The 56810-nt window shown below is 68.2% G+C and carries 57 protein-coding genes, 1 tRNA gene, 1 pseudogene and 1 riboswitch (2 of these 60 cut by a window edge); of the genes and pseudogenes, 24 read left to right on the top strand and 35 right to left on the bottom strand.

Annotated features, from left to right (window positions below; all coding sequences use genetic code 11):
- The 7 genes from RBB84_RS24365 to RBB84_RS24335 form a co-directional block, all read right to left on the bottom strand.
- On the bottom strand, positions 1-341 hold the 5' portion of the coding sequence (locus RBB84_RS24365) for a family 1 encapsulin nanocompartment shell protein (protein WP_006551857.1). 478 nt of this gene lie to the left of the window's left edge; 341 of the gene's 819 nt are visible here — the first part of the coding sequence; the start codon lies at positions 339-341; the stop codon falls past the left edge of the window.
- A complete protein-coding gene (locus RBB84_RS24360) occupies positions 338-1366 on the bottom strand; it encodes a Dyp-type peroxidase (protein WP_064255975.1) in 1029 nt (342 codons plus the stop codon). The genes RBB84_RS24365 and RBB84_RS24360 overlap by 4 nt, the downstream gene beginning before the upstream one ends.
- A gap of 76 nt (positions 1367-1442) precedes the next feature.
- Positions 1443-3044, bottom strand: coding sequence for an L-lactate permease (locus tag RBB84_RS24355; RefSeq protein WP_024102976.1), 1602 nt, complete (start codon positions 3042-3044; stop codon positions 1443-1445).
- Positions 3045-3048: 4 nt separating this feature from the next.
- Entirely contained in the window at positions 3049-3477 is a 429-nt protein-coding gene (locus tag RBB84_RS24350; protein ID WP_064255976.1) for an HIT family protein, read from the bottom strand.
- Positions 3474-4100: a TetR/AcrR family transcriptional regulator gene (locus RBB84_RS24345; protein WP_231911981.1), complete on the bottom strand. Its 627-nt coding sequence runs from the start codon at positions 4098-4100 to the stop codon at positions 3474-3476. The genes RBB84_RS24350 and RBB84_RS24345 overlap by 4 nt, the downstream gene beginning before the upstream one ends.
- A 90-nt stretch (positions 4101-4190) precedes the next feature.
- Positions 4191-5612, bottom strand: a complete 1422-nt coding sequence (gene purB, locus RBB84_RS24340; RefSeq protein WP_006551863.1) for an adenylosuccinate lyase — start codon at positions 5610-5612, stop codon at positions 4191-4193.
- 44 nt (positions 5613-5656) lie between these two features.
- Positions 5657-6271 carry a TetR family transcriptional regulator gene (locus RBB84_RS24335; RefSeq protein WP_006551864.1) on the bottom strand — a complete coding sequence of 205 codons (615 nt, stop codon included), beginning with the start codon at positions 6269-6271 and terminating at the stop codon, positions 5657-5659.
- Between the two features lie 145 nt (positions 6272-6416).
- Between RBB84_RS24335 and RBB84_RS24330 the strand changes: the two genes are divergently transcribed.
- A complete protein-coding gene (locus RBB84_RS24330) occupies positions 6417-8060 on the top strand; it encodes a GMC oxidoreductase (protein ID WP_006551865.1) in 1644 nt (547 codons plus the stop codon).
- 27 nt (positions 8061-8087) lie between these two features.
- On the opposite strand, the gene RBB84_RS24325 is transcribed toward RBB84_RS24330, so the two are convergent.
- The 4 genes from RBB84_RS24325 to RBB84_RS24310 form a co-directional block, all read right to left on the bottom strand.
- Positions 8088-9287 carry a pyridoxal phosphate-dependent aminotransferase gene (locus RBB84_RS24325; protein WP_019290068.1) on the bottom strand — a complete coding sequence of 400 codons (1200 nt, stop codon included), beginning with the start codon at positions 9285-9287 and terminating at the stop codon, positions 8088-8090.
- A gap of 32 nt (positions 9288-9319) precedes the next feature.
- Complete coding sequence (locus RBB84_RS24320; protein WP_231911982.1) at positions 9320-11101, bottom strand: CocE/NonD family hydrolase; 1782 nt, start codon at positions 11099-11101, stop codon at positions 9320-9322.
- 84 nt (positions 11102-11185) lie between these two features.
- On the bottom strand, positions 11186-12439 hold the full coding sequence (gene purD / locus RBB84_RS24315) for a phosphoribosylamine--glycine ligase (protein WP_064255978.1): 1254 nt from the start codon (positions 12437-12439) through the stop codon (positions 11186-11188).
- Between the two features lie 10 nt (positions 12440-12449).
- Positions 12450-13115 carry a nucleoside/nucleotide kinase family protein gene (locus RBB84_RS24310; protein WP_024102972.1) on the bottom strand — a complete coding sequence of 222 codons (666 nt, stop codon included), beginning with the start codon at positions 13113-13115 and terminating at the stop codon, positions 12450-12452.
- Positions 13116-13246: 131 nt separating this feature from the next.
- Here RBB84_RS24310 and RBB84_RS24305 point away from each other — a divergent pair, with 131 nt between their 5' ends.
- The 4 genes from RBB84_RS24305 to RBB84_RS24290 are packed head-to-tail and all read left to right on the top strand — an operon-like array spanning position 13247 to position 16875.
- Positions 13247-14356: a serine hydrolase gene (locus tag RBB84_RS24305; protein ID WP_064255979.1), complete on the top strand. Its 1110-nt coding sequence runs from the start codon at positions 13247-13249 to the stop codon at positions 14354-14356.
- Positions 14353-14868 carry a metalloregulator ArsR/SmtB family transcription factor gene (locus RBB84_RS24300; protein WP_231412891.1) on the top strand — a complete coding sequence of 172 codons (516 nt, stop codon included), beginning with the start codon at positions 14353-14355 and terminating at the stop codon, positions 14866-14868. The genes RBB84_RS24305 and RBB84_RS24300 overlap by 4 nt, the downstream gene beginning before the upstream one ends.
- 25 nt (positions 14869-14893) lie before the next feature.
- A complete protein-coding gene (locus RBB84_RS24295; protein WP_006551872.1) occupies positions 14894-15319 on the top strand; it encodes an HIT family protein in 426 nt (141 codons plus the stop codon).
- A 56-nt stretch (positions 15320-15375) separates the two neighbouring features.
- The gene (locus tag RBB84_RS24290; protein ID WP_231911983.1) at positions 15376-16875 is read left to right on the top strand and encodes an MDR family MFS transporter; all 1500 of its coding nucleotides are present in this window, start codon (positions 15376-15378) and stop codon (positions 16873-16875) included.
- On the opposite strand, the gene RBB84_RS24285 is transcribed toward RBB84_RS24290, so the two are convergent.
- A complete protein-coding gene (locus tag RBB84_RS24285) occupies positions 16872-17195 on the bottom strand; it encodes a hypothetical protein (RefSeq protein ID WP_064255981.1) in 324 nt (107 codons plus the stop codon). The genes RBB84_RS24290 and RBB84_RS24285 overlap by 4 nt on opposite strands.
- Positions 17196-17242: 47 nt before the next feature.
- Here RBB84_RS24285 and RBB84_RS24280 point away from each other — a divergent pair, with 47 nt between their 5' ends.
- The 3 genes from RBB84_RS24280 to RBB84_RS24270 all read left to right on the top strand — a co-directional run bounded on the left by RBB84_RS24280 (position 17243) and on the right by RBB84_RS24270 (position 18776).
- Positions 17243-17449, top strand: coding sequence for a hypothetical protein (locus tag RBB84_RS24280; protein ID WP_006551874.1), 207 nt, complete (start codon positions 17243-17245; stop codon positions 17447-17449).
- Between the two features lie 40 nt (positions 17450-17489).
- Positions 17490-17555, top strand: a riboswitch (guanidine-III (ykkC-III) riboswitch).
- A gap of 13 nt (positions 17556-17568) precedes the next feature.
- The gene (locus RBB84_RS24275) at positions 17569-17883 is read left to right on the top strand and encodes an SMR family transporter (protein WP_006551875.1); all 315 of its coding nucleotides are present in this window, start codon (positions 17569-17571) and stop codon (positions 17881-17883) included.
- 62 nt (positions 17884-17945) lie between these two features.
- Positions 17946-18776, top strand: coding sequence for a hypothetical protein (locus tag RBB84_RS24270; RefSeq protein WP_019290078.1), 831 nt, complete (start codon positions 17946-17948; stop codon positions 18774-18776).
- A 17-nt stretch (positions 18777-18793) separates the two neighbouring features.
- Here RBB84_RS24270 and RBB84_RS24265 read toward each other — a convergent pair whose 3' ends face one another.
- Both RBB84_RS24265 and RBB84_RS24260 read right to left on the bottom strand, forming a co-directional pair.
- Positions 18794-19663: a ribokinase gene (locus RBB84_RS24265; RefSeq protein WP_082920996.1), complete on the bottom strand. Its 870-nt coding sequence runs from the start codon at positions 19661-19663 to the stop codon at positions 18794-18796.
- Between the two features lie 71 nt (positions 19664-19734).
- The gene (locus RBB84_RS24260; protein ID WP_064255982.1) at positions 19735-20346 is read right to left on the bottom strand and encodes a TetR/AcrR family transcriptional regulator; all 612 of its coding nucleotides are present in this window, start codon (positions 20344-20346) and stop codon (positions 19735-19737) included.
- A gap of 134 nt (positions 20347-20480) precedes the next feature.
- On the opposite strand from RBB84_RS24260, the gene RBB84_RS24255 reads away from it, so the two are divergent.
- The 4 genes from RBB84_RS24255 to RBB84_RS24240 all read left to right on the top strand — a co-directional run bounded on the left by RBB84_RS24255 (position 20481) and on the right by RBB84_RS24240 (position 22100).
- Positions 20481-20954 (top strand): general stress protein, encoded by a 474-nt coding sequence (locus tag RBB84_RS24255; protein ID WP_006551879.1) that lies wholly within the window; start codon positions 20481-20483, stop codon positions 20952-20954.
- Between the two features lie 180 nt (positions 20955-21134).
- A complete protein-coding gene (locus RBB84_RS24250) occupies positions 21135-21377 on the top strand; it encodes a hypothetical protein (RefSeq protein ID WP_024102965.1) in 243 nt (80 codons plus the stop codon).
- 122 nt (positions 21378-21499) lie between these two features.
- On the top strand, positions 21500-21727 hold the full coding sequence (locus RBB84_RS24245; protein WP_064255983.1) for a hypothetical protein: 228 nt from the start codon (positions 21500-21502) through the stop codon (positions 21725-21727).
- A gap of 85 nt (positions 21728-21812) precedes the next feature.
- Positions 21813-22100: a hypothetical protein gene (locus tag RBB84_RS24240; protein ID WP_064255984.1), complete on the top strand. Its 288-nt coding sequence runs from the start codon at positions 21813-21815 to the stop codon at positions 22098-22100.
- Positions 22101-22132: 32 nt separating this feature from the next.
- Here RBB84_RS24240 and RBB84_RS24235 read toward each other — a convergent pair.
- Positions 22133-22207 (bottom strand) — tRNA-Thr (locus RBB84_RS24235).
- A 145-nt stretch (positions 22208-22352) separates the two neighbouring features.
- Here RBB84_RS24235 and RBB84_RS24230 point away from each other — a divergent pair.
- On the top strand, positions 22353-24077 hold the full coding sequence (locus tag RBB84_RS24230; protein WP_064256897.1) for a threonine/serine exporter family protein: 1725 nt from the start codon (positions 22353-22355) through the stop codon (positions 24075-24077).
- A gap of 9 nt (positions 24078-24086) precedes the next feature.
- Here RBB84_RS24230 and RBB84_RS24225 read toward each other — a convergent pair whose 3' ends face one another.
- The 3 genes from RBB84_RS24225 to RBB84_RS24215 all read right to left on the bottom strand — a co-directional run bounded on the left by RBB84_RS24225 (position 24087) and on the right by RBB84_RS24215 (position 26746).
- Positions 24087-24323 (bottom strand): MbtH family protein, encoded by a 237-nt coding sequence (locus RBB84_RS24225; protein WP_006551884.1) that lies wholly within the window; start codon positions 24321-24323, stop codon positions 24087-24089.
- Complete coding sequence (locus tag RBB84_RS24220; RefSeq protein WP_064256898.1) at positions 24320-25711, bottom strand: SidA/IucD/PvdA family monooxygenase; 1392 nt, start codon at positions 25709-25711, stop codon at positions 24320-24322. The genes RBB84_RS24225 and RBB84_RS24220 overlap by 4 nt, the downstream gene beginning before the upstream one ends.
- 234 nt (positions 25712-25945) lie before the next feature.
- Positions 25946-26746, bottom strand: coding sequence for an alpha/beta fold hydrolase (locus RBB84_RS24215; protein ID WP_016692418.1), 801 nt, complete (start codon positions 26744-26746; stop codon positions 25946-25948).
- Positions 26747-26941: 195 nt separating this feature from the next.
- On the opposite strand from RBB84_RS24215, the gene RBB84_RS24210 reads away from it, so the two are divergent.
- Together RBB84_RS24210 and RBB84_RS24205 are read left to right on the top strand one after the other, a co-directional pair.
- On the top strand, positions 26942-27151 hold the full coding sequence (locus RBB84_RS24210) for a hypothetical protein (RefSeq protein ID WP_016692417.1): 210 nt from the start codon (positions 26942-26944) through the stop codon (positions 27149-27151).
- Positions 27152-27236: 85 nt separating this feature from the next.
- On the top strand, positions 27237-28748 hold the full coding sequence (locus RBB84_RS24205) for a trehalose-6-phosphate synthase (protein WP_064256899.1): 1512 nt from the start codon (positions 27237-27239) through the stop codon (positions 28746-28748).
- Between the two features lie 10 nt (positions 28749-28758).
- On the opposite strand, the gene RBB84_RS24200 is transcribed toward RBB84_RS24205, so the two are convergent.
- From RBB84_RS24200 to RBB84_RS24145, 12 genes are all read right to left on the bottom strand, one after another.
- The gene (locus RBB84_RS24200) at positions 28759-29388 is read right to left on the bottom strand and encodes a hypothetical protein (RefSeq protein ID WP_064256900.1); all 630 of its coding nucleotides are present in this window, start codon (positions 29386-29388) and stop codon (positions 28759-28761) included.
- Positions 29385-29897, bottom strand: coding sequence for a hypothetical protein (locus tag RBB84_RS24195; RefSeq protein WP_064256901.1), 513 nt, complete (start codon positions 29895-29897; stop codon positions 29385-29387). Before RBB84_RS24195 ends, RBB84_RS24200 begins: the two co-directional genes overlap by 4 nt.
- The gene (locus tag RBB84_RS24190) at positions 29897-31309 is read right to left on the bottom strand and encodes an MlaD family protein (protein ID WP_064256902.1); all 1413 of its coding nucleotides are present in this window, start codon (positions 31307-31309) and stop codon (positions 29897-29899) included. The genes RBB84_RS24195 and RBB84_RS24190 overlap by 1 nt, the downstream gene beginning before the upstream one ends.
- The gene (locus RBB84_RS24185) at positions 31306-32523 is read right to left on the bottom strand and encodes an MCE family protein (RefSeq protein WP_024102958.1); all 1218 of its coding nucleotides are present in this window, start codon (positions 32521-32523) and stop codon (positions 31306-31308) included. Before RBB84_RS24185 ends, RBB84_RS24190 begins: the two co-directional genes overlap by 4 nt.
- Entirely contained in the window at positions 32520-33848 is a 1329-nt protein-coding gene (locus RBB84_RS24180; RefSeq protein WP_064256903.1) for an MCE family protein, read from the bottom strand. The genes RBB84_RS24185 and RBB84_RS24180 overlap by 4 nt, the downstream gene beginning before the upstream one ends.
- Positions 33845-34903 carry an MCE family protein gene (locus RBB84_RS24175; protein WP_019290089.1) on the bottom strand — a complete coding sequence of 353 codons (1059 nt, stop codon included), beginning with the start codon at positions 34901-34903 and terminating at the stop codon, positions 33845-33847. The genes RBB84_RS24180 and RBB84_RS24175 overlap by 4 nt, the downstream gene beginning before the upstream one ends.
- Positions 34900-35919: an MCE family protein gene (locus tag RBB84_RS24170; RefSeq protein ID WP_024102956.1), complete on the bottom strand. Its 1020-nt coding sequence runs from the start codon at positions 35917-35919 to the stop codon at positions 34900-34902. Before RBB84_RS24170 ends, RBB84_RS24175 begins: the two co-directional genes overlap by 4 nt.
- A gap of 2 nt (positions 35920-35921) precedes the next feature.
- Positions 35922-37100: an MCE family protein gene (locus RBB84_RS24165; protein WP_064256904.1), complete on the bottom strand. Its 1179-nt coding sequence runs from the start codon at positions 37098-37100 to the stop codon at positions 35922-35924.
- A 10-nt stretch (positions 37101-37110) separates the two neighbouring features.
- Positions 37111-37959 carry an ABC transporter permease gene (locus RBB84_RS24160; protein ID WP_024102955.1) on the bottom strand — a complete coding sequence of 283 codons (849 nt, stop codon included), beginning with the start codon at positions 37957-37959 and terminating at the stop codon, positions 37111-37113.
- Positions 37960-37975: 16 nt separating this feature from the next.
- Positions 37976-38740 (bottom strand): ABC transporter permease, encoded by a 765-nt coding sequence (locus RBB84_RS24155; protein ID WP_006551898.1) that lies wholly within the window; start codon positions 38738-38740, stop codon positions 37976-37978.
- 468 nt (positions 38741-39208) lie between these two features.
- Complete coding sequence (locus tag RBB84_RS24150) at positions 39209-40135, bottom strand: 3-oxoacyl-ACP reductase (RefSeq protein ID WP_024102954.1); 927 nt, start codon at positions 40133-40135, stop codon at positions 39209-39211.
- Between the two features lie 133 nt (positions 40136-40268).
- On the bottom strand, positions 40269-40454 hold the full coding sequence (locus RBB84_RS24145) for a ferredoxin (protein WP_006551900.1): 186 nt from the start codon (positions 40452-40454) through the stop codon (positions 40269-40271).
- Between the two features lie 132 nt (positions 40455-40586).
- Between RBB84_RS24145 and RBB84_RS24140 the strand changes: the two genes are divergently transcribed.
- The 4 genes from RBB84_RS24140 (at position 40587) to RBB84_RS24125 (ending at position 45181) form a co-directional block, all read left to right on the top strand.
- The gene (locus RBB84_RS24140; protein WP_064256934.1) at positions 40587-41771 is read left to right on the top strand and encodes an acyl-CoA dehydrogenase family protein; all 1185 of its coding nucleotides are present in this window, start codon (positions 40587-40589) and stop codon (positions 41769-41771) included.
- Positions 41772-41786: 15 nt separating this feature from the next.
- Positions 41787-42902, top strand: a complete 1116-nt coding sequence (locus RBB84_RS24135; protein ID WP_006551902.1) for an acyl-CoA dehydrogenase family protein — start codon at positions 41787-41789, stop codon at positions 42900-42902.
- Positions 42903-42906: 4 nt separating this feature from the next.
- Complete coding sequence (locus tag RBB84_RS24130) at positions 42907-44541, top strand: long-chain-fatty-acid--CoA ligase (RefSeq protein ID WP_064256905.1); 1635 nt, start codon at positions 42907-42909, stop codon at positions 44539-44541.
- A gap of 118 nt (positions 44542-44659) precedes the next feature.
- Entirely contained in the window at positions 44660-45181 is a 522-nt protein-coding gene (locus RBB84_RS24125; RefSeq protein WP_064256906.1) for a DUF3253 domain-containing protein, read from the top strand.
- 16 nt (positions 45182-45197) lie between these two features.
- Here RBB84_RS24125 and RBB84_RS24120 read toward each other — a convergent pair.
- From RBB84_RS24120 to RBB84_RS24105, 4 genes and pseudogenes are all read right to left on the bottom strand, one after another.
- Positions 45198-45937 (bottom strand): annotated as a pseudogene (locus tag RBB84_RS24120) (nitronate monooxygenase family protein); the annotation flags it as partial.
- Between the two features lie 93 nt (positions 45938-46030).
- Complete coding sequence (locus tag RBB84_RS24115; RefSeq protein ID WP_019290097.1) at positions 46031-47251, bottom strand: CoA transferase; 1221 nt, start codon at positions 47249-47251, stop codon at positions 46031-46033.
- A gap of 275 nt (positions 47252-47526) precedes the next feature.
- Complete coding sequence (locus tag RBB84_RS24110) at positions 47527-48639, bottom strand: nitronate monooxygenase family protein (protein ID WP_024102947.1); 1113 nt, start codon at positions 48637-48639, stop codon at positions 47527-47529.
- 8 nt (positions 48640-48647) lie between these two features.
- Positions 48648-50315, bottom strand: a complete 1668-nt coding sequence (locus tag RBB84_RS24105) for an acyl-CoA synthetase (protein WP_064256907.1) — start codon at positions 50313-50315, stop codon at positions 48648-48650.
- Positions 50316-50360: 45 nt separating this feature from the next.
- Between RBB84_RS24105 and RBB84_RS24100 the strand changes: the two genes are divergently transcribed.
- Together RBB84_RS24100 and RBB84_RS24095 are read left to right on the top strand one after the other, a co-directional pair.
- The gene (locus RBB84_RS24100) at positions 50361-51260 is read left to right on the top strand and encodes a crotonase/enoyl-CoA hydratase family protein (protein WP_231912066.1); all 900 of its coding nucleotides are present in this window, start codon (positions 50361-50363) and stop codon (positions 51258-51260) included.
- A 141-nt stretch (positions 51261-51401) separates the two neighbouring features.
- On the top strand, positions 51402-52931 hold the full coding sequence (locus RBB84_RS24095; RefSeq protein ID WP_064256908.1) for an AMP-binding protein: 1530 nt from the start codon (positions 51402-51404) through the stop codon (positions 52929-52931).
- Positions 52932-53007: 76 nt separating this feature from the next.
- On the opposite strand, the gene RBB84_RS24090 is transcribed toward RBB84_RS24095, so the two are convergent.
- Positions 53008-54045 carry an LLM class F420-dependent oxidoreductase gene (locus RBB84_RS24090; RefSeq protein ID WP_064256909.1) on the bottom strand — a complete coding sequence of 346 codons (1038 nt, stop codon included), beginning with the start codon at positions 54043-54045 and terminating at the stop codon, positions 53008-53010.
- 90 nt (positions 54046-54135) lie between these two features.
- Here RBB84_RS24090 and RBB84_RS24085 point away from each other — a divergent pair, with 90 nt between their 5' ends.
- The 3 genes in view from RBB84_RS24085 to RBB84_RS24075 are tightly spaced (at most 13 nt apart) and all read left to right on the top strand, a layout consistent with a single transcriptional unit that may run on beyond the window.
- Positions 54136-55107: an OB-fold nucleic acid binding domain-containing protein gene (locus RBB84_RS24085; RefSeq protein WP_024102942.1), complete on the top strand. Its 972-nt coding sequence runs from the start codon at positions 54136-54138 to the stop codon at positions 55105-55107.
- A 13-nt stretch (positions 55108-55120) separates the two neighbouring features.
- Complete coding sequence (locus RBB84_RS24080) at positions 55121-56182, top strand: thiolase domain-containing protein (RefSeq protein ID WP_064256910.1); 1062 nt, start codon at positions 55121-55123, stop codon at positions 56180-56182.
- A protein-coding gene (locus tag RBB84_RS24075; RefSeq protein WP_064256911.1) for a thiolase domain-containing protein crosses the window boundary here: on the top strand, positions 56182-56810 show its 5' portion. 547 nt of this gene lie beyond the right edge of the window; 629 of the gene's 1176 nt are visible here — the first part of the coding sequence; the start codon lies at positions 56182-56184; its stop codon lies beyond the right edge, outside the window. The genes RBB84_RS24080 and RBB84_RS24075 overlap by 1 nt, the downstream gene beginning before the upstream one ends.

The raw sequence follows: 56810 nt of genomic DNA, 5'->3' as shown, positions 1-56810 counted from the left end.
GCGAAGGCGATCTGGCGGGCCGCTTCCTTGACGGGGTCGAGGTCGATGTCGCGGGAACCGCGCTCGACGCTGTCGATCTCCTCGCGCGACAGCGTGAACGGCACCCGCAGTTCGACGACCGGCGCGACGCGGTGCTGACGCGCCCGCACTCCGGCGGCCGGGGGTTCGATCTCGCGGGTGCGGCCGAGACCCACCGCCGCGAAGTCGGTGCCGTGCGGTCCGGAGAAGTCGACGACGGTGCGCCCGGCGACGTGTCGCTTGAAGGTGCGTGCGGCCTCCTCCTCGATCTCGGTCCATGCTGCCTCGGAAATCGGGGCGAGGTCGCGATACAGATTGTTCACAGGGTCGAACTCCTTCGCAGAGCGCCAACTCCGAGTGATCCGTCGGCAGGCCGGCCGGCGGTCGAGGCACTCGGATCTTCGTGGGAGGGAATTTCCGCCGGTGACGGCGGAAGATCTTCGAGGAACTCCAGCGAGGGGCAGAAGAACAGCGATCCCGTCACCGCGGTGGAGAAGTCCAGGATGCGGTCGGTGTTGCCGGGCGGGCTGCCCAGGAACATGTTGCGCAGCATCTGCTCGGTCACCTCCGGGGTGGCCGAGTAACCGATGAAGTAGGTGCCGAACTCGTCGGCGCCGAAGCTGCCGAACGGCATGTTCGCGCGCACGATCTGCTGCTCGACCCCGTTCTCGTCGACGATCACGTTCAGTGCGACATGCGAATTCGCGGGTTTGGTCTCGTCGTCGAGCTCGATGTCGTCGAGCTTGGTCCGGCCGATCGCCCGCTCCTGCTCCTCGACGGTCAACGAGTTCCACGACGCGAGGTCGTGCAGGTATTTCTGGACGACGACGTAGCTACCGCCGGTGAAGTCCGGATCCTCGTCGGAGACCAGGGCCGCCTCGACGGCCTCGTCGTCCTCGGGGTTCTCGGTTCCGTCGACGAAGCCGAGCAGGTCGCGGCGTTCGAAATAGCGGAAGCCGTGCGTCTCGTCGACGACCCGAGCCGCACCGCGCAGCCTATCGTTGATCTTCGCGGCGAGTTCGAAGCACAGGTCCATCGTCGACGCGCGGAGGTGGAACAACAGGTCGCCGGGGGTCGAGGGGGCCTGGTGCCGACCGCCGTCGAGCGGGACGAACGGATGCAGTCCGGCGGGCCGGGGGCCGTCGAACAGCCGGTCCCACATATCCGAGCCGATGCCGGTGACGACCGACAGGCCGCCCTCCGGGATGCGGAAACCGACCGAGCGGCGCAGGCCCGAGAGATCTTCGAGCAGATCCCGCACGGTGTCCTCTGCGCCCTCGTCGACGGTGACGACGAGGAAGATCGCCGCTTCGGTGAGCGGGGTCAGTATCGGTTGTGCACGAACCACTCCGACAACGCTAGTGCACCCCGCACGAAACAGGCGTTCGCGGCACGCCGACGTTCGTCACTGCACAACTGCAGCGTCAAGGCACCATCCAGCCCAGCACCGAGGTGGACTGCAGCCACACGAGGACGGCGAGCACCGCGAGACCGGCGATGCTCAGCGGCCAGATCCGGCGCATGAGCAGCCCGTCCTTGCCGGACAGTCCCTTCACCGACGACACCAGCGCGAGGTTCTGCAGTGCGATCGGGGTGCCGGTGGTGCCGCCGGCCATGTTCCCGGCGACCAGCACGGTCGGGTCGAGTCCCGACTGCTGGGCCGCGGCGACCTGCAGGCTGCCGAACATCGCGTTGGAGGCGGTGTTCGAGCCGGTGACCACGACGCCGAGCCAGCCGAGCACCGGCGACAACAGCGCGAACGCCACGCCCGCACCGGCGAGGAAACCGCCGATCGTGGCGGTCTGCCCGGACAGGTTCATCACGTACGCGAGGGCGAGGACCGCCGTCACCGTCGCGAACGACCACCGCAACTGCACGACCGCCGCGACGAAGCATCGCACCGCGTCGGCCACCGCGACCTTCAGCACCGGTATCGACAGCAGCGCGGCGACGAAGACGAGGCTGCCCGGGGCAGTGAGCAGATCGATGGTGAAGGTCTCCGCGGTGGGAACGTCCCCGTCGGCCGTAGTCACGTCCACACCCGGCCAGGGGAACGACAGGCTCGCGTTCGACAACAGCGACGCCACCGGACCGAACCGGCTGACGAGGAAGACGACCACGATCAGGGCGTAGGGGGCGAACGCCTCGACGACGCGTCGACGCGAGTCGTGGATCCGGTCGGATGCGGCCCGGCGGGCCTCCCGATGCATGGGATGCACCTTCACCGCGACCAGCAGCACGAGCAGACCGGCCACGGCACCGGCGATGTTGCTCAGCCCCACGGTGAGATAGCTCGCGCACACGAACTGGGCGGCGCCGAAGGCAAGTCCGACGACGAGCGCGACCGGCCACGTCTCGCGAACTCCGCGCCATCCGCCGACCACCGCGACCAGCACGAGCGGGACGAACACCGCGAGCAGGCAGACCTGACGCGCGACGACCGGTCCGATCTCGTCGATCGGGATCTCCGAGACGCGCGACATCGTCAGGATCGGTGTGCCCATGACGCCGAGCGGGGTGACGACCGAGTTGGCGAGCAGCGACGCCGCGGCCGCACGCACCGGCGGCAGACCGGCACCGATGAGCACGACGGTCGCGACGACGATGGGGGTGCCGAAACCGGCGACCGCCTCGAGCAGCGCGCCGAACAGGAAGGCGATGACGATGGTGAGGATCCGCGGATCCGGGGATATTCGCCCGAAGGCGCGGGTGAGGACGTCGAAGTGCCCGGATTCGACGGTGAGCCGGTACACCCAGACGGCGTTGACCACCGTCCACATGATCGGGAAGAGACCGAAGACCGCACCTTCGACACCGGCACTGAGCGCGGACCCGACCGGCATGCCGTAGACGGCGGTGCCCACGATCAGGGCCACGACCACCGCGATTCCCGCGGCCGAATGCGACCGCAGTCGGAAGACGGCGAGCAGGACGAGCATGGTCAGCAGCGGGAGTACCGCCACCAGTGCCGACCACGCGAGCGACCCGCCGACCGGCGCGATCGGCTGAACGTATGCACCTGTCACTGCATCACGACCGGGGTGTCTGCACGGCGGTGCGGATGGTGGCGGCTGTGCCGTCGAGCACGGTCCGGTTCGGTGTCCGCCAATCGGCTCGGATCCCGAAGCCGTCCCCTGCGCTGCGCGGCACGAGGTGCAGGTGCACGTGGAAGACCTCCTGGCCGGCGGCGACGCCGTCGGCGAGGAACATGTTCACGCCCTCGATCGGGAGGTCGGACGCGCGCATCGCCGTGGCGATCCGTTGCCCGGCGGTGAACACCTTCGCTCCGTCGTCGGGATCGAGTTGTGCCAGTCCGGAGGCGTGCCGCTTCGGAATCACGAGCAGATGCCCGGGAGTGAACGGGCGGATGTCCATGAACGCGAGCACGTCGGGTTCGTCGAGCACGACGCTGGCCGGCGACTGCCCGGCCACGATGGCGCAGAAAATGCAGTCCGTCACTGTGGCGTGGACTCCTCCGCACGTGCGGGTCCGCGGGCGGTTTCGAGCAGGCGTAGCAGTTCGCCCTGCACCGTAGGACGGTCGCGCACCGGGTCGTCGCTGTGCGCGAGACACAGCATCGCTTCCTCGACGGCCGCGACGAGCAGGTGCGCGAGCACCGACGTCCGCGTGGGCGACGCCTCGTAGGTCTCGGGATCGAGGGTGACGAGCATGCGCTCGATGGCCTTCAGCGAGGAGTGCCGGTGGGTCTCGCGGACCTCGGCCCAGCCGAGGACCGCGGGGGCTTCGATGAGCAGCAGCCGGCGGGTCGCGGGGTCGTAGACCGCGTCGAGCGAGGCGAGCACGGCCTGGGTGAAGCCCCCCCAGGCGTCCTCGACCGGTTCGGCCGGGACCAGGGAGCTCTCCGCTTCCGACTGGAGTCGTTCGATGACACCGCGGAACAGATCCCGCTTGTCGGCGAAGTGGTGGTAGAGCGCACCGCGCGTCACCCCCGCCACCGAGACGATCTCCTCCGTGGCCGCCGCCGCGTATCCGTCGCGCAGGAACACCTCGCGCGCTGCATCGAGCAGCGCGGTGCGTGTTCGCGCTGCGTCACGCAACCGACCCGTATTTCCCGGTTTCACCGACACTTCGTTCTCTCCTGCTGATACCGCCACCCCCATCGGACACTCCCCCCGGCAGTCGGTTCCCGTGATTCCTGTCGAATCGGCTTCCTACAGAATCGGCGCCGGCGTGTACTTCGCTGCTTCCGGATACTGCGTTACGAGGTCCTGCACCGCCGCGACGACCGCTTCGACCTGCGCGACCGCAGCTCCGGCGAAGACCTCCCGGTCGGCCAGTGCCGCGTCGAGCGCGGCGCGGTCGAGCGGCAGCCGGTCGTCGGCGGCGAGACGGTCGAGCAGATCGGGTTCGCGACCCTCCTCGCGCATCGCGAGTGCGACGGAGACCGCATGCTCCTTGATGACCTCGTGTGCGGTCTCGCGACCCACCCCGGCCCGGACCGCGGCCATGAGGACCTTGGTCGTCGCGAGGAACGGCAGGTACCGCACGAGTTCCTTCTCGATCACCGCCGGGTAGGCACCGAACTCGGCGAGGACCGTCAGGAAGGTCTCCATCTGGCCGTCGATCGCGAAGAAGGCGTCGGGAAGGGCCACACGGCGGACGACGGAGCAGAAGACGTCGCCCTCGTTCCACTGCGCGCCGGCGAGCTCGGCGGCCATGGAGGCATAGCCGCGCAGGACGACCTGCAGGCCGTCGACGCGCTCGCACGAGCGGGTGTTCATCTTGTGCGGCATCGCGGACGACCCCACCTGGCCGGGCTGGAAGCCCTCGGTGACGAGTTCGTGGCCGGCCATGAGCCTGATGGTGTGGGCGAACGACGCGGGACCGGCGCCGACCTGCACGAGCGCGGAGAGCACGTCGTGGTCGAGCGAACGCGGATAGACCTGGCCGACGCTGGTGAAGACGTTCGCGAAGCCGAGATGCTGCGCGACCTTCTGCTCGAGCTGCGCGAGCTTGGCGGAATCACCGCCGAGCAGGTCGAGCATGTCCTGTGCGGTGCCCATCGGGCCCTTGATCCCGCGCAGGGGGTAGCGGGCCATCAGTTCCCGGACGCGCTGCAGCGCGATGAGCAGTTCGTCGGCGGCCGACGCGAAACGCTTGCCGAGGGTGGTGGCCTGCGCCGCGACGTTGTGCGAGCGACCGGCCATGACGAGCGAGGCGTACTCGGTGGCGCGCTCGGCGAGGCGTGCGGCCACGGCGACACCGTGGGAGTGGACGTGCTCGAGCGACCGCAGGATCTGCAGTTGCTCGACGTTCTCGGTGAGGTCGCGGCTGGTCATGCCCTTGTGGACGTGCTCGTGACCGGCGAGGGCGTTGAACTCCTCGATGCGGGCCTTGACGTCGTGGCGGGTGACGCGCTCGCGCTGGGCGATGGACTCGAGGTCGACCTGCTCGATCACGCGTTCGTAGTCGGCGATCGCCTCGGCGGGAACGTCGATCCCGAGTTCGGCCTGCGCCCGCAGCACCGCGAGCCACAGCTGCCGCTCGAGCACGATCTTGTACTCGGGCGACCACAGGTCCCGGAGTTCGGGGCTGGCGTAGCGGGTGGCGAGGACGTTGGGGATGTGGCTCACACAAGTGAGTTTACGGTCCGGGTCTGCTCCCGTATTCCCCGACCTCAATCCTCGACCGGGGGCGCGACGGTCTCGACGACGTCGAGCAGGATGCCGCGCGCGAGCGAGCGCGGGTCGGGATCGAGCTCGCCCAGTCCGCCGAGGACCGCGCCGTCCACGACCGCCACGAGCCGACGCACCTCGCGGGGCCGCACCGATCGGCAGCAGCGTTCGAGCAGGTCGGTGAGCAGGTGGTCGATCTGCTCGCGCATGCGGACCTGCACGTCACGCAGTTCCGGATAGCGGGCTGTCGCGACGCACCGCTCGTACCGGGAGATCAGGCGTTCGCGGTCGATGCCGCCGTCGCAGTCCCGCGGTCCGATGAGCAGTTCGACGATGAGATCGGCCGTGCCCTCGAGACTGCGCGGGAGCGGCTCGATGTCGCGGACGCGCTCCCGCATCGCGTCGAGTTCCCGCTCGCTGTTGTAGTCGACCGCGCATGCGACGAGGTCGTCGAGCGATTCGAAGTAATAGGTGGTCGATGCGAGCGGAAGGCCCGCGCGGGTGGCGACGGCCCGGTGGCGGACGGCGTCGATCCCCCCTTCGAGGATGAGGTCGGCCGCTGCCTCGACCAGCGCCTGACGGCGCCGTTCGCCCTTCGGAGTCGCAGCAATCGACACCTTCTCATGGTGACAGTCCCGACCGTCTCACCAGGGGAAAACGGAAGTGGAGACCAACCGGTACCATTGCGCCCGCCCGCGCGTGTCGAGTCCTCGGCGAGCGCAGCCCCGCGAGTAGATCATCGAACGATCGGAGCCGTACCGGATGAGACGTCGACGCTTTCTGCAGGCATCGCTTCTCGGGGCCGCCCTGGCGGGTGCCGGCGCCGCGGCGCCGGGCATGTCCGGTATCGGCCTCCCGCGTGCGGACGCGCTGCCCGTCGGGGTCGACGAGTACCGCCGACTCGTGCCCGAACTGTTCGTTCCGCCGCCCGCCCCGCCGGAGCATTCCGAGGTCGTCGTGGTGGGCTCCGGTTTCGGTGCGAGCGTCGCCGCGCTGCGCCTGGCCGAGGCCGGGAACCGGGTCACGATGCTCGAGCGCGGCATGCGCTGGCCCCGCGACCCGCACCGCGAGATCTTCACGACCGACCTGCTCGCCGATGGTCGCGGCTACCACCACCGCACCCATTTCACCGGACCGACGGGCATCCCGGTGGTGTGCGACGACTTCGCCGGTGTCCTCGATGTGGTCGACTACCCGAACATGTCGGTGTGGCGCGGCGCGGCGGTGGGTGGCGGATCGATCGTGTTCACCGGAGTGATGATCGCTCCCGAACGGCACCTCTTCGAGCACGTCTTCGGCGGCCGTCTGTCCTACGACGAGATGACCTCCACCTGGTACCCGAAGGTGCGCTCGATGCTGCGCCTCGACCCGATGCCCGACGACATCTACAACGCCGCCGAGTTCACGCACTCGCGGCGATGGGACGACGACGCGCGCGCCGCCGGTTACAGCCCGCACCGCATCGACGGCATCTGGGATTGGGACGTCGTGCGCGCCGAACTCGCCGGCTCGGTCCGCCGATCGGCCGTCGCGGGCGAGAGCAATCTCGGCAACTCGAACGGCGCGAAGTTCGATCTCACGCAGAACTACATCCCGGCGGCAGAGGCGACCGGGCGCACCCTGGTGTGCCACGGTCACCGGGTGCTTGCGATCGGCCAGAACGGCGACGGCCGCTACCGGCTCGACGTGCAGGCCGTCGACCCGACGGGGGTGGTGCTGCGCACTACCACGATCACGTGCGACCGCCTCGTCCTCGGCGCCGGATCGATCGGCACGACCGAACTGCTCGTCAAGGCGCGGCACACCGGTTCGCTGCCGAACCTCGACGAGCGCGTGGGCCGGGGCTGGGGCACCAACGGCGACGCGGTGCTCGTCCGCTCGTTCGCGCTCACCGAGGGTTTCGGCGGCGACCAGGGCGCGCCGTCGGCGTCGCGGATCGTCGACGAGTCCGGTCTGCCGCTGAGCCTCGAGAACTGGTTCGTCGCGGGCACCGCGAAGGACGTCGGGATGCTCGCCTCCCTCGGCATGACCCTCGACCCCACCCGTGCCGACTTCGCGTACGACCCGGGTGCCGATCGGGCGGTTTTGAACTGGCCGACCGGTGGCGAACGCGAGAGCGTCGACGCCCTGCGGGCCGTGCACAACGCGATGGCGCAGGCCGGTGGCACGATCCCGGGCGCATCGCCGATGGCCGAGGACGTCAACGCGACCTTCACTGCGCATCCACTCGGTGGTGCGGTGCTCGGCGAGGCGACCGACGGTTACGGCCGCGTGCACGGCCATCCCGGTCTCTACGTCGTCGACGGCGCGCTGATCCCGGGCAGCACCGGCACCGCGAACCCGTCGCTGACCATCGCGGCGCTGGCCGAACGGAACATCGCGCGGATCATCGCCGACGGGCGGTGACCCGGCCGCGGCGGTCCGGCACGGCGATCAGGAGACGGGCAGCCAGGCCGCGAGCCGGTCGAGCGCCGCGGTGACGTCGGCAGTCGAACCCGCGAACGACAGCCGCACGGTCTCGCCGCCGCGCACGGTATCGAAGTCGACGCCCGGTGCGAGCGCGAGCCCGGTGTCGTGGAGCAGCCGCGCGCACCACGCCGTCGAGTTCTCGCCGTCGAGCAGATGGCCGATGTCGGCGTAGACGTAGAAGGCGCCGTCTGCCGGTGCGAGTTTCGTGATGCCGAGATCCGGAAGCCCTTCGAGCAGCAGTTCCCGGTTCACGGCGTAGCGGGAGACGTGCCCGTCGAGTTCGGTGCGGGCCTCGGTCCCGAACGCCTCGACCGCCGCGAACTGCGAGACCGACGGCGGGCACACCGTCATGTTCGACGCGAGTCGCTGCAGAGCCGGACGCATCGTCTCGGGCGCGAGCATCCAGCCGAGCCGCCAACCGGTCATCGAGAAGTACTTCGACACCGAGCCGATCACCACCGAGTCGCGCGAGGTCGCCCACGCCGTCGAGGTCGCCGGTGATCCGGTGCCCTCACCGGTCTCGGACCGGACGGTGCCGAACTCGATGCCGTGGTAGATCTCGTCGGAGATGAGCAGGCTGCCGTGCTCGTCGCACCAGCGCGCGAGCGCCGCGAGCTCGGACGGTTCGATCATCGTGCCGGTCGGGTTGGCGGGGCTGGCGACGACGATTCCCGCAGGCGGGGCGTCGAGTTCCTCGAGCATCGCGACGGTGGGCTGGTAGCGGGTCTGCGGACCGCAGTCGAGTTCGACGACACGACAACCGAGCGCGGCGAGGGTGTTGCGGTAGGCCGGGTAGCCGGGGCGGGCGACGACCACGGTGTCGCCGACGTCGAAGGCCGCGAGGAACACCAGGGTGAAGGCGCCGGACGAGCCGGTGGTGACGACGACGTCGTCCGCGTCGACGTCGATGCCGTACTTGTGGCGGTGGTACGCCGCGATCTCCTCGCGCAGCGGCAGGATGCCGAAGGTCTCCGTGTAACCCAGCAGTTCCGCATCGATCGCCAGGTTGGCGGCCCGGAGCACGGGAGCGGGTGCGGGGGTCGACGGTTGTCCGGCGGCGAGACTCAGGACGTCGCCGTGGCTGCGCTGCCGCTCGGCGGCCGCCTTCCACACATCCATGACATGGAACGTCTCGATACCGGAGCGTTGGGATTCGGGGCGCACGTCGACGACGGTAGTACGCCCCGCGTCGTTCGTCAGAGCCGGACGCGCTGAAGTCGGGTGAGGGCACCCCACGAGATCGGATAGTCCTGACGATCGACGACCTTCACCTGCGTGGCCGCCGCGTCGGTGGCCGCCGCGTCGGGTTCCGGCGTCGGTTGCGGCACGACCGGCAACAGCAGATGCGAGTCGAACTGTCCGCCGGCGTGCACGATGTGGAAGCCCTTGTTGATGGTGCGATCGTGCCCGACGCGTGGGTTCTCGTCGAGGTCGTGGCCGGCGATGACGAGCACGAGGCTCGATCCGGCTTCGAAGAAGGTGCTGTGCGGCATGATCTCGATGTCGACGGGCACGATCTGGTCGGGCAGCAACGGCCAGTACTTCGTCTGGTCGTGGACGGGCCGGTAGGCGGTGGAGGCCTCCGGGTCCAGCGCCCGCCGCGAGACCCGCATCCACCCGTGGGCGACGAATCCCTTCTCGTAGCCGCCGTGGCCTTCGAACCACACGTCGCGGCCGTGCTCGTCGCGCTTGGCGAGCCCGACGAACAGGTCCATGTCGTTGGCGTCCTTCGCCTGCACCCACAAACGCAGCGCCGCGTGCCCGGTGATCTCGGTGTCCTCGTCGAAGGTGTGGGTGAAGACGAGTTCGTCGCCCGCGACGGGGAAGGTGCGGCGGAACTGGCTGCTCTCGCACGGGGTGGTGCTCAGGTCGGCGTTCGCGTGGTCGAGGTGGAATGCGACGTAACGGGTGTCGGGGACCGGCCACTCGGATTCGAGGCGTTCGGAATAGGTGCGCAGGTCGTGGCGGGTCTCGAGACGGATGCGCGGGGTGTCCTCGAAGCCGTTGTCCTCGTCCTTGAGGAAGCGGTCGAAGAATCGTCGCTGGTAGTCGAGGGCCTCGTTGCCGTAGAAGGTCTGCCACATCTTCCGGCCGTGGGTGTAGAGCCACTTGTGCTCCGACGCGATGCGGCGGTAACCCTCGACCGACCCGCGGGCGCGTGGGCCCTGATCGGACCACGAGACGCCGACGAGCGCGGGCACGGTGACGTCCTCGAGCCGGGGCGGCGGGGCGAGGTGACGGAAGAAGTCGGGGAAACGGCGCCGCAACCACGGGGTGAACCGCCGGAGGGAGGCGGCGCCGCAGCGGGCCCCGGTGTTCATCGCGCTGTACCAGAACTCGCTGTAGCGGGTCTCGGGGATGCCGCCCTGGGTGAGGATGTCGCGGCAGGGATCGCTCACACCTTCCCAGGGTGCGATGGCCGCGAGACAGGGCGGGTTGAGCGCGGCGGTGTACCACTGCAGTGTGGCGAGATAGTCGGCGCCGGCGAGGCCGACGCGGCCGTTGCTCCACTCCTGACCACCGGCCCATTCCACGACGGACGCGCAGTCGAGCGCGGCCCGGCCGAGCAGCAGGCGGGGACGGCCGCCGCTAGCGTGATGACCGCGCATGTCCGCGACGACGAGGACGTAGCCGCGAGGAACCCAGTAGGCGGGGTCCGGTGCTTCGAAGGAGGTGCAGTCACTGATCTCGAGATCGCCGATGTGGTTGCCGGATTCGGCGAGGTCGTCGAAGTCGACGGGATACCGGTCGACGCCGGCGTCCTTGCCGTAGGGGGTGACGGCGACCAGCACGGGGCAGCGGTCGTGTTCACCGGAGTCGGCAGGACGGTAGACGTCGGCTCTCAGTACGGTGCCGTCGCCCGTGCGGATGGGCACGTCGCGCTCGACGAGGACGTCGTCCGGCAACCCGTGGACGACGACGTGGTGGTGCCGTAGCGGTGTCGGGTCCGGCGTCGGCGTTCGTCTTCGAGAAACCATGCAGTCACCCCTGGCGGCATCGAAATGCACCGAGTGTGCAACATACACCCGGTAGGTGCAAGGGTGAAGGACGAGAGTGAAAGGCTAGACCGAGATCCGGCCCTCGACGGCCGCCAGACCGATGTCGCGGCGGAAGTGACCGCCCGGCAGCTTGACGTCGGCGAGCCGATCATAAGCGGCCTTGCGCGCGGACGCGAGATCGGCACCCACACCGATCACGTTGAGCACGCGCCCACCTGCGGAGACCAGCGCGCCGTCCTCGCGACGCTTCGTGCCGGCGTGCAGCACCGTGTCGCCCTCGGCGCCGGTGATCACATCGCCGGTGCGCGGGGTGGACGGGTAGTACTCGGCGGCGAGCACCACGGTCACCGCGGCGCCGTCCTTCCAGCGCAGCGGCGGGAGCTCGGCGAGCGTGCCGGCGGCGACCGCCTTCAGGGCCTCGCCCAGCGGGGACTCGAGCAGAGCGAGCACGGCCTGGGTCTCCGGGTCGCCGAAACGGCAGTTGAACTCGACCACGGCCGGGCCCTCGGCGCCCATCGCCAGACCCGCGTAGAGCAGTCCGGAGAAACCGCATCCGCGGCGCACCATCTCGGCCGCGACGGGCTCCATGACCTCGGAGACGATCCGCTCGACGCTGCCCTCGGGCAACCACGGCAGCGGCGTGTAGGCACCCATGCCACCGGTGTTGGGGCCGGTGTCGTCCTCGCCGACGCGCTTGTGGTCCTGCGCCGGGAGCAGCGGCACGACCGTCTCGCCGTCGACGAGGCAGAACAGCGAGACTTCGGGGCCGTCGAGGAAGGACTCCAGCAGGACGGGGTGCCCGTTCTCGAGGATCTCGGCGGCGTGGTCGCGGGCGGCGGCGCGATCGGTGGTGACGACGACGCCCTTACCGGCAGCGAGACCGTCGTCCTTGACCACCCAGGTCGGTCCGAACCGGTCGAGCGCCTCGTCGAGGGTCGCGGGAGTGTCGACGACCTCGCTGTGGGCGGTGCGCACACCGGCGGCGGCCATGACGTCCTTCGCGAACGCCTTCGATCCCTCGATGCGTGCGGCGGCGGCGGACGGTCCGAAGCAGGGGATGCCCGCGGCGCGGACGGCATCGGCGACCCCGAGGACGAGCGGAACCTCGGGACCTATGACGACGAGATCGGCCTTCTGCGCGGTGGCGAGGGCGACGACGTTGTCGGCGGAGGCCGCATCGACGGGGAACAGCTCGGCGACGTTCGCGATACCGGGGTTGCCCGGCGCGGCCAGCACGGCGGTCACGCCGGGGTCGCGGGACAGGGCGAGAGCAAGAGCATGTTCACGGGCACCGGAGCCGATAACGAGTACGCGCACGCAGGACAGACTACGGGACCGGTCTCCACACGAGATCGGCGCGGGAACGCGTGCGCTGAACGGCTTCCGCATTGGGCAGATCGACGGTCCGCACCCATTCGCGTGCGCCGTCCTCGTCCCGTCCGTGGTGGCGGTGCCGGCGCACGAGACGTCGCGTGAGCGTGCGGCGGGGTGCGTCGATGTAGATGACGAGGTCGAGCAGCGGGCGGATGTGTTCCCATCCCCCGGTCTCGAACATCAGGTAGTTGCCCTCGGTGACGATCACCCGGGCATCGGCCGGCACAGCATGCACCGCCGCGATCGGTTCGTCGAGCGGCCGGGAGAAATCCGGGGCGTAGATCGTCTCGTCGCGGCACTGCCGCACCCGGCTCAGCATGTCGCGGAAGCCGGCCACGTCGAAGGTGTCGGGCGCCCCCTTCCGGTCCCGCGCGCCGAAGGTGTCGAGCTGCCGGTTGGACAGGTGGTAGCCGTCCATCGGCACCTGCCCGGTGGAGACCCCCGCGCATCGGAGGGCGTAGACGAGCAGCGCCGTGGCGCGACTCTTCCCGGCACCCGGCGGCCCGCACAGACCGACGACCGTGCGCCGATCCGCGGGAAGCCCGACGAGGACGTGTGTGACGAGTTCGTCCACGAGCACGCGCAGCGGCGCCTCCCGCACGCTCCCGTCACCTTCCATGAGCCCGACGATACGACCGCCCGCGACCGTCGGAGTCGCCGTGAGCTCTCGACACGCCCACCCGACTGATCTATCGTTATTTCGAAAGTTCGGAATTTCGAACTGTCACCCCGACACGGACGGATACCGCCATGCCGAACAGGATCGGAACCACCCTCGCCGCGACGACCGTCGTGATCGCTCTGGCCGGATGCGGGCAGAGCACTCCACCGGAGTCCGACATCCCTGCACCGGTCGGGGCGGACGCGTCCGCCCCGACCGGTGAATGCATGCCCACCCCCGCCGCGGACGTGAGCACCGCCGAAGGCTGGATCGGCTACCTCGCCGAGAACCCCGACACGGTCGCCATCGCGGTCGACGACGGCAACGGCGGGACCTTCGAACAACGACCCGACGAGCGGCAACCGCTCGCGTCGGCTGTGAAGGTCGTGCATCTCGCCGCCTATGCCCGCGCCGTCGCAGCCGGTGAACTCTCCCCCGACGAGCGCGTACCGCTCGCCGACTGGGAACGCTGGCATCTCCCGGACACCGACGGCGGCGCACACCCCCGGGCTCTCGAACGGCTCGGTGTGAACGACCCGGAGGACACCGTCACTCTCGACGAGATGGTGTCGGCGATGATCCAGGAGAGCGACAACGCGGTCCCCGACTACCTGCGCGACCGCCTCGGCGACGACGCGCTGCGCGAGGCCGCCGCCCAGGGCGGCTGGGACGACTTCACGCCGCCGACGATGCTCGGCAACACACTCGCGCTGCTCGACCCGACACTCGACGATTCGTCGGCGGTCTGGGACGCCGCGCGCCGCTACGCCTCCGAACCCGCCTACCGCGCCGAAGCGGTGCAGCACCCGGTGCCGGAGGATTTGTTCGCCCGGGTCGACCGCGTCCAGCGTTTCGACAACACCGGATCGGCCGCCGAGCTCACCGCCCTGCATCGCGCGATCGCCGACGGTTCGTTCGGTGCCGGCGGCGACCTCGCGCGTACCCACCTCGAATGGCAACCGTCCACGGTTCCGGGATTCGAGGGAGTCGGATTCAAGGGCGGTAGCCTGCCCGGCATCCTCACCGACGCGGTCACCTTCCGCCGCGACGACGACACGATCGCGACCACGGTGATGCTCGCGTCCGGCATGTCGGACAGCGACTACGCGGAAGCCCTCCAATCGTTCGCCCATCAGGAGATGCTCGCCGCGGCAGCGAACGATCCCGATTTTCTCGAGCGGATACGCTGCGCGATGTGAGCGACGGCGACGTGAACGACGAGTACGAGGCCCGGCTCGCGGATCTCGAACGCCGTGTGCGGATCCTCGAGGGCGACGCGACCCGCCGGGGCGCCGGGGACGGTCCCGGTGGCACCGGTCCCGTGGCGGACGTGGCAGGAAGCACGGGGTCCGTGACCTACGGGGGCTTCGTCTCCCTGCACGGCAACGTCCGCTGGAACATCGAGTACGACGCGGGCGCATCCCTCGCACTCGATCCCGTTCCCGTCGCCGCCGTCCTCGACGCCTTGGGCAACCCCGCGAGGCTGGCGATCGTGCGGACTCTGCTGCGCGGGCCCGCCACCGCCACCGAACTCCAGGAGGCCACCGACCTCACGTCGACCGGCCGGCTCTACCACCATCTCCGGGCTCTGTCGGCTGCGCGGGTGGTCGAGCAGGGAAGCCGAAACCGCTACCGGATCGCGCCGGAGAAGGTCGTGCCGCTGCTGGTCCTCACCGTCGCGGCGGCCGATGTCGGGGAACAGCTCCGGTGAACCCGGTGTCCCTTATCCTCCCGGTATGACTTCCGTGTTCAGCAAGATCATCGCCGGTGAACTGCCGGGCCGTTTCGTCTGGCAGGACGACGACGTCGTCTCCTTCCTGACCATCAACCCTTTCACCGAGGGGCACGTGCTGGTCGTGCCACGGCAGGAGGTCGATCACTGGCAGAGCGTGGACGACGACCTGTGGGCGAAGGTGAACGACGTCGCCCGCATCCTCGGTCGCGCCGTCACCGCCGCCTTCGACGCCCCGCGCGCCGGCCTGATGATCGCCGGCCTGGAGGTCCCCCACCTGCACCTGCACGTCTTCCCCGCCTACTCCCTCGGCGACTTCGATTTCGCGACGGCCGAGAAGGATCCGTCGCCCGAATCGCTCGACCGCGCGCATCGCAAGATCAAGGACGCCCTGCGCGAACAGGGGCACGGCGAGCACGTCCCCGACTGATCCGCTCGACGGGATATCGGCGGAACAATTCCGACCGGTATCCCGTTGTGTTCCTCGTGTCTTCTACTCCACCGAGTTCCCCAGCCCCGGCCGGTACGGCCGAGCCGCAGGCCGCTGCCGCACCGCGCGCCGGTCTTCTGATCGCCGTTCTCGTCGGGGCCGCATTCGTCGTCATCCTCAACGAGACGATCATGAGCGTCGCGCTGCCGAAGCTGATGGTCGAGTTCGACGTCGGCGCAGCCACCGCCCAATGGCTCACCACGGCGTTCATGCTGACCATGGCCGTCGTCATCCCGATCACGGGTTACCTGCTCACCCGGCTGTCGCTGCGCACGGTCTTCGCGATCGCGATGGGCAGCTTCCTGCTCGGCACCCTGATCGCCGCGAGCGCCCCGATCTTCCCGGTTCTCGTGCTGGGTCGTGTCGTCCAGGCCGTGGGCACCGCGGTGATGTTGCCGCTGCTGTTCACGACGGTGCTCAACCTGGTTCCCGCCGATCGTCGCGGTCGCACGATGGGCGTGATCTCGATCGTCATCGCGGTCGCTCCCGCGGTCGGCCCGACCATCGGTGGCGTCGTGCTCGACCAGCTGAGCTGGCGGTGGATGTTCTGGCTGGTGCTGCCGATCGCGGTCGTCGCGACGGCGCTCGGCCTGAGCTGGATCCGCAGCGTCACCGAACCGGTCGCGGTTCCGCTCGACGCCCCGTCGGTGGTGTTGTCGGCCCTCGGGTTCAGCGGTCTCGTCTTCGGTCTGAGCAGTCTCGGTGAGGCCGCCGAGGGCGATCCGCTCATGCCGCCGTGGCTGCCGCTGGTCGTCGGCATCGCGTCGCTGACGGTCTTCGTCCTGCGTCAGCTCCGCCTCGGCGACGGCGCCCTGCTGGACATGCGCGCGTTCCGTACCCCGGCGTTCTCGCTCGCGGTTGCACTCGTCTCGGTAAGCATGATGTCGCTGTTCGGCACCCTCATCCTGCTGCCGATCTACCTGCAGAACGTGCTGGGTCAGTCGACGCTGACCACCGGCCTGATGCTGCTGCCCGGTGGTCTGGTCATGGGTCTGCTCGGCTACATCGTCGGACGCCTGTTCGACCGGTTCGGTCCGCGGCCGCTCGTCGCACCGGGCGCGATCATCGCCTGCGTCGCGATGTGGGGCATGACGACCTTCGACGCGACCACCACGATCGGCACGGTCATCGCCTGGCACGTGCTGCTCAACATCGGCCTCGCGTTGATGTTCTCGCCGCTGCTGACCTCGGCACTCGGAGCGCTGCCGCGGCGGTTGTACTCCCACGGCAGCGCCATCGTCAGCACCATGCAGCAGGTCGCCGGTGCGGCCGGTACGGCGTTGTTCATCACGGTGCTGACCCGCACGACCGTCGCGGGCGCCGAGAGCGCGGGCGATCCCGCCGGTGCGCTCGCGGACGGTGTCCACGGCGCGTTCACGTGGGGCGCGGCGATCGCGGTGATCGCAGTCGTCGGCTCCCTGTTCGTCCGACGGGCCCCGGAGCCCGAGGCGGATGCGGTGGAGGTGTCGGCCCCCGAGACCGCCGGAACGCACTAGCCGGCCGTACACACCGGCCCGGCACTCACGCGCCGGTCGTCACGACTTCCCTGTTCGACGGGAAGCGTGGCGGCCGGCGCGTTGCTGTCCGCACACGGTTCGTGGAGGAAGGCGTCCAGTTCGACCCATGAGGTGTCGCGTGCGGCGCTGCCGGACGGACGCTGGATCTCGCGTTCGATCGCGGTGAGGCGGTAGGCCGTGCGGACGATGGGTGCGGGCACCCCGCCGAAGACGGCGTCGAGCAGGCCGAGTGCGGGCTCGGCGACGAACAACGACCACGCGTTCCGCGCGGCCTTCCCGACCACGTCCGTGATCCCCATGTATGAGCTCGGAGAACCTGTCCGACGGCAGTGCTATCAAGTGATGCATGACGTGTTCACAGTGCAACCACGATCTCGACCACTGCCACGGCACTCTCGTGCTCCACGCCGATACTCGGGTCGACTGCACCGAACCCGACTGCGTCGACTTCGAGATCGTGCGGCACACCCTCGTTCTCGACTGCATCGAACTGGACGGCGGATGTTCGTGCACGGTGATTGCGCAGGAATCGCAGCTACTGCGCGTGTCCTGAGCAATTTGCCAATACTCGCCCGGAATTCCTAACCTCGACGGAGGTGGCCGCCGGTCGGCCTCCCGGACGAGCGCACCGTACCCGGCCAGCGACAAGACGGTGCAGGAGCGTTGTACGTCATGGCCTGGATCGTTCTCGTCCTCTCCGGTGTGCTCGAAGCCGTGTGGGCTACAGCCCTCGGCAGATCTGCCGGTTTCAGCCGGCTCACCCCGACACTGGTGTTCGTCGTCGCCCTCGTCCTGAGCATGGCCGGGCTCGCGTATGCCCTGCGCACCCTGCCGGTCGGGACGTCCTACGCGATCTGGGTGGGTATCGGCGCCGCTCTCACGGTCGGATATGCGATGGTCACCGGCACCGAGACCGCCTCGCTGCTGAAGCTCGCACTGATCGCGGGCATCGTGCTGTGCGTGGTCGGTCTCAAACTCGTGCACTGACGTTCTCGGGCCTCACGTTCTCGGACTGACGTTCTCGAGCACTGACCGTTACAGTCGGTTCCATGAACCTCGGGTCCGTACTCGTGATGCCGGTGCGTGTGGGTCTGACCGCCGCAGAGGTCGCCCTGAGCGTCGCCGAGACGGTCGTCGGCACCGTGCGGGTCGCGGTGTCGCCCACCACCTACTCCGCGCTCGGCGCGGTCGGCCTGCCCGACACCCGCAGTTCGGTGGGTCTGCTGCAGCAGATCTCGAAGCTCACGTCGGAGGACCGTGGACTCGGTCACGCGTTGCGTCCCGGCGGTCCCCTCGACCGGCTGCTCGCGCCGGGTGGGCCGGTGGATCGGCTCACCGAGCCGGGTGGCCTGCTCGATCGGTTGCTCGAACCGGGCGGACCCGTCGACCGGCTCACCGCACCGGGTGGTCCCCTCGACCGGATCCTCGCCGACGACGGTGCCCTCGACCGCCTCGTGTCGGAAGGGGGTCTGCTCGATCGCCTCACCGCGCACGACGGCCCGCTCGAACGGCTGCTCGCCCAGGACGGCGCGGTGGAACGGCTCACCGCGCCGGGCGGCATCGTCGATGTGGCGATCCGGCCCGGTGGGGTCGTCGAGCGGGCCCTCGCCCAGGGCGGCGTCCTCGACGTCCTGCTCTCCGAACGGGGCGCCCTCGAACGACTGCTCGCCGAGGGCGGTCCGCTCGATCAGATCGTCTCGCTCTCGGAGACCCTCGCGCATCTCACGCCCGGCATCTCGCAGATGAACGCGAGCATCGACATGTTGCAGGAAACGGTCGAGCTGCTGCGCGGGGCCGTCGGTCCGCTCGGCGACCTCGCCGGCCGGCTTCCCGGGCGCTGGTTGCGCAGCGGCAAGGGCGAGCTGCTTCCGCCGCCCTGACGTAGTTCCTCGCCGTGTCAGCGATCGGAGCGGCGGGATGCGACCAGCCGGGCAGCGTCGGCCGATGCCCGGCGCGCTGCCGCGAACAGGTCCTCCCCCGTGCCGAGCAACGCGGCGAGCGTGCCGGCGAAATGATCGCCCGCCCCCGTCGTGTCGACGACGTCGACCTGCGGGACCCGCAGATGTTCGATCGCGTCCTCGGTTCCGACCACGACGTCCTCCCCACCACGGGTGATCACCACGGTGCGCACCTGTTCGAGCAGGCGGGTCACGATCGCGTCGAAGGGGGTCCCGGCGGGAAGACCCGCGTAGTGCAGGGCTTCCTGCTCGTTGAGTACGAGCGGATCGGCGCCGGCGAGGACGTATTCGTCCAGGTCGATCACCGGGCTCGGATTGAGCACGAACCGGCGGTCGTGATCGCGCGCCCACTGGGCGGCGGCCCAGGTCACTGCGGGGAGCAGCTCGAGTTGGGTGAGCACCACCGCGGGATCGAGGGCATCGAGTGCTGCGGTCACGTCCTCGGCCTCGAGCAACGAATTGGCCTCGGGTACGACGACGATCCGGTTCTGCCCGTCGTCGGAGACGAGGATGACGGCCCGGCCGGTCGGGCCCGGTGTGGTGCGCAGATGGGAGGTGTCGACCCCTGCCCTCTGTTGCACGCCGCGCAGTACGTCAGCGGCATGATCGCTGCCCACCGCGCCGACGATGGCGGTGGGAGCCAGGCGGGCAGCACCGATGGTCTGGTTCGCGCCCTTGCCTCCCGGATAGGTGCGCAGATGTCGGCCGAGTACCGTCTCACCTTCTTCGGGAGCACGTGCCACGACGACCGTCAGGTCGAGGTTCAGCGATCCCACGACCGCCACCACGCATCGACTCGACTCGGTCACGGGTCGAGCCTACGACCGATCGACCCGCGGGGCGGGCCTACGATCGATCGACCCGCGGGGCGGGCCTACGATCACTGCGCCTGCGGGTCCGGTTCCAGTTCGGGGCAGACGATGTGGACGACCTCGTCCGCCCAGGACTCCCCCACCTCGCCGTGACGCAGGTAGGCACCGAGATACGCGCCGACGAGCATCGAGACGGCGGTGTCGACGTCGATGTCCTTGCGGATCGCGCCCGACTCGATCGCGGTGCGGAGCACGTCGGCGACGACCTCGCTCCGGGCATTGATGATCTCCCGGATCGACTCGGTGAACTCGGGTTCCTGGTCGGTGAGCAGTGCGCCGACACTGCCCATGCCCACTTCGTTCGACAGTCCGCGACGGATCAGCTCGAGGGTCCATTTGACGCGGTCGTAGACGCACAGCCCGTCGGGCACGCACGGTGAGGCGACCTGCGAGTGCAATGCCGCGTCGAGGATCTCGTCACGGTTCGCGTAGCGCCGGTAGATCGTCGTCTTCGCGACGCCCGACAGCGCCGCGACCGCCTCGACGGTGACGCGGTTGGGCCCGTGAAGCCGCAGGATCTCGAGCGCGGCCTTCACGATGCGTGCGTCGGTCCCGGCACGCTCCTTGACGGGGCGCCGCGACGTCAGGGCCGCGGATTCCGTCTCGACCTCGCCCACCATGTCTACATCCTCCTCGCGCGGGCATACACCCGCAGGATTCCCGAGTCTCCCCGACAAGGCGACCCCGAATCAAACACTACGAAACGATACGCTACGATGAGCGTATCGTTCCAATCGTCGACGAAGGGGAACGCATGACAGATATCTACGCACCGACACCCGGGCACTACACCGAATCCGAAACCGTCCTCGAGAGCTACCGCACCTACGACGCCGTCGAGAGGGCCATCGACCACCTGTCCGACGAAGGCTTTCCCGTCGAGTACCTGCGGGTCGTGGGCCAGGGAGTCACCACCGTCGAACACATCGAAGGCCGCATGACCAACGGCAAGGCCGCCCTTCGCGGCGCCGCCGCAGGCGTCTGGACGGGCCTGCTCTTCGGTCTGCTCCTGGCACTGCTCCTGCCTGCCACCGGCATGGCCACCGTGATCCTCACCGCTGTCGTCTTCGGCGCGGTGTGGGGCGGATCACTCGGCTTCTTCACCCACTGGAGCACCGGGGGACGCCGCGACTTCGTCTCGAGAAAGAGCATCGAGGCCTCGCGCTACGACCTCATGGTCGATTCCGAGTTCGTCGATCAGGCGCGCGAGAAGCTCGCACTGCGCTGACCGGCCATTGTTTCTCCGATTCGAGAACCTCTTCGCCCACGCCGACCGGCGTGGGCGAAGTCGTTTCCGGTGGAAAGAACAACACGAAAGGGATATTCCACCCGAATCGCCACATTCGTCCGATGCGGATAATCCGTGATTGCCCGGTCAATTCTTTCCACTGATGGCATGATTCGAGTTATGGCCGGATCGTCGAATACTCCCCCGAAGCCTGCTGTGGGCTCGAAGGTCGTCGTACGCGCGGGTGTCGCGGGCACCAAGGCCTGTCCCGGCACGATCGTCGAAGACTTCGGTCCAGCACAGGAAGCCGTGGGCGACAAGCTGGGTCGCGACTGGGCGCGCGTGCGCCGCTGGGCTGTGGCACTCGACGACGGACGGCTGATATTCGTCGATATGGACGCATTCGAATCCTCGAAGTCCTGATATCCGATCCATTTCGTCACTTCCGTATTCACACGCCCCTGCAGTGACATGCGGAGGGTGAACAACCGGGTGAACTGCGGCGGATCCGTTGACGCTCCGTGCGCCCGAACCGCTCTCCGGATATGACCTGGATCGGTTGGCCGCTGCTCGGATGGCTCACGGCATCCCCGGTAGTCGCCCTCGTATTCGGGCGCGTCGCCGCGGCGCACGACCTCCACGAGGCGCCGCACACGATTGCGCCGGTGATCGACCTGTCCGAGCGCCGAGCACTCCGCCTCGGTGAACACCACCGGCCGGAGCAGGACGGCAACGGCCCGGCAACCCTCCCGGAGCCCCGTCTTCCGATGTAAATTGTCCTTCTCGCCTTCGACGGGACAGGGATCCGGTCCGGGCGAACACCCGCCCGTGCATGTGTGCCTCCCGGATCGAGGGACGATGACCGCAGACCGCTTCACCCCGGTCCCGCCCCACAACGGCGCCGGAAACACGGCACTGACCGCAGGGATCGTCGCGCTCGTCTTCGCCTTCGTACCCGTCATCGGCGACTTCGTCGCGATCCCCGCAGGTCTGGTCGCAGTGGTGTGCGGATGGATCGGTCTCGAACGGGTCGACAGGGGCACGGCGACGCATCGCCGCGAAGCTCTGATCGGTGCGTGCCTCGGCGTCGCGGCACTGTTCGCCGTGTTCGTGGTCTTCGCAGCGGTTCACAGCAGCACCGGATGAAACAGGCCCGCGCGGTACGCGACGGGCCCTACTGGAGCCCCCTGTCAGGATTGAACTGACGACCGCTCGCTTACAAGGCGAGTGCTCTACCACTGAGCTAAGGAGGCACAGAACTCGACGGTCGCGGACGACGCGTGAGCGACGCCATCATATAGCGCGTCACACTCTCGGCGCGCACCCACCCGCCTTCGTTACGGTGGATTGCATGCCCACCCTCCCCGTTTCCCCCAGCCGTACCGGAGGCCGCGGACGGTGAGCCGCTTCGACGACTTCCTCGATCGGGTTCTCGGTACCCGCCGCGCGACCATCGACGCGGTCACCGAGGCGCCGGCGCCACTGCAGCCGATCGATCTGACCGACGATGCAGTGGTCGCCGAGGCGCTCGACGTCGCCGTGCGTGTCGGTGAGGTCCTGCTCGCCTCGGGCACCGGCGCGATCGACACCGCCGAACAGGTGCGGTTCGTCGCTGCCACCTACGGTCTGGCGCAGTGCGACGTCGACGTCACCTACAACTCGATCGTGCTGTCGGCCTATCGCGGACCGACCATGCCGCCGTCGAGCACGATGCGGGTGGTGCACTACCGCTCGATGGACTTCACGCGGCTCGCGGCCGTCGACCGTCTGACCCGCCGCGTCCGCCGCGACGCGATCTCCCCGGCGCAGGCGCACGAGGAACTGCTCGCCATCACCACCAAGGCGCATCCGTACAACCGTTGGGTGGCGACGATCGCGTGGTCGGCGATGGCCGCCTCGATCTCCGTGCTCCTCGGCGGCGACGCGCTGGTTGCGCTCGTCGCCTTCGGTTCGACGTTCGTGATCGACCGCGTCAACCGCAAACTCAACGCGGCCGGGTTGCCGTTCTTCTTCCAGCATCTGGTGGGCGGCATCGTCGCGACAGCCCCGGCGATCACGCTGTACGGGATACGGGAGACGATCGGGATCGAAGTGTCACCGGGACTGATCATCGCGGCCGGCGTGACGGTGCTGCTGTCCGGTCTGTCGCTCGTGGGTTCGGTGCAGGACGCCATCACCGGGGCCCCCATCACGGCGTCGGCGCGTTTCTTCGAAGTGCTGATGATGACGGGCGGCATCGTCGCGGGTGTCGCGACGACCCTGCGGGTCGCGTCGGTGTTCGGCGCCGAACTCCCTCTCATCAGTTACGAGGCACTTCCCGACCTCACACAGCTGCCGACGAAGATCCTCGCCGGTGCCGCGGCGGCGTTGTTCTACGCCGTCGCCTGCTACGCCGAACGTCGCGCTCTCACGGTCGCCGCGCTCGCCGGCGCCACCGGCAGCCTCGGCTACCAGCTCGCGCTCGGGTTGTCGCTCGGTCCGATCATCTCGTCGGCGCTGGCCGCGACCGTCATCGGTTTCGCCGGTGGTCTGATGGCCCGCCGCGCGCTCACGCCACCGCTGGTCGTCGCGGTCGCCGGCATCACGCCGCTACTGCCCGGTCTCGCCCTCTATCGCGGCCTGTACGCGATGCTCCGCAATCAGATGGCCACCGGCATGACGGCGCTGTTCTCGGCGTTCGGTATCGGGTGCGCCCTCGCCGCGGGTGTCACGCTCGGTGAATGGCTCGCCCGCCGCACGCGCAACCCGCGCGGTGTCCTCCGCGTCGGCGCGCTGCGTCGCCCGCAGCTGCGGCGGATCCCCCGGATCCGGCTCGACAAGAACCGCCCGGTGTGGCGTCCGGCGCCCGGCCCCGCCACGGGTCCCATCCCGGTGGGATCGCTGCACACCGGCCCGATACCCACAGCTTCCGGGACGGGCCCCATCGCGACGGGACCGATCGCCACCGGTCCGATCGCCACCGGCCCGATACCGACGGGCCCGATCGCGTCGGGTCCCCTGGCCACGGGCCCGATACCTCTCGACCCACACGGGTCGTCGTCGGGCCGGGAGGCAGGATCGTCCGTACAAACGACGAGAGCCACGCTGCGCTTTCGGCGCGGGCGTGACTCTCGGCGGATCTGACGGAAGCGTTCAGCTGCCCTGGCGGGCCTTCTCGTCGGCTTCCATTGCGTCGCGAAGGCTCTTCGGACGCATATCGGTCCAATTCTGCTCGACGTACTCGACGCAAGCGGCGCGCGACTCTTCGCCGAATACCACCCGCCACCCCTGCGGAACCTCGGCGAAGGTCGGCCACAGCGAGTACTGCTCCTCATCATTGATGAGGACGTAGAAGCGGCCGTCTTCGTCGTCAAATGGATTCGTGCTCATCTCGCCTCACTTGTTGCGTAGGTGTGATGGTCCGATATCCTACCAAGCTCGTCGATTCCTCCCCCGGCTCCGGGCAGACGGAGCTCTCGGCGTTCGACGATCGAGGTCAGGATCTCACCCGCGCGGATCGCTGCGTTGGAGAGCAACGACGCGGTCAGACCGTGTGTCTTCTCGGTTCCGCCCTGCAGGTAGACGTCGGCCGTGACGTTCTCGGGCAGCGGCAGACGGTAGTCGCGGGCGACGGACAGAACGGGTGCCTCGGGCGCGAGATCACCCAGCAGCGGCGCGAGAGGCGTGGGCTCGAAGCCGGTCGCGAGGACCACCGCATCGCACTCGAGGGTCTCGGTGTCGCCTTCGAGATTGTCGCGGATCTCGACGGTGACTCCCGCCTCGCTCTCGATCGCCGACACGACCTCCGAGGCACGACGCATGAACAAGCGGCGACGACCGCTCACCCGTTCGCGGTATTCGGTCGCGTAGAGCGCCTCGATGAGTTCGGGCGAGACGACCGAGTAGTTGGTGCTGCGGTGCAGGGCGAGCAGACGCTCACGCTCGGACAGCGGGGCCGCGTGCAGCTCGTCGACGACCTCCGGGTCGAAGATGCGGTTCGCGTACGGGCTGTCGTCGGCCGGGCTGTACCCGAAGCGGTTGAAGACGTTGTGGACCTCGGCCTGCGGGTAGTGCGTGTGCAGGTACTGCACGACCTCGGCCGCGCTCTGCCCGGCACCGACCACCACGAAGCGCTGGTGCTGCGGCTCCGGCATGTCCTCGATGTGGAAGAGGAAGTGGTGGTTGTGGAAGCAGCGGGCGGACTCGGTCGCCCACTTCGGGAGCCGGGCACGAAGTCCGACTCCGACCACGACGCTGTGCGCGTACACGACGGCGCCGTCGGCGGTCCGCACGGCGAACAGATCGGCGACCCCGTTGTGGTTGCGGACGGTCTCGACCGAGACGACCTCGGTTCCGTAGCGGACGTCGGCGTCGACGCGCGTGGCCGCCCACTGCAGATAGTCCTGGAACTCGTGACGTGTGGGGAAGAACGTCTGGTGGTTGACGAAGTCCACGAGACGGCCACGGTCGTGCAGGTAGGAGAAGAAGCTGTACGAGCTCGCGGGGTTGCGGAAGGTGACCAGATCTTTGGGGAACGCGATCTGCATCGTGGCGCCCTCGAGCAGCATGCCCGGGTGCCAGGCGAAGGCCGACCGACGTTCGAAGAAACGTGCCCGGATCGCCGAGGAGGGGTTGTCGGTGTTGTGCTCCTCGACGGCGATCGCGAGCGCCAGGTTCGAGGGGCCGAAACCGATACCGACGAGGTCGAAGACGTCTCCTTGCGAGTTGCCCTCCGACCTCCCCGCGTCATCGGCGACAAGGCTGGAACGGTCGGTCATCACTCAACTTCCGTACTAGGGGGTCCGGAGGGGCCCGCGATCGGTTCGTACGAGACGCGAAGGTAGCTCAGGCTAACCTTTGTTCGGTGAGCGTACCAGTGCCCGACGGTCCGCGGGACGTCTCGATCTCCCGGATCACAGGGACCTTCGTCGCATTTCGACGACGGCGGGCGCGGTGGATCGTCGCCGATCCCACCGCGCCCGCCTGCCGATTTCCCGTGTGAAGGGACTCCTCTAGGAAGCCAGGAAGTCCACCAGGATCTTGTTGACCGCCTCGGGCCGCTCAAGATAGCCGTAGTGCCCCGCGTCCGGGATCTCCTCGTAGCGCGCACCCGGAATGGCGTCCGCCACCTCGCGCGACAGATAGGCCGGGATCATCCGGTCGTCGGCGAATCCGACGGCCAGGCACGGCACGGTGATGCCGCGGTAGGCCGCGCGCCGATCGAACTCCCGGTCCATGCCGAGCTGCGCGCGCACGCCCGCCGACACCTTTCCGCCGCTGAACTCGAAGACGTCGAGCCAGTCGCGGGCGGTGTGCTCGTCGGCCAGCGAGGCCGGCGACAAATTCATCACGGCCGTGACGGCGGCCTGGTACTTCGGCGGCAGTTCGACGCCGCTGTCGTAGAGCTGCCGCTCGCCCTCGGTGAGCGTCAGCTGGAACTGGTCCATGCGGGCGTGACCGGCCAGGAAAACGGCCTTGCGGACGAGTTCGGGACGGGCGAGCGTCAGCTCCTGCGCGACACGCGCACCCATCGACGTGCCGATCACGTAGGCGGGGCCGCCGAGCAGTTCGATCAGGCCGGCGGTGTCCTTCACCAGGTCGTCGATGGTCATGCCGCCGAGGCTCTCGCCCGACGGTGCGATGCCGCGGTTGTCGAAGGTGGCGACCCGGTAGCCGGCCTTGACGAGCGCGGGCACCTGGTGCAGATCCCACACGCGCCCCGGACTACCCGTTCCCATGATGAGGACGACGAGATCGCCCGTTCCCTTGACCTGGTAGTTCAGCGGGATGCCGTTCACGGTGGCAATGGGCATGAATACCTTCCTCGACGAGAGCGCGGTTGTGCGCCGCGGGTCGGCGCTGTGACGTCGTGCGCCGGAAACACACACGGTGTATCTACTGCACGACCGTCCTACGGTACCGCGATGTAGACGTGCAGGACCGTGCCAGGACCGCCCTCGGAAGGCGGGTGGCGGCGAGCTGTCCGATTCTCCTAGAGTCGAAGGACGATGCGTGCTCGCACAGAGCAGCGACCCCGGGAGGACATCATGGCCGCGGACCCGACCACCGCGAACGACATCGCCGACGAGGATCTCGAACCCGTCGCCGACGAAACCGCACGACAGGCGCAGCGAGTCGTCGCTGCCTACGCAGAGAACGCGGACGAGTGCCGCATGCTGCTGTCGATGCTCGGCATCGGTCCCAGCGACAAGCACTGACGAGCTCGACACCCGTCCCGGTGCCGATGTCGGCACCCACACTGCCGGGCCGGCGACGGCACCGGCCCCGAAAGAGGACCACAACGTGACAGCAGGCGAAGCGGACGCAGCGGGGAACCACGACTCGCACGCCGGGTCGGACTTCGTGGTCGTCGCCAATCGCCTGCCGGTCGACCTCGAACGGCTTCGCGACGGCACCACCCGCTGGAAGCGCAGTCCGGGCGGGCTCGTCACCGCACTCGAGCCGATCCTGCGTTCGAACAACGGCGCCTGGGTCGGCTGGGCCGGCGTGGCCGACGCCGAGTCGGGCGTCATCGTCGAGGACGGGCTGACCCTGCACTCGGTGCGGTTGAGCACCGAGGACATCGCCGAATACTACGAGGGGTTCTCCAACGCCACGCTGTGGCCGCTCTACCACGACGTGATCGTGCGTCCGGAGTACCGGCGCGAATGGTGGAACTCCTACGTCGAGATCAACCGCCGCTTCGCCGAGGAGACCGCGAAGGCCGCCGCGGAGGGCGCGACCGTCTGGATCCAGGACTACCAGCTGCAGCTGGTGCCGAAGATGCTGCGGATGCTCCGTCCCGATCTGACGATCGGCTTCTTCCTGCACATCCCGTTCCCGCCGATCGAGCTGTTCATGCAGCTCCCGTGGCGCACCGAGATCGTGGAGGGTCTCCTCGGCGCCGACCTCATCGGCTTCCATCTTCCCGGGGGTGCCCAGAACTTCCTGTATCTCGCCCGACGTCTGGCAGGTGCCCAGACCTCACGCGGCAACATCGGCATCCGGTCCAAGCTCGGCGTGGTCCAGGTCGGCTTCCGCTCGGTGCGCGTCGGCGCTTTCCCCATCTCCATCGAATCGGGCCGGCTCGACCAGCAGTCGCGGAGCAAGGCCATCCGCGATCGCGCCAAGGCGTTGCGCAAGGAACTCGGCAACCCGAAGACGATTCTGCTCGGCGTCGATCGCCTCGACTACACCAAGGGCATCGACGTGCGGCTCGATGCGGTGCACGAACTTCTCGCCGAGGGTCGCATGGACCCGAAGGACACCGTGATGGTGCAGCTCGCGACCCCGAGCCGGGAGCGCGTCGATTCCTACGTCCACATGCGCGGCGAGATCGAGCGGACGGTCAGTCGCATCAACGGTGAGTACGCCGAGGTGGGGCGTCCGGTGGTGCACTACATCCACCGCCCGGTCCCCCGCGACGAGCTCATCGCGTTCTTCGTCGCGGCCGACGTCATGCTGGTAACCCCCTTGCGCGACGGCATGAACCTCGTCGCCAAGGAGTACATCGCGTGCCGCAGCGATCTCGGCGGCGCGTTGGTGCTCAGCGAGTTCACCGGTGCCGCAGCCGAACTGCGGCAGTCGTTCCAGTGCAATCCGCACGACCTCGAGGACGTCAAGGACAAGATCCAGGCCGCGATCGAGGTGCCGCGCGAGGACGGCCGCAAGAGGATGCGTGCGCTGCGCCGTCAGGTGCTCACGCACGATGTGGATCGCTGGGCCCGTTCGTTCCTCGACACCCTCGCCAACACCGGCGCCGCCGGACGCGCGCTGATCGCGCCGGGTGAGGCCGGCGAACCCGGCCCCACCTGACGGCTCTCTTCTAGATCGGGGTCAACCGGCTGACGAGCCAACGCCCGTCCTGCTTTTCGAGTTCGACGCGCACCCGACTGCCGCTGCTCACCGCTTCGGGGTTCTCCGAACTCGTCGTGATCTGGTTGAGGAACAGCAGGGTCACAGCGTTGTCGGCGTCGGCGGAGACCACCGACGACGCCTGCACGCTCACCTGCACGCTGATCGCTTTCTCCTTGGCGCCCGGCGCGATGATGTTCTTCATCAGATTCGTGTACTCGTCGCGGAAGTCGCCGGTGAGACCCTCCGCGGCGGCGTCGGTCTGCGCGTCCACCTGGTCGTGGGTGTAGGCGAGCATCGCGACCGCCTGTTCCTCCGCAGCGACCCTTGCCTCCGTCCGTGCCGTCTCGGCGGCGGACTGCTGGACGGTGCCGTAGGCGAGCCATCCCACCAGGACCGCGAAAACCACTGCCACGAAAGACAAACCGATCGCGATGTGTGGCAGGTACGAGGCCTTCGGATCCGAAATCGCGTCCGGGACGGAGGTGTCGGCGGCCGAGGTCTCGGCGGCGGTGGATCCGTCCTTCTCTGCGGTCCCACCGGCCACAGTGTCGTCGGTCGTCTTGCCGAGCGTCACGCGATCGTCCTTCTCGTCGGTCACGGCACGAACTCCACCTTCGACGCCAGCAATCTGCCGTTCTCGTCGCAGATCGTCACCCGCAGACGGAAGTCGCGTGCTTCGGGTTCGGTCTGGTCGGCGTTGCTCACCATCGCGCGGGAGGCGACGAGCGACGACGCGCACGTGCCGTCCTCGTTCTGGATCCCCGCTTCGAGGACCTCACCGGTGGTGTCGACGCCGGCCTGTTGCACGACCTCCACGAAAGGCCCTTCGCGGCCCTCGAACTCGGCCTTGAAATCACCCGTCGCGCCTTCGAGCAGACGTGCGACGTCGGCGTCGGCGGTATCGGCGTTGATGGTGGTCAGGTTGAGCACCGTCTGCCGCGCGGCCTGCAGGTACGCCTCCCGCTTCTCGTCGCGTTCGTTCGCGGACTGCCTGTCGACGATGAGCCAGGCACCGGTCGCGACGAGCGCGATGACCAGTACGGACGCGATGATCGCGACCGGCTTGGCCCATGCCGGCTTCGTCTTCTTGTCGATCTCGTCTGCCATCAGCCCTGCTGCGCCTTCATGTAACTCTCCAAGCTCCGATCTCCACCGAGATCGGCGTGCGTGTACACGGTGCCGTCGGGACCAATGTACGTCCCGGTCTGCGGATCGATCCGTCGCGCCGCGACCCCGGCGGGAGCCGTGTCGCCGCGCTCACCGTAGGAAGCGGGTGTGGGTGCGACGTTCTCCGAGGCCACCGGTGTCGGCGGTCCGGTCCACGGATTGTCCGAATAGGTAGGGCTGTACCCGGTGCGGCACGTGGCGGGCGTCGGTGCGCGACGGCCCGGGTACTCCATGCACGGTACGTTCCGGGCGCCGCGGACCGCGTTCGGATAGTCCTGTGGCAGTTGACAGAAGATGTCGCCGGGTGTGTCGACCACGGAGGTATCGGCCGGACTGCGCCACTGCTCCGGCGGCACGAAGCCTGCCAGGCACGGCGGCGGATCGTTGACCTGCAGGTGGAAGTCCACCACGGCACCGTCCTCGGGCGGGCCGGCGCCGGCCGCGGTGATCAGGGCCGTCGTCATCGGCGGGTACAGCACCAGGATCTGCTCGATGCCGGCGTTGTAGACCACACCCACCTCGCCGACGCTCACCAGATTCGCAAGCAGCAACGGCAGGGTCGGTTTCAGTTCCTGCAACAGGGATTCGGTTTCGGCAGCGGCACCCGGTCCGACGTCGAGCAGGGCTCGCAGGTCGGGGTCGCTCTCGCGCAGGCGGTCGGTGAAGGTGACCATGTCGCGTGTCCACGACCGGATCGCATCGCTCGTGACCACCTGCGTGTCGAGCAGCGGACCGATCTGGTCGATCAACTGCCGTGTCTCGGCACTGTTCGCCGAGGCCTCCTGCACGAACAGGCGCGTCGAGTCGATCAGTTCCTGCAGTTCGGGTCCGGAGCCGTTGAACGCGTCGAACGCCTCGTCCACCACGGTCTGCAGCCGGGTGTCGCTGATCGAGGCGAGCAACACGTCGGCCTGGTCGAGCAGGGCACCGACCTCCTGCGGCACGCTCGTGCGGTCGATCGGGATCACGTCGCCGTCGGCCAGGTGTTCGCCGCCCGAACCGTCGGCTCGGGGAACGAGATCGACGTACTGTTCGCCGACAGCCGAGACGCTGCGCACCGCCGCGTCCACATCGGCGGGAATCTTCGCGTCGCTGTCGATGGACAGCAACGCCTCGACCCCTGTCGGCGACAGGGCGACGCTCCGCACGGTGCCGACGGTGTTTCCGCGATAGGTGACGTTCGAGTGCGGATACAGACCGCCGGTCGACTGCAGTTCGACGACGATCTCGTACCGTCCGATCCCGAACAGCGCCGGCAACTTCACGTACATCAGCGACATCACGACGAGTCCGACGACCGTGAGGATCGCGAAGATCGTGAGCTGGATGCGGACGAACCGCGTGAGCATCATGGTGCGGGCACCCCCAGGGGCAGGCCGGGAATGGTGATCTCACCGATGCCGGGGATCGTCAGTTTCCCTTCGGGACCGGGAGGCGGCGGCGGGGGTGGTTCGAGCGGTGCGCGGAACGGGTCCGTCGCCTGTGCGGCGAGTCCCGCGTCGCGGCCGAGGATGCCTTCCGGGCCGGCGAGGCGTCCCGCGAGCGGCGTCCCGGACAGGAAGTTCAGGTCGAGGCGGTCGAGGGTGAGGTCGATCGTCATCGCGAGGTTCGCGTAGTCGCCGCGGATGATGTTGTTGATGCCCGCCTGCGGGAAGGGATAGGTGAGCAGCACACCGAGCACCTCGGTCAGGGCACTGCCCGAATCGGCCAGGGCCTTCAACGTCGGCGCGAGCCCTTCGAGATTCGCCTTCAGATCGTCGTTCGAGGTCTCGACGATCCGGCTCGCCACGGTGCTCAGTTCACCGAGCGAACTCATCGCGGCGGTGAGGTTCGAACGCTGATCCGAGAGCACCTCCAGCGCGGGTGGCAACTCCTCGAGGGCGCGGACGAGTGTCGCGTTCTGGTCGTCGACGGTCGCGGCCAGCCGGTCCATGCCCTCCAGCGCCGCGATGATGTCGCCGCGCTGCGTGTCGAGGGTGGACACCAGTTCGTCCAGGCGCGGGAGCAGATTCCGGATCGAGTCCTCCCGGCCGACGAGCGCCGCGTTCAGTTCGGTGGTGATGTCGTTGATCTGCGCGAGTCCACCACCGTTGAGCACCACCGACAGCGACGAGAGTGTCTGTTCGGTGGTCGGATACGCACCGGCGCGTTCGAGCGGGATGACGTCGCCGTCCTCGAGCCGGCCCTGCGGGGGTTCGCCGACGGGCGGGATCAGTTCGAGGTGTTGCGACCCGAGCAGACTCGTCTGCCCGATCCGGGCGAGCGAGTTGGCCGGAACGATCACGCCTTCGTCGAGCGAAACCGTCACGAGCGCGTGCCAGCCGTCGAGTTCGATCCCCGAGATCGACCCCACGGTGACGTCGTCGACCCGCACGGGCGAGTTCTGGGTCAGGGTCGTCACGTTGGGCATCTCGATCTGCACCTCGTAGGCGCCCTCCCCGCGGCCGGCGCTGCCGGGCATGGGAATCGAGTTGAGTCCGTCCCACTCGCAGGCGGTGAGCGTCGTGCTCACCGCGACCGCGGTGGCCGCGACGCCCAGGCGGCGGAACATCGAGCGGCCGGTCATCGCACTCCTCCCGGCTGCAGCAGAGAACCCAGATCCTGCGGGACCTGCAGCGACGGCAGGCCACCGAGGATCCCGTCGACCGGCGACGCGGTCTCCGAGGACGACGGCTCGGGCGCGGTGCCACGACCTGCCGACGCCTCCTCGAGCCAGGTTTCGGTGTAGACGATGTCGTCGGGGAAGGCCTGCACACCGGCGAGCGGATTGACCAGCAGCGGAAGGTAGTTGGCGTTGATGGACGACAGCACCGGGCCGAGTTGCTGGCGGCACAGTTCCTCGCTGCGCTCGGAGGTCGCGTTCGCGGCGGCCGCGACCGACCCGCACATCCACTCGACGGGGTTGGCGAGGTTGTTGATCGCGAGCGCGCCCGTGAGCGACCCCTGCGCCGGCTTGTAGATGTTGTAGAAGTTCGCGAGGGAGGTCGGGCCGGAGTGCAGCACCCGCTCGATCTCGGGACGTTTGCGGGCCAGCACTTCGGTCGCATCGGCCAGCCGCTCCACCGATTCGGTGAGCCCGGCCCGGTTGTCCTGCACGAACCGCTGTACGTCGCCGACGGCGATGTTCAACTCGGACAAGGAGACACCGAGCTGGTCGGAGCTCTGCGCGAGCACGTCCGAGACCGACGCGAGACGACCGCCGAACTGCACGATCTGTTCGTTGCTCGACGAGAGGACCGACACGAAGGTCTGCAGGTTGCGGATCGTCGAGAACAGATCGGTGCGCCCCTCCGAGAGCGTGCGCATCGTGTCCGACAGCTCCCGAAGGGCCTCGCGCACGGTCTGCCCGTTGCCCTCGAGATTCTCGGCTGCGGTGTCGATGAACCGGCCGAGAGATCCCTGCGGATCGAGTTCCTCTGGACCGAGCGCTTCGGACAATCGCATCAGTTCGGTCTTGATCTGGTCCCACTCCACGGGAGAGGCCGTGCGCTGCATCGGGATCGTCGCGCCGTCCTCGATCGTCGGGCCACCCGAGTACACAGGGGTGAGCTGGACGAAGCGCGCCGAGACGAGACTCTGCGCGATGACGACGGCACTCGCATCGGACGGGATCTCGACGCCGTCGTCGACCTTCATCGTCACCTGTACGAGGTCGTCGCGGGGTTCGATGTCGCTGATGCGCCCCACCGAGACGCCGAGCACCCGCACGTCGTCGCCCTCGTACAGGCCGCTGGTGGACGCGAATTCGGCGTGGATCGTGCGTTTGCCGAGGTCCGGCAGGACGAACACGGCGAGGGCGCCGAGCACGAGCACGACGACGGCACCGATGATCACCGGCACCAGCAGGGGTGGGCGACGGCGGGCGGTCGTCGGGGCGGTATCGGTACTCATTCGCCGTCCCTCTTGATCGTCGGGGGCCCGTCCGGGATCACGTCCTGGAGATCCTCGGGGAGAAGATCGGGCGCGACCTGGCTGTCCACGATGGCCTTCCACCACGGCGCCGGCAGGATGTTGGACACGTAGGCGTTGAAGAACGGTCCGCTGGCGACGGATTCCCCGAGGGCGCTGATGTACGGGCCCAGGCCGTCGAGCGCCCCGGCGATGTTCTCCTTGTTCGCCTGCAGGTTGGCCGTCACGAGGTTGAGCTTCTCGAGTGTCGGTGCCATCTGCGCCTGGTTGTCCTGCACGAGCCCGGTGAGCTGACGCGAGACGGAGGAGATGTTCGCGATCAGTTCGGTGATGGCGTCGCGGCGCAGGCTCAGTTCGCCGAACAGAGCGTTCGCGTCGACGATGAGCGCGTTGACCTGGTCGCTGCGCTCGGCCAGGATGCCCGTCACGCTCTCGGCACGCTCGAGCAGTTGGTGCAACGACTCGTCGCGGGCGTTGATCGACTGCGACAGGCGGGTCATGCCCTCCAGGGCGCCCTGGATCTCGGGCGGGGTGTTCTCGAGGGTTTGCGACAGCGCGTCGAGCGAGTCGTTGATGCGATCGGTGTCGAGTTCGGAGACGGTCGTCGTGAGATCGCCGAGTGCGTCGGTCAGTGAGTACGGCGAATTGGTGTGCTCGATACCGATGATCGAGTTCGGGCGCATCACACCGTCGCCACCGGGGCGCAGCGCCAGCGATTTCCGGCCGAGCACGGTGTTGGTCTTGATGTCGGCTCCGGTGGTGTCGCCGAGCCCGATACCGTCCCGGATGCGGAAACTCACCAGCACGGCCTGACCGTCGAGGCGCACCTCGGTGACGTCGCCGACGTTCACGCCGGCGAGCATGACGTCGTCGCCGGGCACCAGACCGCCGGCGTCCTGGAAGCGCGCCGAGTAGCTCAGGCCGCCGGAGAGGAAGTGCAGCTGGTCGTACTGCAGACCGGCGAGAACGATCGCGGCGGACACGGCCAGGCCGATGATGCCCGTCCGGATGTAGTTGGGGTCACGGGGTGCACTCATTCGACCTTCGCACACCTTCCCGTGTCGTGGTTCGCCGTGGTGTACCGGATCGTGGTGCCGTCCGGTCCGGAGAACTTGAAAGTATTGGCACAGAGGAAGAATTGGAAGAAGTTTCCGTATGCACCCACGCGGATGAGTTTCTTGTAGTCGGAGGGCAGGCGTTCGAGCGTGCGGTTGATGTCGTCCTTGCCGAGGTCGAGCTGGGTCATGGTGCGGTTCGTCTCGGCGATGACCGTCTGCAAGTCGGGCCGGTTGTTCTGCAACAGCGCGGCGAGATCCGCGGTGCCGGAGGCGATCGGCGGGATCGACGCGCCGATGGGATCACGATCGGCGGACAGCCCGCCCACCAGGGTGTGCAGCTGTTCGATCGTGTTCTCGAACTCGCGGTCGTGATCGTCGATCGTGCCGAGGACGGCGTTGAGGTTGTCGATGACGTCGCCGATCAGTTGGTCGCGGTCGGCGAGTGAGTTGGTGAACGAGTTGGTGTTCCCCAGCAGCGACACGAGCGTGTCGCCCTGCCCCTGGAAGACCTGCAACAGAGCTCCGGAGAGGTCGTTGACCTGCTGCGCGTCGAGGCCCTGCAACAGCGGCTTGAACCCGCCGAGGAGCAGGTCGAGATCGAGGGCGGGTTCGGTCTGCTCGATCGGGATGTTGCCACCGGCGGGCAGGACGTCGACGCTGCCGGCACCTTCGAGCAGTTCGAGATACCGGTCGCCGACGAGGTTCTCGTATCGCACGGTGGCGCGGGTGCCGGTGAACAGCGTGTGTTTCGCGTCCACGTCGAACTCGATCTCGGCGGTGTTGTCGCGGCCGATGTCGACCTTCTTCACCGAACCGACCTGCACCCCGGCGATGCGGACCTTGTCGCCGGCACCGAGACCGGAGACGTCCGTGAAGGTGGCCCGGTAGTTCTCGGTGCCGGTGAACCGCGCCTGGCTGAACACGACGGCCAGCCCGGCGAAGATCAACGTCATCGTGACGGCGAAGATCAGGAACTTGACGGTGGTCGCTCTCATGGTCACCGCCCGCCCACGAGATGGTCGCCGAACAGGTACTGGAAGATCGTCGGGTAGCGGATCCAGGCTTCCGTTGCGGGCTTGTAGGGCGTTTCGCCGGTGTTCGACACGACGAACGGCGCGTGACCGTCGCGGCGCGGGTCGAAGTTCGGCAGGCCCCAGCAGTTCGGTCCGCCGGTCGCGCCGACCACGGGCAGATCCTGGGCGTGTTTGTACGGCGTCGCGCCACCCATGAAGCTGGTGCTCAGCATCAGCGCGGCGTACTCCCCGGTGCCGGCCATCGGTTCGAACGCCACCCGGGCGTCGTTGAGACCGACTATGAAGCAGGTCAATTGCGGCGAGTACTCACCGAGCAGGCCGGTGGTGCGGCTCAGGCTGTCGAGTGCGGTGGTCAACTGTGTTTCGTTCTCCCCCAGGACGTCCCGTCCGGTGTTCGCGAGACCGGTGAGGTTCATCAGTAGCAGATCGAGTTGCTGTTGTTCGTCGACGACGGTGTTGCCGACGTCGGTGGCGTTGCCGATCGTGGTCATGAGGTCGGGGGCCGTGTCGGCGTAGACGTCGGTCACCTGCGCAGCCGAGACGAGGTCGGCCTGCAGTTGCGGCAGCGACGGATTCATCTCGGCGAGATACGCATCGGCCTCGGCCAGGGCGGCACCGAGGGCGTCGCCGCGTCCGTTGAGCGCTTCCGACAGCGCGCCGAGGGTGGCGTTGAGCTTCTCGGGCTGGATCTGGGCGAGCACGTCGGACAGGTGCTCGAAGACCGTGTTGAACTCGACGGTGACGTTGTCGGCCGCGATTACGGCGCCTTCCTGCATCGGCACCGAGGACGGATCGTCGGGGACGACGATGTCGACGAACTTGGCACCGAAGACGGTGGTGGATTCGATCGCCACCCCTGCGTTCGACGGGATGAGCTGCATCTGCCCGGGCTGCATGTCGAGATGCAGGACCGCACCGGCCGGTGTGTGCTCGATCGACGCCACGCGGCCCACCTCGACGCCGCGCATCGTCACCTTGGCGTCGGGTTCCATCACCAGACCCGACCGGGGCGAGGTGACGGTGAGCGGGACCGTCGAGGTGAACCCACCGGCGAACATCGTCAGTGCCACCGCGACGATCGCGGCGAGGCCGCCCACGAGACCGAAGGCGGCGAACTTCTTCTTCCACGAAGGAGTGTCCATGTCGCGCGCCCTATCCCGACAGGTTGAAGTTGCCGGTCGCGCCGTAGACGGCGAGCGAGATGAGCAGGGTGACGGTGACGACCGCGACGAGCGAGGCCCGCACCGCGTTGCCGACCGCGACACCCACACCGACGGGCCCGCCACCTGCGGTGAAACCGTAGTAGGTGTGGATGAGCATCACGGCGATCGCCATCACGATGGCCTGGACGAACGACCACAGGATGTCGGTGGGTATCAGGAAGGTCGTGAAGTAGTGGTCGTACACGCCCGCCGACTGGCCGTAGAGCACCACCGTCGCGAAGCGGCTCGCGACGAACGAGGCGATCACGGCGAGCGAGTACAGCGGGACGATCGCGATCATCCCGGCGAGCACGCGCGTGGACACCAGATACGGGATGGACGGGATCGCCATGGTCTCGAGCGCGTCGATCTCCTCGGAGACACGCATGGCGCCGAGCTGGGCGGTGGAGCCGGCGCCGATGGTGGCCGCCAGCCCGATGCCGGCGATCGTCGGGGCCGCGATACGCACGTTGATGAAGGCCGCGAAGAAGCCGGTGAGCGCTTCGACACCGATGTTGCCGAGTGAGCTGAAGCCCTGCACGGCGATGATGCCGCCGGTGAAGAGCGTCAGGAAGCCGACGATCACGACGGTGCCGCCGATGACGGCGAGTGCGCCGGTGCCCATGCTGATCTCGGCGACCAGACGCACCGTCTCCTTGGGGTAGTGCATCAGCGCCCGGGGGACCGTCGCGAGGGCGCGCCCGAAGAACAGCGCCTGCTCCCCCACCCGGTCCACGGTGGACGACGCACGTGTCATGCGCCGAACCGCACGGGGGAAGCGCCAGGACATCACTGCCATGAAATCTCCGCTCCCCTCATCCCGCGGTCAGCTTGATGCCGACGGCCGTGACGAGGAGGTTGACCACGAACAGCGCCATGAACGCGAACACGACCGTCTGGTTGACGGCGTCGCCGACACTCTTCGCTCCACCTTTGACATTGAGACCGAGATAGGACGCGACCAGCCCCGCGATCATGCCGAACAGCCCCGCCTTGACCTGGGAGATCATCAGTTCTCCGAAGCCGGTGAGCAGGGTGATGCCGTTGATGAACGCGCCGGGGTTGACGTCCTGGAGGAAGACCGAGAAGGCGAACCCGCCGAGGATGCCGATCGTGCACACGAGACCGTTGAGCAGTAGGGCAACGACGGTGGACGCGAGCACCCGGGGCACGACGAGACGCTGGATCGGATCGATGCCGAGCACACGCATCGCGTCGATCTCCTCGCGGATGGTGCGCGCCGCGAGATCGGCGCAGATCGCGGTGGCGCCGGCACCGGCGACGATGAGCACCGTGACCATGGGACCCACCTGCGTCACCGCGCCGAGGGCCGCACCCGCTCCGCTGAGGTCGGCCGCGCCGATCTCCCGGAGCAGGATGTTGAGGGTGAAGCTCACCAGAACCGTGAACGGCACCGCGACGAGCACGGTGGGCACGAGCGAGACGCGTGCGACGAACCATGCCTGGTCGATGAACTCGCGCCGTTGGAAGGGGCGACGGAAGGCCGCCCGGGCGGTCTCGCCGGTCATGGCGAACAGTCCGCCGACGGCCCGTAAGGGAACCTCGAGGAGGTCTACCATCGTGTACCCCCTTCGATCCTCACGTCGTCGGCGCGCAGCCGATCGATGGCGTGTGCTGTGACCCGGGTCATATTAACTAGAACGTGTTCACCTGTCAAAGATCCGTCGAGGGGCATCTCGATCCATTTCCGTCCGAACGGACACACGGGCGTCGACCGACGCGCATCGACACGCTCATAAGTGGTTTTACCCTGGGGTTTCGGTGAGATTCTCGACGCCGGGCCCGAGCTCGATCACCTCGACACGAGAGGCCGTCACGGCCCGATCGGGTCATCGCAGGAGGGGAAAAAATTAGAACACGTACCAGGCCAAACACGGGGCCGGGCGAGAGCCGGAGGAACGGCCCGAGTGGGCGTGACGCTACCGGAACCCCGGTGTCCGTCACCCGTAGTTGCAGGATCCCGGCCCGGAGACGAAGACACGGCATCCCCTGCTGTCCCCGAACGGGAACAGCAGGGGATGCCGGAACTACAGATCGAGAGCCGCCGAGGCCGAGAATGTCCGGCCCGGATCACGATCGGCGAAGTAACCGCCGAGCTCGTCGGCGAGCGCTGCGGGGGTCCACTGCCCGTCGGCGTCGAAACGCTGCTCGACGACCGGCGCGGCCATCAGGGCCACCATGGGTCCGTAGACGATGAAGACCTGCCCGTTGACGCGATCGGCCGCCGGGGAGGCGAGATAGGCGACCAGATTCGCGACGTGGTCGGGCGAGAGCGGATCGATGCCGTCGTCCGGCGCACCACCGAAGACCGCCTCGGTCATCGACGTCCGCGCTCGCGGGCAGATCACGTTGGCGCGGACACCGTACCGCTCGAGACCACGGGCGGCCGAGAGGGTGAGCGCGGTGATGCCGGCTTTGGCGGCACCGTAGTTGGGTTGCCCGGGCGGCCCGAGCAGACCGGCCTCCGAGGACGTGTTGACCAGACGCCCGTAGACGGGGCCACCCTCCTGCTTCGACCGGTCGCGCCAGTAGGCCGCGGCATTGCGGGACAACAGGAAGTGACCACGCAGGTGCACGGCGACCACCGAATCCCACTCGTCGTCGGACATGTTGGGCAGCATCCGATCCCGCGTGATGCCTGCATTGTTGACGACGATGTCGAGACCACCGAACTTGCCGTGCGCCGCGGCGAGCATCGCATCGGCCGTCTCACGCTCGGCGACGCTGCCGGGCACGAACTCCGCCTCGGCACCGAGATCGCGGATCCGCGCGAGGGTGTCCTCCACCGCGTCGTTCTCCACGAGATCGTTGACCACCACCGATGCTCCGGCCCGCGCGAGCGCGAGCGCCTCGGCACGTCCGAGTCCCGCTCCGGCTCCCGTGACGACGGCGACCCGCCCTTCGAGAGACACCCGATCGTCGTTCTCCGCGCCACCGTTGGCGTCCGCACTCATCCACGTACTCCTCGAGATTCGGGCCGATTGCCGGCCGCACGCCGGTACTCTCCCCACCAGGACCCGGGGGCACCGAGAATGTAGAACTTGTTATCTTTCCTGACAAGGGTCGGTGCCGGTCACCGTCCGACGCTCATGCCTCGGCGAGGGCCGCACGCGGGCACTGGGCGACGGCCTCGCGGACGACGTCCTCGCTACCCTCGGGTACGGGATGCGTGACGATCAGCTCGTCGTCGTCGTTGAGATCGAAGACGTCGGGCGCCAGCCCGACACACACGCCGTTCGCTTCACAGCGGTCGAAGTCGACCTTGACATCCATTCCGGGACCTCGCTTCACATTCGCGCCGACCGATCGAGTCCAGACTAGAACGCGTTCCAATTCTGTGCAATGATTCGCGATGATCCCACAGAGACGATTCGCGGGGACACGCAGCGACGAAACGGAGCGTTCGTGGACATCTCCTACACCCCCGGGCAACAAGCCCTCCGCGAGGAATTGCGGGCCTATTTCGCACAGATCATGACACCCGAGCGCCGCGAGGCGCTCGCGGCCACGACCGGGGAGTACGGCTCCGGCAACGTGTACCGCGAGGTCGTGCAGCAGATGGGCAAGGACGGATGGCTCACCCTCGGGTGGCCCGAGGAGTACGGCGGCCAGAACCGTTCCGCGATGGACCAACTGATCTTCACCGACGAGGCGGCCATCGCCGGCGCGCCCGTCCCCTTCCTCACCATCGACTCGGTCGCGCCGACGATCATGCACTACGGCACGGACGAGCAGAAGGAGTTCTTCCTCCCTCGCATCTCCGCGGGCGAACTGCACTTCTCGATCGGTTATTCCGAACCCGGCGCCGGCACCGACCTCGCCTCCCTGCGCACCACCGCGGTGCGCGACGGCGACGAGTGGGTCATCAACGGGCAGAAGATGTGGACGAGCCTGATCGCCTACGCCGACTACGTCTGGCTCGCCGCGCGCACCAACCCGGATGTCAAGAAGCACAAGGGGATCAGCGTCTTCATCGTGCCGACCGACGCTCCCGGCTTCTCGTACACCCCCGTGCACACCATGGCCGGCCCCGACACGAGCGCCACCTACTACCAGGACGTGCGCGTCCCGGCGTCCGCACTCGTCGGCGAGGTCGACGGCGGCTGGGCGCTCATCACCAACCAGCTCAACCACGAGCGGGTCGCGCTCACCTCCGCCGGCCCCGTGCGCACCGCACTGACCGAGGTCCGGCGCTGGGCGCAGGAGACGCATCTGCCCGACGGGCGACGGGTGATCGACCAGGAATGGGTCCAGATCAACCTGGCACGCGTCCACGCCGAGGCCGAATACCTGCAGCTGATGAACTGGGACATCGCCTCGAGCGCCGGCACGACCCCGCTCGGCCCGGAGGCCGCCTCCGCCAACAAGGTGTTCGGAACCGAATTCGCGACCGAGGCCTACCGGTTGCTCATGGAGGTCCTCGGACCCGCGGCGACGGTACGGCAGAACTCGGCCGGCGCGCTGCTCCGCGGACGGATCGAACGCATGCACCGCAGTTCCCTCATCCTCACCTTCGGTGGCGGCACCAACGAGGTCCAGCGCGACATCATCGCGATGACCGCTCTCGGCCAGCCGCCCGCCAAGCGTTAGAAAAGGACGCGCACCGTGGACTTCACCCTTACCGAGGCCCAGCAGGATCTCGCAGAACTGACCCGCAGCATCGTCGCGGACATCGTCACCAACGAGCACCTGCGCACACTCGACGCCTCCGAGGACCGCCTCGACCGCACCCTGTGGGACACGCTCGCATCGTCGGGCGTGCTCGGCGCCGCTCTTCCCGAGTCGCTGGGCGGAGACGGTTACGGCCCGCTCGAGCAGGCGAGCATCCTGCGCGAACTCGGCCGCGGCGTCGCCGCCGTCCCGTACATCGGCTCGATCGCCGCGTGCGCGTCGGCGATCGCGGAGTTCGGCGCCGCCGAGCAGCAGGCCGAGTGGGGACGCCCTGCGGCGACCGGCGAGCAGATCCTCTCCGCCGCGCTCGCCGAGGAACTGAACCCCGATCCCACGACCCCGGCGACCCGGGCGCAGGCCACGGGCGACGGTCACGTGCTCGACGGCGTGAAGATCGTCGTCGACTCGGCGCCGGTCGCCGACGGTTTCCTCGTCCCGGCCACCATCGGCGACTCGGTGTCGGTCTTCCTCGTGCGACCCGACGATCCGGGTGTCTCGATCACCCGTCAGCAGACCACCGACTTCGACAGTCGCGGCATCGTCACCCTCGAGCAGGTCGCGCTCCCGGCCGATCGTGTCCTCGGCACCGACGGCCTCGCCGTGGCGACGTGGTTGCGCGACCGCAGCCTGCTCGGCTCCGCCGCCTACCAGTGCGGCGTCCTCGAGCAGGCGCTCGAGCTCACCGCGCAGTACGCGCGCGAACGCGTCCAGTTCGACCGCCCGATCGGCAGTTTCCAGGCCGTCTCCCAGCGACTCGCCGACGCCTATATCGACGTCAAGGCGGTGCGTCTGACGTTGTGGCAGGCCGCCTTCCGCATGGCTTCGGGTGAGCGTCACGACGACGCCCTGCGCACCGCGGCCTTCTGGGCTGCCGATGCGGGACATCGTGTCGCGCACACCACCGTGCACGTGCACGGCGGTGTCGGACTCGACGAGGACCATCCGGTGCACCGCTACTTCCTCGCGGCCAAGCACCACGAGTTCCTGCTCGGCTCCGCCACCGACCAGTTGCGCGCGCTCGGACGCGAACTCGCCGACGTCCCGGCCTGATCGCATGTGCGCCTTCACTGTCACCGAACTGCTCGAACGACTCGCCGACGTCGACGATCGAGGACTGCGCTTCGAGGAGACCGAGCTGTCCTGGCGCGAACACGTCGCACAGTCCCAGCGACGCGCCGCATTGCTGCGCGACCTGCTCGACGGCCCGGCACCGAAGCACATCGGGATCCTCATGGACAACGTCCCGGAGTTCTCGTTCCTGCTCGGCGCCGCGGCCTTCTCCGGTTCGGTGGTGGTGGGCCTGAACACGACCCGGCGCGGTGCGGCGCTCGCCCGCGACATCGCGCTCGCCGACTGCCGGGTCGTGTTCACCGAGGCCGCACATGCGTCCCTGCTCGACGGTGTGGATCTCGGCGACGTGCGGGTGATCGACGTCGACTCCCCCGAGTGGACGGTGATGCTCGCCCCGTTCGCCGGCACGGTCGTGGAGACTGCCGCGCATTCCCCCGACGAACTGTTCATGCTGATTTTCACGTCGGGCACGAGCGGCGACCCGAAGGCCGTGCGGTGCACGCACCGCAAGTTCACCGATCCCGCGACGATGCTCGCCACGCGGTTCGGTCTCGGCTCCGACGACACCGTGTACGTGTCGATGCCCCTGTTCCACTCCAACGCGATGATCGCCGGCTGGTCGATCGGACTCGCCGCGCGCGGCAGCATCGCCCTGCGTCGCCGGTTCTCGGCGTCGGGTTTCCTTCCCGACGTCCGCCGTTACGGCGTGACCTTCGCGAACTACGTCGGCAAGCCGCTGTCGTATGTGGTGGCGACTCCCGAGCAGCCCGACGACCACGACAACCCGCTGCGCATCGTGTACGGCAACGAGGCGTCGGCCGACGACGTCACCGAGTTCACGCGGCGCTTCGGCGCTCGGGTGGTCGACGGGTTCGGCTCGACCGAGGGCGGCATCGCGATCGCGTCGGCACCCGACGTCCCGGCCGGCGCCCTCGGTCGGCTTCCCGAGGGCATCGAGATCCTCGATCCCGAGACGGGGCGACGCTGCCCTCCGGCGGTGTCGGACGCGAACGGCAGGATCACCAACGCCGACGCCGCGACGGGCGAGCTCGTCAACGTGCGCGGTGCCGGTCTGTTCGACGGCTACTACAACAACCCCGAGGCCGACGCCGAACGCCTCCGCGACGGGCGCTATCACAGCGGCGACCTCGCCTACCGGGACGAGAACGGCTTCGTCTACTTCGCCGGACGCAGCTCGGGCTGGCTCCGGGTGGACGGTGAGAATCTCGGTGCGGCGCCCATCGAGCGCATCCTGATGCGGTACGAGGGCTTCGCTCAGGTCGCAGTGTACGGGGTGCCCGACCGGCAGGTCGGCGACCGCGTGATGGCCGCCGTGATTCCCGCCGCGGATTCCGACTTCGATCCCGCCGCCTTCGCGCGTTTCCTCGATGCACAGACCGATCTCGGTCCCAAGCAGATGCCCACCCTGATCCGTATCTGCCGCGAATTCCCCCGCACCGCGACCTTCAAGGTCCTGTCCCGTTCTCTGGCCGCCGAACGCTGGTACTGCACCGATCCGGTCTGGATTCGGGAACGTGGCGATTCCGAATTCCGGTTGTTGTCGGACGAACTGGCGCAGCTTCTCGAACCGGCCTCCCTCGGCACTCCTGCGCGATAGCGTCGTCGCCCCTCGGTCGACGCGCCCCCACGCGTACAGTTGTGCCGCGGCGGTGGTTGTTCGGCGACAAGTCCGGAAGGACTTCCGTCGCCGTCGAGTCGAGTGACGGGCGGGACCGATGGACACCGACGGGTCATCCGGAGGGGCGGAGCGCACGCCGGACGGCAGATATGTGGTGGTGAACGGGCGGCGCTGGCGTGCCACCGATCCCACGATTCCTGAACCGTTGCAAAAGCAACTCGTGGCGGAGTTGATGCGCGCTCGGCGTCTCGTGAAGAGCGACGGCGACTCCGCACGGCACCGCGTCCAGGACGCGAAGGTCGCGCTCGGTGAACGCGGGCATCCGTGGTGGGAACCACGCGACGAATATGCGGATCGTGAACGGCTGGCGGCCACGATCTGCGCGCTGCTCCGGGAACGGAATCCGTCCACCATCTGTCCCAGCGACGCCGCGCGGGTCGCGGGTGGCGACTCGTGGCGCGACCTCATGGACGCCGCACGCTCGGTGGCCGCCGAACTCGAACGCAGCGAACACGTGGTGATCACGCAGAAGGGCGAGCCGGTGGACATGGAGACGGCACGAGGCCCGATCCGGATTGCACCCGGACCGAACCTCGAGCACCCTCGTCCCTCCTGGTGAGACGAATCCGAGCGGATCAGACGCTCGCGGCCTCGTTCAGCTTCTCCAGCGTGCCGGTCGCCTCGAGGTACTCCTGCACCCAGCGTTCGATGACCGCGGAGGTCTTGTCGACCTTCGTGAACTGCCCGACGACCTGACCGACGGGGTTGAACGCGACGTCGACCGACTCGTCGGGGTACTTGTGAGTGGCGGCGACGGCCATGACGGAGACCATGTACTGCAACGGCATTTCGAGGGGCTTCGGGTTGCCTCCTGCTCCCACGCCTCAGTCCAGTCGTTGCGGAGCATGCGGCAGGGCTTGCCGGTGAACGAGCGGCTGCGGACGGTGTCGCGGCTGCTCGCCTTGATGTAGGCCTCCTGCTGCACCGGGGTGTTCTCGGTCTCCTCGACCATGAGCCACTGCGAACCGGTCCACGCACCCTGGGCGCCGAGCGCGAGCGCCGCGGCGATCTGCTGGCCGCTGCCGATATCTCCGGCCGCCAGCACCGGGACCGGCGCGACCTCCTTGACGACCTGCGGCCACAGCACGATCGAGCCGACCTCACCGCAGTGCCCGCCACCTTCGCCGCCCTGGGCGATGATGATGTCGACACCGGCGTCGGCGTGCTTGCGGGCCTGCTTCGGCGAACCGCACAGCGCCGCGACCTTGCGACCGGCTTTGTGGATGTGCTCGATCATGTCGGCCGGCGGGGTGCCGAGTGCGTTGGCGATGAGCGTGACCTTCGGATGCTGCAGCGCCACCTCCACCTGCGGGGTGACCTTGCGCGGAAGGTACGCAACAACGGACGAAGGCTCGCAACACCGGTAGTGACTGCCGACGTTGCGAGCCTTCGCCTCGCGTTGCGTACCTCAGATGATTCCGCGCTCGCGCAGTTCCTTCTGCTCGATGTCGCTCAGTCCGAGGATCTCGCCGTAGACCGCCGCGTTGTCGTATCCCGCGACGGGCGGGCCGGCACGACGCACCGAACCCGGCGTCCCGGTGAGCGTCGGCACCACACCGGGGCCGAGTACGTCTGCGCCGGTGCGCTCGTCGTGATGCGGAACGATCATGTCCCGTGCCTGGAACTGCGGATCGGCGACGACCTCCGCGACGGTGTTCACCGGCCCGGACACCACACCCGACGACGACAGGTGCGCCAGCAGGTCGTCGAGCGTCCACGTCGCCGCCCACTCGCCGATGAGGGCGTCGAGCTCGTCCTGGTTCACGCCGCGCGCGAGGTGGTCGGCGAAGCGCGGGTCGTCGGCGAGCTCGGGGCGCTCCATCGCCGCGCACAGGCGACGGAAGACCGTGTCCTGGTTGGCGGCGATGACGATCCACATGTCGTCGGACGTCCGGTACAGGTTCGACGGGGCGATGCCCTCGAGCCGGGTGCCGGAGGGGCCGCGGACGACGCCTGCGACGTCGTAGTCGGGGATCACCGATTCCTGGATCGCGAGGCACGCCTCGGTGAGCGCCACGTCGACGACCTGCCCGCGTCCGGTCCGTTCGCGGCCGAGCAGCGCGGCGAGGATGCCCTGCACGGCGAACATCCCGGCGAGGGAGTCGCCCAGGGAGAGCGCGAGTCGCGGGGGCGCCTGCCCGGGATAGCCGTTCAGGTGCCGCAGACCGCTCTCAGCCTCGGCCACGGACGCGTAGCCGGCCTGCCCGGCCTTGGGACCGGTCTGCCCGTATCCGGAGACGCGAGCCAGCACGATGCCCGGATTGATCTCGGAGAGCAGGTCGTAGCCGAGCCCCCACTTCTCGAGCGTGCCGGGACGGAAGTTCTCGACCACCACGTCGGACTCGGCGACGAGACGCCGGAACAGTTCCTGCCCGTCGGGCGCCCGCAGATCGAGGGTGATGCACCGCTTGTTGCGGGCGTGCACCGTCCAGAAGAAGCGGTGCCCGTCCCGTTCGCCCTGCCCCCAGGTGCGGAGCGGGTCGGGCCGCTTCGGGTCCTCGATCTTGATGACGTCGGCGCCCATGTCGCCGAGCAGGCGTCCTGCATACGGCCCGGCGATCAGGGTGCCCAGTTCGAGCACCCTGATGTCCGCGAGCGCTCCGGTTGCCTGCGACTCGGCCTGTGTCACTGCGTCTTCCGTCCTCTGCTCGGTAACCGAGGTGAACGGCCTCCTCCTCGGTGAACGCTTCGAGTCCGCTGCGGTGCGGTTCACGACCGGTACCGCTCGCGTCACGTCCACCCCAGGGTAGTGCCGGGTCGGGCACACCTCAGCCGTCGACCCCCACCCGCGACCGCCGCTGCCCCCCTGTCCGGCGACACCCCGGCCGACGCAGATCCCGGAAAGGGACGGTGCCCGGGGCGGATCACTCCACCCCGGGCACCTGCCACCCCACCACTGTGGTCCTATCGCGCCTCGTTCAGCCGATCGACGGCCTCGTCGTAGCCCCGCACGAGGTCGGCCATGATCTCCGCGACGGGACGGATCTCGTTCATCCGCCCCACCACCTGCCCGACCGGCATCGCGACGGCCTCGGGGTCATCGGCCGCCGACATGCGCTGATGCGCCTCGCTCACCAGGATGTTCTGTAGCGGCATCGGCAGCGGTTCGGGCGCACCGGGTTTCGACCACGCCTCCGTCCACTTGGTCTTGAGCAGACGCGCGGGCTTTCCCGAATAGATCCGCGACCGCACGGTGTCGGACGAGCTCGCTCCGAGCAACGCGCGCTGGATCGACGACGGACCGTGCGCGGCCGCCCCGAGCTTGTACTCCGAGGTGGTGAGCCAGTACGAACCCATCCACACACCGGAGGCGCCGAGGGCCAGCGCCGCCGCGACCTGCCGTCCCGATCCCACACCACCGGCGGCGAGCACTGCCGCGGAATCGCCGAGCGCATCGACGATTTCGGGCCACAGCACCATCGATGCGATCTCACCCGTGTGCCCGCCGGCCTCGTAGCCCTGCGCGATCACGATGTCGACACCGTTCTCGACGTGCCGCTTCGCGTGCTCGACCGCACCCGCGAGTGCCGCGACCGGCACTCCCTTCTCGTGCGCGAGGTCGATGACGTCCTTCGGCGGCGACCCCAGGGCGTTGGCGATCAGGGCGGGCCGGTGTGCGAGTGCCACGTCGACGTGCGAACGCGCGACCGAATGCAGCCAGCCCAGAACACCGCTCGCCTTGCCGACGTCGTCGGACAGCGGCGGCACACCGAGTTCTTCGAGCGTGCGGTTGACGAAGGCACGGTGTTCGGCGGGGATCAGTTTGTCGAGGTCCACCGCGGTGCCCTCGGTGGGCACCTTGGCGGGCATCACGATGTCGACGCCGTACGGTTTGCCGTCGGTGTTCTCGTCCATCCAGGTCAGGACGGCGTCGAGTTCCTCCGGGTCGTTGAACCGCACACACCCGAGGACACCGAGTCCACCCGCGCGGCTGATCGCCGCCGCGACGTGTTCGGAAGGCGTGAATCCGAAGATCGGATACTCGATACCGAACTTCTTGCTGAGGCCGGTCTGCATGCGTCCTTCTATCCCGTCGCCGCGGCGCCGTTGCCGTCGCCGTTGTTGTAGACCTCGTCGGCCGGACGCAATCCGGTCTGGTCCTTGGCCCACCGGTAGTCGGGCTTGCCGGCCGGCGACCGCTTGATCTCGTCGACGAACCACACCGCGCGCGGCACCTTGTACCCTGCGATCTTCGACCGTGCCGTCGTCATGAGTTCGTCGAGCGTCGTCTGCTCGCCCTCGCGCAGGGCGATGACGGCGCAGACCCGCTCGCCGAAGCGCTCGTCCGGCACACCGACCACCAGGGCGTCGAAGACCGCCGGGTGCTGCTTGAGTGCGCCCTCGACCTCTTCGGGGTAGACCTTCTCGCCGCCGCTGTTGATCGAGACCGAACCGCGGCCGAGCATTGTGACGGTGCCGTCACCCTCGACGCGCGCGTAGTCACCGGGGATCGAGTAGCGGATCCCGTTGTACTCGCGGAAGGTCGCCTTGGTCTTGGCTTCGTCCTTGTAGTAGCCGAGCGGGATGTTGCCGGTGCGCGCGACCATGCCGACCTTTCCGGAACCCGGTTCGATCGGGTTGCCGTCGTCGTCGAGGACGGTGGTCGACTCGTCGATCTTCACCGTGGGGCCGCCGCCGAGGGTCTTGCCCTTCTCGGCGATGCCGATGCCACCGAAGCCGGTCTCGGACGAGCCGATGGAGTCGGTGATGATCTTGCCGGGCAGCAGATCGAGGAAACGGTCCTTGATGGACGGGGAGAACAGGGCCGCACTCGATGCCATGGCGAACAGGGTCGAGAGGTCGTAGGGCTGACCGGTTGTCGGGTTGCCCTCCTCCAGTGCGTCGAGCATGGGGCGGGCCATGGCGTCGCCGGTGATGAAGATGACGTTGACCTTGTGGTCGTCGATGATGCGCCACACCTCGTGGCCCGAGAACTCGGGGTGCATGACGACCTTGCCGCCGCTGAACAACGACTGGAACAGCGCCCACTGGGCGCCACCGTGGATCATCGGCGGGATGGGATAGCGCACGAGACCGGGATTCTCGGCGCCCTCCTTCGCCAGCTGCCATTCGTCCTTGACCCATTCCCCGGTCATGAAGTTGATACCGCCGCCGAGGACGCGCCACACGTCCTCGTGACGCCACATCACGCCCTTGGGGTGACCGGTGGTGCCGCCGGTGTAGAGCATGTAGATGTCGTCGGCGCTGCGGTCTTCGAAGTCGCGTTCCGGGTTGCTCTGCGCCAGTGCCGCTTCGTATTCGATGCCGCTATAGGCCGAGAAGTCGGCGTCGGTGCCGTCCTCGACCACCACGGCGGTCTTCACCAGCGGAGTGTTCGGCAGGACGTTCGCGACCTTGTCGGAGTAGCGACGTTCGTGGACGAGCGCGACCATGTCGGAGTTGTCGAAGATGTACTGCAACTCGTTCTCGACATAGCGGTAGTTGACGTTGATCATGATCGCGCGGATCTTGAAGACCGCGATCATCGCCTCTACGGCCTCGATGGTGTTGCGCGAGTAGATGCCGACCTTGTCGCCCGGCTTCACACCTTGTTCGCGCAGGTAATGAGCAAGTCGGTTGGCTCGTTCCTCCAGCTGTGCGTAGGTGACCTCACGTCCGTCCGAGGCCAGCGCGACGCGCTCGGGAACGAGGTCGATTGCGTGTTCGACGAGGTCTGCGATGTTTAGGGCCACGCTGACAAAAGTAGAACGTGTTACCGTTTCTGACAAGACCTGAATATGATCCAGTTCACAATCCTGCGAGGAGTCCTGCCAGTGTCCGCTACCGAAGCCCCCGGCGCAGCCGATTCGGACATTTCGTCCCGCGAACCGCATTGCCTCGTCGAGCAACGCGGCCACGTTCTGATCGTCACGCTCAACCGCCCCGAGGCACGAAATGCGCTGTCCGGCGAAATGATGGCGATCATGAACGAGGCCTGGGATCGCGTCGACAACGATCCCGAGATCCGCGTCGCGATCCTCACCGGCGCCGGTGGAGCGTTCTGCGCGGGTGCCGATCTCAAGGCCATGAATGCAGCGCCTCCCGGAGACAAGTTCGAGCACGGCGAGCGGAGCGACGGGAAAGGCAACGACGGGGGCTGGGACCTGTCGCGTCTGCCGGCGTTACTGAAGGGCCGCCGCCTGACGAAACCGCTCATCGCGGCCGTCGAAGGCGCCGCGATCGCCGGCGGCACCGAGATCCTGCAGGGCACCGACATCCGCGTCGCCGGCGAGAGCGCGAAATTCGGCGTCTCCGAGGCGAAATGGGGACTGTTCCCGCTCGGCGGATCCGCCGTGCGCCTCGTCCGGCAGATCCCGTACACGATCGCCGCCGACATCCTGCTCACGGGCCGCCACATCAAGGCCGCCGAGGCCAAGGAGATCGGGCTCATCGGCTACGTCGTCCCCGACGGCACCGCACTCGACAAGGCCCTCGAGATCGCCGAGACGATCGCGAACAACGGCCCGGTCGCCGTGCAGGCCATCCTCCGGACCATCCGAGACTCGGAAGGTCTGCACGAGGAGGAGGCGTTCCGGATCGACGCCGAACTGGGCGCCGCCGTCTTCAAGAGCGCCGACGCCAAGGAGGGGCCGCGGGCGTTCGCGGAGAAGCGTGCCCCGAAGTTCTCGGGTTCCTGACCTGCGCCACTGTGGACCGCACTCCCACCCGTGAGAGCACGGTCACAACCATCTCCTTAGCTCTGCTACATTGTCGGCCGTGATCCAGACCACAAGATCACAGTGTTCGTCGAGGCGATGTCGAGGCAATGAGGAGCCCCCATGTATCCAGGAGTCCACGCCCGCACTGCCCCGGACAAGCTCGCCGTCGTCCTGGCCGACAGTGGCCGGAGCCTGACCTACCGCGAACTCGACGACCGGTCGGCGGCGCTCGCCCGAGTGCTGCACGATGCCGGGCTCCGCCCCGGCGACGTCGTCGCCCTCCTCACCGACAACCGGCCGGAGGCATTCGAGGTGTTCTGGGCCGCAATGCGGTCCGGGCTGTACATCACGGCGGTCAACAGCCACCTCACCGCCGGCGAGGTGGCGTACATCGTCGAGGACAGCGGCGCGAAGGCCCTGATTGTCTCGGCGACGCTGGGTGAGCTTTCCGAACAGGTCGGCGAGAAGGTCACGATCGGTTCCGCGCGACTCGCGTTCGGCGGCGCCGTGCGCGGTTTCGAGTCGTACGAGGACGCCCTCGCCGGGGCCGGTCCGCGGCTCGAGGAGGAACCGTGCGGCGCCATCATGCTGTACTCGTCCGGAACCACGGGCTTCCCCAAGGGAATCCAGCCGGATCTCCCGGAACGTCGCGTCGACGAACCCGGTGAGCCGCTGGTGACGGTGGCACAGTTCCTCTTCGGCCTCACCGACTCCGACGTCTACTACTCCCCCGCCCCGATCTATCACGCAGCGCCTCTGCGCTGGGGTGGGGCGATCCACGCGCTCGGCGGCACGGTGGTCCTGGCCGAGAAGTTCGACGCCGAGACCGCGCTCCGGCACATCGAGGAGCACAAGATCACCGCCGGGCAGATGGTGCCGACGATGTTCGTCCGCATGCTCAAGCTCGACGACGAGATCCGTGCCCGCCACGACCTGTCGAGTCTGCGCGTGCTCGTCCACGCCGCCGCGCCGTGCCCGCCGGAGGTCAAGCGGTCGATGATCGACTGGCTCGGACCGGTGATCTACGAGTACTACAGCTCCACCGAGGCCAACGGGATCACGTTCATCAACAGCCAGGAATGGCTCGAACACCCGGGTTCGGTCGGCAAGAGCGTGCTCGGGCCCGCGCACATCTGCGACGAGGAAGGGCGGGAACTCCCGGCCGGTGAGGTGGGGACCATCTACCTCGAGTACGAGAAGGTTCCGTTCTCGTACCACAACGATCCCGAGAAGACCGCGGCGTCGCAGCATCCCGAGCATCCCACCTGGACCACGGTCGGCGACCTCGGTTACCTCGACGAGGACGGTTATCTGTATCTGACCGACCGCAAGTCGTTCACGATCATCTCCGGCGGAGTGAACATCTATCCGCAGGAGATCGAGAACGTGCTCGCCCTGCACCCGGCCGTCGAGGACGTCGCCGTCATCGGCGTACCCCATCCGGAGATGGGCGAGGAGGTCAAGGCCGTCGTGCAGGTGTCGTCCGGTGCCACCACATCACCCGATCTCGCCGACGACCTCATCGCGTACGTCCGCGAGCGGGTCGCCCACTTCAAGGTGCCGCGGTCGGTGGACTTCGTCGACGAACTGCCCCGCACCCCCACGGGCAAGCTGGTGAAGGGCAAGCTGAAGGCGGCCTACGCCTCCTGACGCCACACGCGGCGGGCGGAAGCCGTCCTCACGGAACGGTTTCCGCCCGCCGTGGCGTTGGCCCAGTACCACTGGTCTAGCGCAACACCACGTCGGCGATCGTGCGCACCTGGTCGACGTCGCGGCAACCGACCAGCAGCATCGTCACGCCGGCCTCCTCCCACCGCTTCACGCCCTCGCGTACCTCGTCGGCGTTCCCGGCGATCATCGTCTCGGTGACCATCTCGTCCGGGATCGCTGCCGCCGCTTCTTCCTTACGGCCGGCACGGAACAGCGCGGTCACCTCGTCGACCACGGCCTCGTATCCCATCCGCCGGTAGACCTGCGCGTGGAAGTTCAACTCCGGCGCGCCCATTCCCCCGACGTACAGTGCCGTCACCGGTTTCATCGCCGCGATCGTCCCTGCGCGGTCGTCCGTGATCACCACCTGGCAGGTCGCCGCGATCTCGAAGTCCTCGCGGGTGCGCCGGGCGCCCGGCCGGGCGAACCCCTCGTCGAGCCACTCGTCGTACATCGGCGCTAGGCGCGGGGTGTAGTAGATCGCGAGCCAGCCGTCGGCGATCTCGGCGGTGAGCGCGACGTTCTTCGGACCTTCGGCACCGATCCAGATCGGGATGTCCGACCGCAGCGGATGCGTGATGGGCTTGAGCGGTTTACCGAGCCCGGTGGATCCGGTGCCTGAGTAGGGCAGCGGGAAGTGCGGTCCGTCGCCGGTCACCGGCGCTTCGCGCGCGAGCACCTTGCGGATCACGTCGACGTACTCGCGGGTCCGTGCGAGGGGCTTGGCGAACGGTTGCCCGTACCAGCCCTCCACCACCTGTGGCCCCGAGACGCCGAGGCCGAGGATGTGCCGGCCACCCGAGAGGTGATCGAGCGTGAGCGCGTGCATCGCGCAACTCGTCGGTGTGCGTGCGGAGATCTGCACGACGGACGTGCCGAGCCGCACCCGCTCGGTGGACGAACCCCACCAGGCGAGCGGAGTGAACGCGTCCGATCCCCACGATTCGGCGGCGAAGACGGCGTCGAATCCTTCGGCCTCGGCCGCAGCAACGAGTTCCGGTGCGTTCGAGGGCGGCTGAGCACCCCAGTAGCCGAGTTGCAGTCCCAGTTTCATTGGACGCCTTTCCTGTCGGGCGAATCGTGGAGAGATGCAGTTCGCGCGCCGCTCTTGCCAGCACCACTAGAACCTGTTCTACTCGAAATTGTGAGCCTGGGAAAGAGCACGGTTGCCGAGCCACCGCTGAGCGCACCGCTGAATCTGAAGTTCGACTACACACGATCCACCGGGCCGACCGTCGGAGCCTTCGTCACCGGATTGCGCGACGGCCGCATTCTCGGCGCCCGCGGATCCGACGGACGGGTCCTCGTCCCACCCCCCGAATACGACGCGGTCACCCATGAACCGCTCACCGATGTCGTCGAGGTCGGACAGACCGGCACCGTGGTGAGCTGGACGTGGAACGCCGAGCCGTTGCCCGGACAGCCCTTCGACCGGCCCTTCGCCTGGGCACTGATCCGCCTCGACGGCGCCGACACCGCACTCCTGCACGCCGTCGACGTCGCCTCCCCGGACGACATCGAGACGGGTCTGCGTGTACGTGTGCGGTGGGCCGCCGAACGCACCGGCGACATCCACGACATCGAGGCCTTCGAACCCGGCGAGGCGACGATCACCGTCGCAGCGGCCGAGGGTGATCCGGTCACGATGATCACCACTCCCGTCGACCTGGACTACCGGCACTCCGCCTCCCCCGAGGAATCCTGGTACCTGCGAGGGTTGAAGGACGGCAGGATCATCGGTGGCCGCACCGGCCCGGGCGGGAAGGTCTACGTGCCCCCGCGCGGTGCGAGCCCCACCGACGGCGTACCGACGAAGGAACCCGTGGAAGTGTCCGACAAGGGCATCGTCACCACCTTCTGCATCGTGAACGTGCCGTTCCTCGGCCAGCAGATCGAGCCGCCCTATGTCGCCGCCTACGTACTGCTCGACGGTGCCGACATCCCGTTCCTGCACCTGATCCTCGAATGCGATGCGTCCGAGGTGCGGATGGGCATGCGTGTCGAAGCGAAATGGCGTCCTCGCGAGGAGTGGGATCACACGCTACGCAACATCGAGTACTTCCGTCCCACCGGCGAACCCGACGCCGACTACGACACCTTCGAACACCACCTCTGAGAGCGGCGGACACATGACAGACATTGCAGTCGTCGGCTTCGCGCACGCTCCGCACGTGCGCGAGACGTTCGGCACCACCAACGGCGTCGAGATGCTCGTCCCGTGTTTCCAGGAGCTGTACGGCAAGCTCGGCATCACCAAGTCCGACATCGGTTTCTGGTGTTCGGGTTCCTCCGATTACCTTGCCGGACGAGCATTCTCGTTCATCTCGGCGATCGATGCGATCGGCGCCGTCCCGCCCATCAACGAATCGCATGTCGAGATGGATGCGGCCTGGGCGCTCTACGAGGCGTGGGTCAAGCTCATCACCGGTGAGGTCGACACCGCCCTCGTGTACGGCTTCGGCAAGTCCTCGGCCGGCACTCTGCGCCAAACCCTGTCCCTGCAGCTCGATCCGTACCTCGTGGCCCCTCTGGGCGTCGACTCCGTCTCGCTCGCGGGCCTGCAGGCCCGCCTGGGTCTCGAATCCGGTAAGTGGACCGACCGCGAGATGGCCGAGGTCGCGGTCCGTAGCCGCGCCGCCGCCAAGGACAATCCCAAGGCGCAACTCTCCGGCGACTTCGACATCGACGAACTGCTCGCCCAGCCGTACATCGCCGACCCGTTGCGTAAGCACGACTGCGCCCCCGTCACCGACGGCGCGGCCGCGATCGTCCTCGCGACCGGCGACCGGGCGCGCGAGCTGTGCGAGAACCCGGCGTGGATCACCGGGATCGAGCATCGCACCGATTCACCGAACTTCGGCGCACTCGATCTGATCGTCTCACCCTCGACCCGGGCCGCAGCGCAGGCCGTCACCGGCGGGGACACCGCCTTCGACGTCGCCGAGTTGCATGCACCGTTCACGCACCAGGAACTCATCCTGCGCGAGGCGATCGGCCTGGGCGAGTCGACGACGATCAACCCGTCCGGTGGGCCGCTGACGGGCAACCCGATGTTCTCCGGCGGTCTCGAGCGCATCGGTTACGCAGCGCAGGCGATCATGGACGGCACGGCCGGACGTGCACTCGCGCACGCGACGAGCGGTGCTGTGCTGCAACAGAATCTGGTAGCCGTTCTGGAGGGACGCAACTGATGGCGAAGCAACCCGCAGCTGTCCTCGGAACGGGGCAGACCCATTACGTCGCCAAGCGGCACGACGTGTCGATGTCCGGCCTCGTCCGCGAGGCGATCGACCGCGCCATGACGGACGCCCAGATGGGCTGGGACGACATCGACGCCGTGGTGATCGGCAAGGCCCCCGACCTGTTCGAGGGCGTCATGATGCCCGAACTGTCGATGGTCGACGCCATCGGCGCCACGGGCAAGCCGATGCTGCGCGTGCACACCGCCGGGTCCGTCGGGGGCTCGACGGCGAACGTCGCGGCAAGCCTCGTCCAGGCCGGCGTGCACCGCCGGGTACTCGCGGTGGCCTGGGAGAAGCAGTCCGAGTCGAACGCGATGTGGGCGCTGTCCACACCGGTCCCGTTCACCATGCCGGTCGGTGCCGGCGCGGGCGGCTACTTCGCGCCGCACGTCCGTTCGTACATCCGCCGGTCCGGTGCGCCCGAGCACATCGGGGCGATGGTCGCGGTCAAGGACCGCCTCAACGGCGCGAAGAATCCGTACGCGCATCTGAAGCAGCCCGAGATCACCCTCGAGAAGGTGCAGGCCTCGCAGATGCTGTGGGATCCGATCCGGTACGACGAGACGTGCCCGTCGTC

This window comes from Rhodococcus sp. D-6 (assembly GCF_040256695.1).
GTDB lineage: Bacteria > Actinomycetota > Actinomycetes > Mycobacteriales > Mycobacteriaceae > Rhodococcus > Rhodococcus pyridinivorans.
This window is presented reverse-complemented; position numbering and strand designations above follow the sequence as displayed.

Bases quoted from the DNA above. Each gene is read 5' to 3' on its own strand.
- RBB84_RS24330 (WP_006551865.1), top strand. From the start codon at position 6,417: ATGAGACGTCGACGCTTTCTGCAGGCATCGCTTCTCGGGGCCGCCCTG.
- RBB84_RS24320 (WP_231911982.1), bottom strand. From the start codon at position 11,101: ATGGTTTCTCGAAGACGAACGCCGACGCCGGACCCGACACCGCTACGG.
- RBB84_RS24310 (WP_024102972.1), bottom strand. From the start codon at position 13,115: ATGGAAGGTGACGGGAGCGTGCGGGAGGCGCCGCTGCGCGTGCTCGTG.
- RBB84_RS24305 (WP_064255979.1), top strand. From the start codon at position 13,247: ATGCCGAACAGGATCGGAACCACCCTCGCCGCGACGACCGTCGTGATC.
- RBB84_RS24295 (WP_006551872.1), top strand. From the start codon at position 14,894: ATGACTTCCGTGTTCAGCAAGATCATCGCCGGTGAACTGCCGGGCCGT.
- RBB84_RS24285 (WP_064255981.1), bottom strand. From the start codon at position 17,195: ATGGGGATCACGGACGTGGTCGGGAAGGCCGCGCGGAACGCGTGGTCG.
- RBB84_RS24280 (WP_006551874.1), top strand. From the start codon at position 17,243: ATGACGTGTTCACAGTGCAACCACGATCTCGACCACTGCCACGGCACT.
- RBB84_RS24275 (WP_006551875.1), top strand. From the start codon at position 17,569: ATGGCCTGGATCGTTCTCGTCCTCTCCGGTGTGCTCGAAGCCGTGTGG.
- RBB84_RS24270 (WP_019290078.1), top strand. From the start codon at position 17,946: ATGAACCTCGGGTCCGTACTCGTGATGCCGGTGCGTGTGGGTCTGACC.
- RBB84_RS24260 (WP_064255982.1), bottom strand. From the start codon at position 20,346: ATGGTGGGCGAGGTCGAGACGGAATCCGCGGCCCTGACGTCGCGGCGC.
- RBB84_RS24255 (WP_006551879.1), top strand. From the start codon at position 20,481: ATGACAGATATCTACGCACCGACACCCGGGCACTACACCGAATCCGAA.
- RBB84_RS24250 (WP_024102965.1), top strand. From the start codon at position 21,135: ATGGCCGGATCGTCGAATACTCCCCCGAAGCCTGCTGTGGGCTCGAAG.
- RBB84_RS24245 (WP_064255983.1), top strand. From the start codon at position 21,500: ATGACCTGGATCGGTTGGCCGCTGCTCGGATGGCTCACGGCATCCCCG.
- RBB84_RS24240 (WP_064255984.1), top strand. From the start codon at position 21,813: ATGACCGCAGACCGCTTCACCCCGGTCCCGCCCCACAACGGCGCCGGA.
- RBB84_RS24225 (WP_006551884.1), bottom strand. From the start codon at position 24,323: ATGAGCACGAATCCATTTGACGACGAAGACGGCCGCTTCTACGTCCTC.
- RBB84_RS24220 (WP_064256898.1), bottom strand. From the start codon at position 25,711: ATGACCGACCGTTCCAGCCTTGTCGCCGATGACGCGGGGAGGTCGGAG.
- RBB84_RS24215 (WP_016692418.1), bottom strand. From the start codon at position 26,746: ATGCCCATTGCCACCGTGAACGGCATCCCGCTGAACTACCAGGTCAAG.
- RBB84_RS24210 (WP_016692417.1), top strand. From the start codon at position 26,942: ATGCGTGCTCGCACAGAGCAGCGACCCCGGGAGGACATCATGGCCGCG.
- RBB84_RS24195 (WP_064256901.1), bottom strand. From the start codon at position 29,897: ATGGCAGACGAGATCGACAAGAAGACGAAGCCGGCATGGGCCAAGCCG.
- RBB84_RS24190 (WP_064256902.1), bottom strand. From the start codon at position 31,309: ATGATGCTCACGCGGTTCGTCCGCATCCAGCTCACGATCTTCGCGATC.
- RBB84_RS24185 (WP_024102958.1), bottom strand. From the start codon at position 32,523: ATGACCGGCCGCTCGATGTTCCGCCGCCTGGGCGTCGCGGCCACCGCG.
- RBB84_RS24180 (WP_064256903.1), bottom strand. From the start codon at position 33,848: ATGAGTACCGATACCGCCCCGACGACCGCCCGCCGTCGCCCACCCCTG.
- RBB84_RS24175 (WP_019290089.1), bottom strand. From the start codon at position 34,903: ATGAGTGCACCCCGTGACCCCAACTACATCCGGACGGGCATCATCGGC.
- RBB84_RS24170 (WP_024102956.1), bottom strand. From the start codon at position 35,919: ATGAGAGCGACCACCGTCAAGTTCCTGATCTTCGCCGTCACGATGACG.
- RBB84_RS24165 (WP_064256904.1), bottom strand. From the start codon at position 37,100: ATGGACACTCCTTCGTGGAAGAAGAAGTTCGCCGCCTTCGGTCTCGTG.
- RBB84_RS24160 (WP_024102955.1), bottom strand. From the start codon at position 37,959: ATGGCAGTGATGTCCTGGCGCTTCCCCCGTGCGGTTCGGCGCATGACA.
- RBB84_RS24155 (WP_006551898.1), bottom strand. From the start codon at position 38,740: ATGGTAGACCTCCTCGAGGTTCCCTTACGGGCCGTCGGCGGACTGTTC.
- RBB84_RS24150 (WP_024102954.1), bottom strand. From the start codon at position 40,135: ATGAGTGCGGACGCCAACGGTGGCGCGGAGAACGACGATCGGGTGTCT.
- RBB84_RS24145 (WP_006551900.1), bottom strand. From the start codon at position 40,454: ATGGATGTCAAGGTCGACTTCGACCGCTGTGAAGCGAACGGCGTGTGT.
- RBB84_RS24130 (WP_064256905.1), top strand. From the start codon at position 42,907: ATGTGCGCCTTCACTGTCACCGAACTGCTCGAACGACTCGCCGACGTC.
- RBB84_RS24125 (WP_064256906.1), top strand. From the start codon at position 44,660: ATGGACACCGACGGGTCATCCGGAGGGGCGGAGCGCACGCCGGACGGC.
- RBB84_RS24110 (WP_024102947.1), bottom strand. From the start codon at position 48,639: ATGCAGACCGGCCTCAGCAAGAAGTTCGGTATCGAGTATCCGATCTTC.
- RBB84_RS24100 (WP_231912066.1), top strand. From the start codon at position 50,361: ATGATCCAGTTCACAATCCTGCGAGGAGTCCTGCCAGTGTCCGCTACC.
- RBB84_RS24095 (WP_064256908.1), top strand. From the start codon at position 51,402: ATGTATCCAGGAGTCCACGCCCGCACTGCCCCGGACAAGCTCGCCGTC.
- RBB84_RS24090 (WP_064256909.1), bottom strand. From the start codon at position 54,045: ATGAAACTGGGACTGCAACTCGGCTACTGGGGTGCTCAGCCGCCCTCG.
- RBB84_RS24080 (WP_064256910.1), top strand. From the start codon at position 55,121: ATGACAGACATTGCAGTCGTCGGCTTCGCGCACGCTCCGCACGTGCGC.